This is a genomic window from Chryseobacterium salviniae, from assembly GCF_035819015.1.
GTDB lineage: Bacteria > Bacteroidota > Bacteroidia > Flavobacteriales > Weeksellaceae > Chryseobacterium > Chryseobacterium salviniae.
The window spans coordinates 173,015-230,685 of sequence record NZ_JAYLAA010000018.1 but is presented as its reverse complement, the minus strand read 5'-3'; the positions used below and the strand labels follow the sequence as shown (position 1 = coordinate 230,685).

The following is a 57,671-nucleotide window of genomic DNA, read 5'->3' as shown; positions in this document are numbered from 1 at the left end:
TTGGTGTCGGTGGATACCGTCAGTACGCTGCCGCTGTTTACCGATTTGGATATCCGCTGGTGTAATGCAGAAGCATCATCCCTCGCTATTCCGAATATATTGTTCTGGTAGGTGGCGTCTGCTGCCCAGATCGTATTACCAGAACTGTTTAAATAGCTAAAAGGCAATGCCGTATTCCCCAATGTCGTCCCAAACTTGATAGAAAGGTATGATTGAACTCTTGCACGTTCCGTAGCACTTAACGAGCGGTTATAGTAGATCTGATCACCAAGTTGTCCCCCAAAAGCATATCCCTGCGCATAACCAATTCCCAACGGGCTTCCTACAGAAGTTGTTGTTGAAACATTAATGCTTCCGGTTGAGACAGCATTTAAGTCTACATTGTTTTTATTGGTTACCGCAGGATCCCACCAGCCGCTTGCAACAAAAGCATTACCCCGTGTTAAACTACCGGATGCTGTTACTGCGGAGTTACCGACACCGGTACCGCTGCTATCTCCCCATACATATAACAAGCCCCAGTTGCTACCGGATATATTGGTGGTAGACATTACCCATCCACTAGCCCAGCTTCCTCCATTGGTTTTCGAGATTAGCGGAGCAAAATCATTCCAGGAGGTTGACTGAACCCCTGCTCCGAAAACACTCATCCCGTTGACTGCACTAGGATCATAAAGACCGATATTGCTATCGGTAGCCGGAAGCTCAAAACCATTATAAGTACTGGTCGGCATATTGACAACCCTATTAAAGTTCAGTGCTGTCTGAATAGACAATGTCGTATTGGTATTCTTTCTCGGAATCACCACATTATTTACCCTATCTGTCCATGTTGATATATTGGCATCATTATTAATTCCCGCATCAGGATTCATCCATAGCGTAAGACCGTTTGACACCCCTCCAGGAGCGGTAATTAAACCGGCAAAAGTGAAGAAAGGCTGTGTTAATGTAGTAACATCTACTGTAGCGGTATAATACTGCACACTGCCTATGGTTTCCAGTGTCATCAGGGTTCGGGTATCTGTACCATCAAATGTGGCATCGCTACTGGTTACCAGGCTAAGCTGCCCGATACTTCCAATCTGGCTTGCCGGCAGGGCAACTTTCACCGTGCCTACCGTTCCCGTTTTCTGCATTTTCCAGATGCGGGCCATCCTGTTATTCAATCCTCCAAATACAAAGGAAGTGGCAAAAGAAGTGCTTCCCGTATCAGAGCCCCAAACCAAAGCAGATAAATCTGCACTGAAGTTGTTGGTGTTATTGGCATTGGTATCGGTAATGTTTCCGTTTCCGATGACCGGCTGCAATCCGCTGTTCACACTTTGGGATTGCTTTTGGTGTAATGCCGAAGCATCATCCCTGGCAATACCGGCCACATTATTGTGATAGGTATTGTTTGTAGTTCCATTCCAAACGGTAGTTCCGGCTGAATTCAAATAATTATATGTACCTGTTGCATCAGAACCTCCAGTGCCACTGCGTAAGGTAATACCCCATTTAATACCAAGATAACTTTCAATTTTTGCTCGGTTATTTGCAGTTGTAGTAATGTCATCATTATACATAATAACTTCTGCAATATCACCCTTCCAGTAATATCCAGCCTCCACAAACCCAACAGTAACAGGTTGTGAATTGGTTACCGTTTCTGTAGTACCAGAAGATTGTGCTGAAGTACTTCCATTAATGGCAAGGAAGTTTCCGTTTGAAACTGCTCCGTTGCTATATCCAAAAGCCATGAACGGATTATTGGCAGTAATAGTGTTAATACCATACCATGCAGGGAGTACTCCTGACCAATCTCCTGTTCCAAATGCAAATGACGTGTAAGGAGTAGTACCATTACCTGCAATACCCCATCCATCGTTCCATCCGCTATTCGTTCTTTTGCCCACAAGTGCATTGTAAGCATCATCAGCAGGCGTATTTGCCACCGCAATTAAAGCCATTTTATTAGACCCATTTTGGTTTAGTAAAGCATTGTGAGGTATTGAGTAATACTGAGAACTTCCATTGAAGGTTGCAATAGGGTTGAAGTTTTGTTTACCTGTAATTGTTGGTGAACCAGTACCTGTTGCATTAAAAGCATTTCCGCTTTGATCGTTCCAAGAAGAGGCAGATAATCCCGCATCACCTTTAAGCCATAGAGAAGCTCCGGCTACCCCCCCTGGGGCTTGAAAACTATAATAGGCATCGCCTTCAGTCCATGTGGCTTGTATTCCTAAACTTGTTCTGGCGACACGGTTATTGGCTGCAGCCAGAGTTCCACCGGTTGTGTTAACATATATTACATAATTCACCACTGTTCCGGCCGCCTGCTGGGGTATTTTACCAGCCCAGACTCTGTTGGGGTTGCTGAATACAGCAAATGACATATTGACTACCGTTCCATTGGTTTTGGTAGGTATTGTTCCGTTGGTGGTATAGACCAGATAAAAGGTATATCCGGTGGTATCCACTAAATAGCTGACAAAAATATCCGTCCCGCTGGTTCCCGTGGGAAGCAATGCAAGGGACTGGGCATTGGTTACCGAGGCATTCTGCCTCTGGTCAGGCGCTGCAGAATAAACATTCCACGGTGCCGTATTCGGCGTAGCCGGTAAAACCGTGCCGGGATTATGCCCCTGTGCTAATGCTTGTACACTTAGCAAAAGAGCAAAAATTAAATAAATATATTTTTTCATTGTTGTTATGTGTATTGTAAGAATTTGTTTTCTTCACTTGCTTTTATTCAGAATAAAGCGTATGCTTTTATTAAAACAATACATGATCTATAGGGAAATGCATCTGCAAAGCACAAGATTTTGATGAAATCTTATGTTATAAAACAGAAAAACCATGATCTACAGATTCTGATAAAAGACTTAACAATGAAAAGGTGGCGGCCTTATGCCTCCTGCGCCTATGCAGTTTGATGAAAACGCAGAGAAGAGAAAGTAATAATTTTCAGGAATATATTCATCAGGCTGCCCTGCTGAAATATACTGTATTTGCTGATAATATATTAAATTCTGATGATGATTTCCCGGAGCTGCGCATACAGCCTGCCCTGATACAGAAATATAATGTACCGCATTTTGTTCGGGAAAAGCAGAGATAGATTTACGGGAAGTTAAAGAGTTGCCGGTAACATTTTTTTTGCGGACTGATTTATTTTCGGCGATAGATCTTTTTTGTGGAAGAGAAGCAGCCGTTTCTTTTTTTGCTATTCTGTTAATTGATTTTTGATTGATACCAGATAAGGGTATATCCGCAGCAATATATATATATTCTTCTCCTATAACTCCTGTAAAGGTTGTAAGCCCAGTACTGCGATTCTTATCTGTTTGCACTGTGCTGTCTTCCTGTTTATAGTTTAGGGTAATTACTGTCCCTTCCTGAACGTACACGGCTGGATTCTCTACAGAAAAGGACTGACCAAAAGAGAGTATTGAAAAAACAATAAATAAAAAGCATATTACCCTTCCGGAAAAACGAAAGGGCAAATGCTCTTTTTTTATCATCATTTGTGTTCTCATTATTTGGATGTTATCGTTAATGTATCGTTGCCGTAAAAGCTTAATCGCTATTACTTGAAGGCGCCATAACATAACTTTTTTAAATAGTCCCAACAAGACTATTTCTTGACACAAAATTAAACAAATTTTTCCAACATAATAATAAATAATATACTGAAAATCAACATTTTATTTAATAATAAATAAAAGTTTTTATGTTTATTTTTTTACTAAAAAAAACAATTATTATAAAATAATTAATAAAAATAACGCATTAAAATTATAGCATTTCTTATCAGTCTTTTTGCAAAATTTTATTTGTTGAACAGTAAAACAGTAACAAGTAACTCCATGAATCTTTAATACAGTTAATATATATTTCGGATATGTTTTTTTCGTTGTATAAGAAAAATATCAAATAAGGAAAAAATTTCTGATCCCGTAATAATTATTATTTATCAGCTTATTACATACTTTTTTTCAATCTTCATTTGATACGAGCATGATTTTATTTCTTTATAAATTTCAGTTTTAACGATATTGGTATGAATGATGTATAAAATTTACATACCTGTGATAATATGAAATTTTAAAAAAAATTCATATTTCTGTTACCAACTAAAACCGGCAATTCACATTTAACGCTTATTTTTGTAGTATGAACTATTCTGCGGAGCTCAAAAAATTTGTTACCAGCCAATATGTTTATTCTGCCATCAGGATTACGCTGGCTACCGTGCTTCCGTGTCTCGTTCTCGCCCATTTTGGTATTCTTAAAGAGTATTTCCTCTTCCCTCTCGGAACAAGCTTTGTGGCACTTACGGATCAGCCGGGCCCTTTTATTAGACGCAGAAATGCCTTAACATTTGCTATTATCTGTTTCGTATTTGTTGCTTTGATAGCAAGTCTTGTTATGAATATTAAAATCCTGGTCTTTGCTGAAATCATTGTATTCGGAATGTTTTTTTCGCTGATCGGAGTATACGGACAGAGGCTTGCAGCAGTGGGCTCATTATCATTGGTTGTTCTTGCTATTTTTATTGACGGACATTTAACCGGTGCCAATATTTTCAAAAGCCTTCTGATTTTTGCTTCAGGATGTATCTGGTTTTTGCTGATATTTTTAATTGTGACTACCATTCAGCCGTATAAGCTGGCAAGCCAGATGATTGGTGAAAATTATCTTCAGCTGGCAGAATTCTTGAAGATTAAAGCCAATTATTACCAGAAAAACCCGGATTTCGACAAGCTGACCACGCAGGTTATTGCCAAGCAGATTGAAATAAAAAACCTTCAGGAAGAAACCCGTGAAACCGTTTTTAAGACAAGAACCATTGTAAACGAATCTACCACAACGAGCCGACTTTTAATGCTGATGTTCCTGAATTCAATGGATCTTCATGAAAAGCTGATGACTTCAGAAAGTGATTACCAGAAGTTGCAGGAAATTTTTGAAGATACCACGATTTTAGTAAAAATTCACGATTACCTCAACCTCCTTTCCGAGGAGATTACCAATATCGGAATATCACTTCAGCTCGGTACGAGGGCTAAGCCTATTTCCAATCTTGAAGAAGAACTAAAGTATCTGAATAATGACTATTTCGAGCTGAGAAACAAACGCATTTCGCCGGATAACTTTGAAAATTTCATGATTCTGAGACAGATCCTCATGCGTATTAATGAGATTACAAAAGAAATCAATGAAATTTATAAAGTTTTCTCACAAAATGTAAAGCTGGCGAAAAGTCTTTCTACTGGACTAGACCTGAAAAAGTTTATGCCTAATGAAGAAAAACTCAATATTAAAGTTTTAAGAAACAATGTTTCTCTTTCCTCATCCCATTTCAGGCATGCGCTCAGGATTACGATTGCATTATTGATCGGATATCTCTTTTCTCTTTTTCAATTTCTCGGAATCGGGCATACGTACTGGATTTTGATTACGATTGTGGCGATCTTAAAACCCGCTTACTCTATTACCAAGAAAAGAAACCTGCTGAGGTTGTACGGCACTATTGCCGGGGCAGTAATTGCGTATGCCATTCTTCATTATATTCAGGTGAACGAACTGCTCTTTGCCATACTCTTAATCAGTATGATTATGTGCTTCAGCTTTCTGAAAGGCAAATATTTCTGGGCTGTTTTATTCATGACGATTTACGTGTTCCTGAGTTTCAATTTTCTGAGCCCGGGAAACGTCAATATCATTTTCAGAGACAGGATTGTAGATACGATTGTTGCAGCGGTGATAACCTCACTCGTAGCCTATGTTGTGCTTCCTGTTTGGGAACATACGCAGAATCTCGACTTAATGAAAAAATCGGCAGAATGCAATCTGATTTATTTTCAGAGTGTAATTTCAAAATTCCTTGAAGAAGATTTCGATATTGAAGATTATAAGGTTAAACGAAAAAATGCGATTATTTCGCTGGCCAATCTCTCCGATAATTTCCAGAGAATGATTTCCGAACCTAAAAATCAGCAGAAAAAGCTGGAAGTTGTACACCAGTTTGTGGCTACATCCCATCTTATTACAGCCTACACAGCCTCCCTTTCTCAATATGTAAAGGATGATGAAAAATATCCGGAAATAGATGCAGAAGGATGGAGCCGTAAAATTGAAGCGGAAATGCAAAAAGTCTGCAACCTTTTAAACGGAGATCAAATAACGGAAACCCTGAATATGGAAAGCCGGATCGAGCCGGAAGATTCTTCCCTTGATGATCTGATTATGAAAAGAAAAATACAGCTCACGGAAAATGAAACCTATGATCTGAGAGATCCTGATAAAATATCGCACCTTACGGAGCTTAAAAACATTCACGATATTCTTGAATTAATTTATGACGTTGCTAAAGAACAGCGAAAAGTTATCGAAAAATATCAGAATGAGGCCGAAAATAAAGAAATTCAGAAGATCATTCCTCAACAATCGTAAAGCAATATTCGTCGAAAAACTCTACTCTTGCTTTGAATTCGTCAGACATCATATCATCATGCACCCTGCATTTGATATTGTGAAGATGCTTCAGCTCAAAAGGTCTTACTTCATAATGCTTTTTGAGAGACCAGTGTTTGGAATGATGGATTTTATACATGCTTTCCTTTACGCTCCAGATAATGGTATAAAATGTTACTTCATTATCAAATGGGATAAAACCTCTTTCGTTTTCATACGTGAATTTATCAATTACCCTCAGAATTTTAGGATTGAATTTCTCAATATCAATTCCAATTTTGTTCTTGGAAATGGCTATAGCTGCAAAAGGAAAAGAATGGGTGATAGAAATTTCGGCATCTTTAGGAGAGAGAAAAGGCTCTCTTTCCTTGTATAAAATTTTAGAGTTTGGTTTAAGGCCTTTCAGAAGTTTTCGGACCATTAAAACTTCAAGCAATTTTTTGGGATGATAATCTTTTACTTTTTCTGCATTTTCAGGTTCCAGAAGCATGCTGATATCAAGATCTTCCGTTTCATCGTATTTCCATACGAGAATTGTGGCATTGTCATCAGAAAAGTCGCGATAAAGTGGCATTGATTAATTTATTGGCGTAAAATTAATGAAAATTTTTGCTCCAAAACCAGCCTGAAAATGGAATTCAAAATGAATATGATATTTTACAGTAACCTTGAGGTTCGAAAGGTGAAGTTTTTATATCTTAATTATTAGTTGTAATTTTGCATATCATTGAATTTAAACTTATTCATTTACATATGAGTACTACAACACAATATCTTCCTTACAAAGTTAAGGATATCTCCCTTGCAGAATGGGGAAGAAAAGAAATTAATCTTGCAGAAGCTGAAATGCCCGGCCTTATGGCAATCCGTGAAGAATACGGACCTTCTCAGCCGCTAAAAGGAGCAAGAATCGCAGGATGTCTTCACATGACCATCCAGACTGCCGTGCTTATTGAAACACTGGTTGCTTTAGGAGCTGAAGTTACCTGGTCTTCCTGTAATATTTTCTCTACCCAGGATCATGCTGCTGCGGCTATTGCTGCTGCCGGGATTCCCGTATATGCGTGGAAAGGGATGAATGCAGAAGAATTCGACTGGTGCATTGAGCAGACTTTATTTTTCGGGGAAGACAGAAAACCGTTAAACATGATTTTGGATGACGGCGGAGATTTAACAAATATGGTTTTTGATAAATATCCTGAACTCACTAAAGAAATCAAAGGCCTTTCCGAAGAAACCACAACAGGTGTACACAGACTGTACGAGAGAATGAAGAACGGAACTTTGGTAATGCCTGCCATCAACGTAAATGATTCTGTAACGAAATCTAAATTTGATAACAAATACGGATGTAAAGAATCTGCAGTAGATGCCGTAAGAAGAGCAACTGATATCATGCTTGCCGGAAAAAGAGTGGTTGTTTGCGGATATGGAGACGTGGGTAAAGGTACTGCTGCCTCTTTCAGAGGAGCAGGATCAATCGTTACCGTAACTGAAATCGATCCGATCTGTGCGCTTCAGGCTGCTATGGACGGCTACGAAGTAAAAAGATTAGATACTGTGGTGGATAACGCAGATATTGTAATCACAACTACAGGTAACTTTAATATTGTAAGAAAAGAACATTTCTTAAAATTAAAAGATAAAGCGATCGTTTGTAACATCGGGCACTTCGATAACGAGATTGACATGGCTTGGTTAAACGAAAACTATGGTCATACAAAATCTGAAGTAAAACCTCAGGTGGACATCTACACTATTGAAGGCAAAGAAGTAATCATTCTTGCGGAAGGAAGATTGGTAAACTTAGGATGTGCAACAGGACACCCAAGTTTCGTAATGTCAAACTCTTTCTCTAACCAGACACTGGCTCAGATCGAACTTTGGAACAATTCTGCTGCTTACAAAAATGAAGTGTATATGCTTCCGAAGCACCTTGATGAAAAAGTGGCTGCGCTTCACCTTAAGAAATTAAGTGTTGAGCTGGAAACTCTTTCTCAGGAACAGGCCGATTACATAGGGGTAAATGTTGAAGGGCCTTTTAAACCTGAATATTACAGATATTAATAAGCTCATCGCTTTTAGATATTGAAACTCTCCAAAATGGAGAGTTTTTTGTTTTCAGTTTCAGCGGCGGCTTCGCCGCCGCTGAAACTGAAAACTTCATACTTTAAACAAAAGCGGCATATTTATTCTGTACAATAAAATTCCAGAAATTAAGTTATGGGTTGCATCGAAATAAATGTATATCTTTAACGCTTTAGATAAAAACATTAACATGAAAAAACAAAATGTGTCGACTGCATTTGTGGCAGCGTCCTGGATTGCTTTAGGAGCGGGAATGATAGGCTTCATCGTTGGGCTTGCCAGAGCAGAGATGGAGCTTAATGAAAAAGGCTATTATTTCACCATTCTTTTGTACGGATTATTTGCCGTAGTCTCATTGCAGAAAGCCGTTCGTGACAAAATGGAAAACATTAAAGTTACCGACATTTATTATGGGATATGTTGGTTTGCTACCCTCTCTTCCATTGTTTTACTGTCAATTGGCCTTTGGAATGCCACCATTTTGCCAAGCGAAAAAGGATTCTATGCATTTGCCTTTTTGCTCGCCCTTTTCGGTGCTATTGCCGTACAAAAGAATACACGGGACAATATGATAGAAGATTAATCGCCCTATCCATACAGTCATACGATGCTCATCAGACTTGATGAGCATTTTTATTTTCATCCTATTAATTCACGATTTAAAGATTTTTACAGAAAAAGACTATATTTGCCGATAAGAAATATTGAATAATAATGAATTATTTAAAAATAAACTAAAATATTTAATTAAGTTTAGATTAGTAAAATTATTATCCACTATTTATCACACCTAATTAATAACTATGAAAAAATTACTACTCATTACAATCTGTGTCTTTTTCTTTCAGATTATAAAAGCACAGAATGAGTTTATCACGATTTGGCAGCCTGGCCTTGTTTCAAATCCCAGTGTCACTGTAGATGCTCCTTTTCAGGCAAATTCAAATCAAATCTGGTTTCCCGGGAATGGAGAAAATTATACCATCGAGTGGGAAGAAATCGGTTATCCGCTTCACAACGGAATGATGACGAATGTAACCTCTACCAACCAGGTTTTAGTTGATTTCGGAACATCAAGCGGAGATTCTTCCAATGCAACCTACAGAGTAAAAGTCTCCAACGGAAACGGTGTTTTCAGACAGATAAAATTTGGAGCTGCACAATTATTTCCTGCCGCAGAAATGTATATACCAATCTGGCAAATGTTTGGCAGCGCTGATAAAATAATTGAAATAGAGCATTGGGGAGATATCTCGTGGATCTCTATGAATTCTGCTTTTACCAATTGCCTGTCCCTTCAACTTACTGCAACTGACAGCCCGAACCTTAATGCTGTTACAGATGCATCTTTTATGTTCTATGGCACTCCACAGTTTATAGGAGCCCCTTCTATGCAAAACTGGAATACTTCTCAGATAAAGGATTTCAGCTTTATGTTTTCTTGTCTTACAAGCACTTCTTCAATTCCTCATCAGTTCAATTCACCATTCATAGGAAACTGGAATACATCTTCAGCGACCAACATGAGCTATATGTTGGCCGGAAGAAAAGTATTCAATCAAAGTGTAAACAATTGGGACGTTTCAAAAGTTACCAATATGGCCTGGATGTTTGGTCAATGTCTGAGTTTTAATCAGCGATTAGACGGTTGGAATACATCAAGCCTTCAGGATATGCATTTCATGTTTCATATGATTCCTGTATTTAATCAGCCTTTAAATATGTGGAACACAGCAAATGTAACAGATATGGCCCACGTATTTCACGGCTGCACTTCATTTAACCAAAATTTAAACTCCTGGAATGTGAGTAAAGTTACAAGGATAAATACTTTTTTAACGGATGCATCAAGCTATAATCAGTCATTCGAAAACTGGAATTTAGCATCAGTGAGCGATGCTTCAAGCATGCTTATAAATACTGCTATCGACTGTGACAATTACAGCAAGACACTTGCAGGCTGGGCAAATAATATCAATACGGCAAACAATGTGAATCTGGGATCTACAGCACCGGCAAAATATGCCCCCAATATTGCCAACGAAAGAGACTTTCTGATTAATAACAAAAACTGGATCATTTCAGGGGATTCAGCTGGAAGCTGCTTTCTTGCAACCTCTGAGATTAAAGCCACAAAAGAATCTTCAATCTATCCTAATCCCGCAAAAGATAATATCCATACAGAACACTTACATGATGCTGAAAAATACAGAATTGTTGATGCATCCGGAAGGTTACTCAAGGAAGGAAAGATAGAAAATGAAATCATCAACATCAGTACTTTATCAAAAGGAAATTACATTTTACAGATCGTAACAAAAGATAAAATTCAAACTTATAAATTCATTAAGGAGTAAAATTATCCTAAAAGAGACGCATGTTAAGATATGTTGTTACCTTCTTATGTCTAATTTTTGCCGAACACTGAATCTCAAATTCACCAGGCAATAAATCATTTACGGCTCACGATTTTCGTGAGCCGTAAATGATTTATATTTATTCATTAATGATCGAAATGATTAGGATGCTGCCCTTTAATATCATCAACCGTTCCCAACACTTTATCTTTCAGGGAATCCTGATATTTCTGAAGATTTTCAGCAACCAAAGTATCTGAACTTCCTATAATTTTTGCCGCTAAAATTCCGGCATTCAAAGCACCGTTTAATGCAACAGTGGCCACAGGAATTCCGCCCGGCATCTGAAGAATTGACAACACAGAATCCCATCCGTCGATAGAATTGCTTGACAAAATAGGAACTCCGATTACGGGCAAAGTGGTACAGCTCGCCACCATTCCCGGAAGATGCGCAGCTCCGCCTGCTCCGGCGACAATTACTTTCAGGCCTCTTTCTTTGGCTGTTTTGGCATAATCAAACATTCTTTCAGGTGTTCTGTGTGCAGAAACCACCGTCAGTTCATAAGGAATATCCAGAGATTTTAAAAAATTCGCAGCCTGTTCCATGATCGGCAAGTCGCTCTGACTTCCCATAATAATTCCTACCATTCTTCTGTTTATTAGATTTTCAAAGATAAAAAATTAATAACCGCTATGCAAAAAGGCGCAAAAGTTGTTCTTATGATCGGCATATTTGCTTTTTAAAGCATCATTCAATTTTAAATTAAGTATTTTTGCCAACTTTACAACCACCATTTTGAAAGATTATAAACTTACGCTTGCAATCCTGACCGTTGCTATTGTCTGGGGAACCACATTTCTGTCTATACGTGTTGCTGTAGAAACCATTCCGGCTTGGTTTGTGGCCGGAATTCGTCAGTTTTTGGCTTCCATCATCATGCTTATGATTCTTTTATACAGAGGACAGTTTCAGTGGATCGGCTGGAAAAATCTGGGCTACCAGCTAATTTTCTCTTCATTAATGCTGATTATCGCCAACGGATTAACAACAGTTGCGGAAGAAACACTTACCAGCAGCCTCACGTCTTTGATTAGTGCAACTTCACCAATTATGGTTTTCCTGGGAAGTGTGGCTTTAGGATTACAAAAATTTACGATACGGGCCCTGATAGGGGTTTTGCTATGTTTCGGCGGAATAACGTTTATCTTCTGGGACGGCATCCATGATCTTGCGAATCCGGAATTTAGGTTCGGGATTTTTCTTTTGCTTTGTGGAATTTTGGGATGGGCTTCCGGAACTATTTTCACAAAGAAAATGAATATTCAGAGTAAAAATATTTCATTAAACCTGTTTTACCAGTTTGCCTTTGCGGGAGTCATTCAGATCTTCTTCGCATTTTTATTTACCAAAGATTATAATTTCGGAAACTGGTCGGCGAAAAGTATTTCTGCCATGTTGTATCTATCTTTATTCGGATCTGTAGCAGCATTTTTTGCATATCATTACGCATTAACGAGGGTTTCACCGGTACAGGTTTCTATCTTGGCGTATGTAAATACCATTATTTCCATTTTCTTAAGCTGGCTGATTCTCGATGAAGAGATTTCTGCCAAATTCATTGTTGCTGCGCTTCTGATTATTCTCGGCGTGTTTGTTATTAATTACAACCGTGAAATGTTCAAGAAGCATAGAATTGAATAAAATAAGCCGATGGTAAGATTCCGTTGAGCTCTGACAGAGTTTTGAACTCTGTCAGAGCTTCGGGCTGGTTACTCTGCAATCACTCTCACCATTCCTTTTACCATCACCAGCTTTTCCATCAATTCATCTCTGGATTCTGCCAGAACATTGATGTGACCCATTTTTCTTCCGGGTTTAGTTTCGGGTTTTCCGTAAAGGTGTATGTAGGTTTCAGGTAGTCTCAGCACTTCTTCCATTCCTTCATAAATCACTTTTCCGGAATAATCTTCTGCGCCGATAAGATTCAGCATTCCGCTGTAAATGATGGCGTCGGTATCTGCCAAAGACACATTATGAAAACATGGAAAGACGGCGAAGAAACCGCTTCACAACTGAAAGAGGACGAGGCATTAATCCTTTTTATGGCCAAACGCGGAATGTATTCCTATATTCCAAGAATGTGGCTTATTCCCGAATTGCTGAACAAAAGCCTTCCCGATAAAAATTACCTACTGATTTTCCCTTATTCCGAGTATGATAAAAACAGTTCTGAAAAGAGATCTGTGGGAAATCATGATGATTTTATGGAAATAGGAAACGTGATTAAGAAGATTTTTAAATAGTCCTGACTGTTGGCAACTGCCTGCAAGATCATTTAGAATAGTTTTGGATCAAATAAACAAATGCAATTCCGCTAAAATTTTCCTGTGAGTTAACAATAATTAATTAGCTTTTTTATAATTTATTTCTCATTTTTGGCAGCCTTATTATACCCATGAAATTTAAACTATCATTAAGCTTTCTAATATATCTCTCCTTTTTCGGGATTATAACTTCACAGACTAAGAATCAGAATCTTAATTATCAATTAGGACTGATGAGAAAATATTTTCTTGAAAAAAATTATACTAAATACGCTGAATTTGTTTACCCGAAGGTCTATGAATTGCTGGGAGGAAAAAGTAGGATGATACAGGTCACAAGAAATTCAGTAAATAAAATGGAGCAGGACGGATTCAATTTTATCGACTTGAAATTTAAATCACCTTCAAAATTTATCAATTTTAAAAATCAAATTCAGTTTACCATTACTGAGAAAATTCTGATGCAGACTCCTAAAGGTAAAATTTTGGCAGCATACACTATGATTGGAATTTCTGAAGATCAGGGTAAAACTTGGAAATTTATTGATACTTCCGGGAAATCCAAAGAAATGATAAGGCATTATTTTCCCAACCTCAGCAAAGATCTTATAATTAAGGCCAAAACTCAAAAGAACATCAATTAATAGTATCTGAGTAATGAACCGTGTTGGTTATCCAGCCGATTAGGATAAAAACAAATAGGATGTCTGAAAATTAGACATCCTATTTTATTATATTAACTACTCTGCAATCACTCTCACCATTCCTTTTACCATCACCAGCTTTTCCATCAATTCATCTCTGGATTCTGCCAGAACATTGATGTGACCCATTTTTCTTCCCGGTTTAGTTTCTGTTTTCCCGTAAAGGTGTACGTAAGTTTCAGGTAGTCTTAGGACTTCTTCCATACCTTCATAAACCACTTTTCCCGAATAGCCTTCTGCGCCGACAAGATTCAGCATTCCGCTGTAAATGATGGCATCGGTATCTGCTAAAGGTAAATTTTTCACCACACGATACATTTGCTCAAACTGTGAATTGGCATTTCCTTCCTGGCTTTGATGACCTGAATTATGAAGTCTTGGCGCCGTTTCATTCACCCATACTTTTCCTTCTTTGTCTAAAAATAATTCAATGGCGAAGAGTCCAGGAGAATTGATGGCATTTAAGAATTTTTCGGTAATGGAATTGATCTGTTCTTCAACTTCGTCTGATAAGTCAACCGGACAGATATTGAAATCCAGAAGATTCAGTTTGGGATCTGCCACCATTTCCGTTACGGGAAAAGTTTTGGTTTCGCCATTTTCATTTCTGGCAACGATAACGGAAAGCTCTTTATCGATATCCACCAGCTTTTCGATTACCGAATCCTGTGTCCACAGGTTTTTCATATCCTCTGCTGTACGGATTACCTGTACTCCTTTCCCGTCGTAACCTCCTGTATTCATTTTCTGTACAAAAGGCAACGGCATTTTAATCTCGTCGGAACTTCCGTCCATCACCTCAAATTCCGGGCTTGGAATATCATGGGCTTTGTAAAACTGCTTTTGAAGAATTTTCTGCTGAATGGTTTTAATAATCTTGGAATTCGGAACAACTTTTATTCCCTGGCTTTCCAGTTCGGCCAATGCATCTGCATTCACATGCTCGATTTCAATGGTTACCAAATCTTTGTCTTTACCGAAATTCAGCACGGTTTCATAATCGTTGAAGTTTCCCTGTGTAAAGTAAGAAATATTGTGGCATGGTGCATCAGGAGCCGGATCGAGTGTATAAAATTCATCGTCGTATTTCAGAGCTTCCTGAATCAGCATTCTTCCGAGCTGTCCGCCTCCTAAAATTCCTATTTTCATTTTACTTTTTTATTTTTCTGTTAGAATTTTTAATAATTTTTTTTAAATCAAATTCCGAAAATTTTCATTCAATAATATTATTTTACTGAATCTTATCAATCTTCAGATATCCTAAGCTTACGAAGTTTTCCTGATTTTCTTCATCCGATTTTACCAGGGAAATCGCATATTTCTGTTTCATTTCCGAAGGCAGAATTTCTTTTACCGGAAATATATCATCAATATCTACTCCAAGCTTTTCATCAATATGGCTGGTTGCTCCCTTGAAGCCCATCGTTTTATAAAATTCCGTAGCTTTTGCTCTTTTTACAGCTTCTCCCATAGAGCTTCCCACTACCAGATGCTGCTCATGAAACTCTTCAAAAAAACCTCTTTTATATCCTCCGAGATTGATGAAATAGAGCTGTTCTTCGGAAGTTTCCTGTCCTCTTTCAACAATTTTCACTTCATATCCATCTATGAATTTTACCTCCTGATAACAGTCGATATGAATTTTTCCCTTTGCTTCTTTCCAGAAAGCTTTCATATCTTCCACAAGATCTTTCAGATTTTCTGCAATTCCGAAAAATACATCGTGCTGCTCAATATTTCTGCCGGGTGGTGTTGCGCCCAGAATGACATAAAAAAGTTTCATATTTCAATTTTGTTTACGCAAAAATACGTCAAATTTATCTTTTTTAAACGTTTGGCAGACTAACGCAATAGTTTTATATTTGTAGCATGTCAGAAATCATTATTCTCTTCCTTGGAGCAATTTCGGCAGGACTTCTGGGTTCGCTGACCGGCTTGGGAGGAGGAGTTATCATTATTCCTTTATTAACGCTGGGTTTCGGCGTTCCTATGCATTACGCCATCGGTGCTTCTCTTATTTCCGTGATCGGAACTTCGTCCGGTGCTGCAGTTGCGTTTGTGAAAGAAGGTTTCACCAATATGAGGATCGGGATGTTCCTGGAGATCGCCACAACGGCGGGGGCCATCGTAGGTGCTTTGGTTTCCGGAATGCTTAATCCCAATACCATCGGGATTATTTTTGCAAGCATCCTTCTTTTAACGGTTATTTTAAATTTAAAAGGAAAGCCAGACCATCAGGAACCTGTACTCAAAGGAAGCCTTGAAGAGAAGCTGAAACTGTACGGAACTTTTCCCGATAAAGGTGTTTTAAAAAGCTATTCTGCAAGAAATACGGTTCCGGGATTTCTGATGATGATGTTCGCCGGTGCCATGTCCGGGCTTTTAGGAATCGGGTCTGGTGCTTTGAAAGTTCTGGCGATGGACAATATGATGAAACTGCCCTTTAAAGTTTCCACTACTACGAGTAATTTCATGATTGGCGTTACGGCGGTTGCAAGTGCTTTGATTTATTTTCAGAGAGGTGAAATCGTTCCGGTAATTGTAGCTCCGGTTCTGATCGGGGTTGTCGTAGGCAGCTTTATCGGCTCTAAAACATTAATGGTTTCCAAAACAAAAAAATTAAAGGTGTTTTTTGCGATTGTCATTACCATCCTTTCTGTATATATGATGTACAACGGTATTAATAAAAGCTTCAGATAATGAAAAAGAACTTCACGGATGTAGATCTGAACCGTTCGGTTGGAAATTTGCTGAGACTGGGCGTCATTCTTTCTGTTATTACGTCATTGATTGGATTTATAAAGCTTTTTACGGAGGGTTTTAAAATGCCTAAAAAATATACTTTTCTTGATATGGGAAGCTCTTCGGAGAAAGTATGGGGACATTTCTGGAATTCTCTTTGCAAAGGGGAAGGAATGGCCATCATTCAGCTGGGAATCCTGCTCCTTATCTTTACGCCTTTAATGAGAATTATTTTTGCGCTCATCGGGTATTTAAAAGAGAAAGATTACGTGTATGTAGTCATTTCTTCCATTGTTCTGGCAATTATGGCAGTCAGCTTCATTACGGGTTACGCCCATTAAGGTCTTCGGATTTTTTTTCGAGATAATCTTTCTCCAGCTCATCAAGCTGATCAAAATAGTCTTTCTTATTCATAAATGCTTCCGGATTGTATGGATCTTTTGGTTTATGTTTTTGATGAAGATCGAACTGGCCTGCGTGCGAAGCTACCCATATATCAAAATCCACCTTTTTCATTTCGTTTAATGTGTATTGGTAATCTTTTTCAATATTGGCATAAGCAGCAACTTCAGAGAATTTTTTATCAATGATAATAGTCGGCATATTGGCAATTAAAACCCTGTAATTTCTTTTATGATCTTTGGTTTCAAAAACAAAGCTGCATGAACCTTTTGTATGGCCTGGATGATGGAGCATGGTAAGTGTAGTGCTACCTAGTTTTACAATGTCTTTATCTTTTACATTATAATCCGGAGTGACAGGTTTGAACGTAACTCCATATTTTCCCATTTCGTAATCTGTTTTTCCACCGCTTTTCAGCACTTCGGCATCTGCGGCATCAACGTATAGTTTTGCTCCCGTTTCTTTTTTAAGGTCTGCCATGGCACCAAGATGATCGTAATGTGCCTGAGTAAGCAATAAAATTTTGGTGTCCTGATATTTAAAACCCAATTTCTGAATATTTTTTTTGATAATAGGAAGTGAATCTGCCAATCCCGTGTTAATAATGATATTTCCTTTACCCGTCACAATAAGATAAGAAGCGAGATCGTACGTTCCCACATAATAGAGATTTCCGGCAATACGGAACGGCTCATAAGGCTGTGACCATTCTTTCGGATGATTTTTGGGTTCATTGACAATTTGTGCAGTATAGTGAACTTTCATTAGCAGCCCTAAGAAGATTACATATTTTTTCATGGTAAATTTTTACATTTCATAGAATTCAAGAGGCAACTGATCCGGATCCTGGGTGAAGAAAAATTCTTTTCCGGTGAATTCATCAATCCTGATTTCTTCACAATACAATCCTTTCCGGATTAATTCTTCCCGCTTTTCTCTTACATTTTCAACCGAAAAAGCCAAATGCCTTAACCCGCATGCTTCAGGACGGGAAGGCCTGGCCGGAGGACTGGGAAACGAGAAAAGCTCGATTACATAATGGTCTCCAATGGCAAGATCCAATTTGAAAGACTGCCTTTCTTCACGGTACACTTCACGGATGATCTTTAACCCTAAAACTTCAGTATAAAATTTTTTTGAAACTTCATAATCTGAACAGATGATGGCGATATGATGGATTTTCATGTAACAATTATTTGATTTCCTTACAGTTATCTTTCCTTCTGGTATCAATCAAATACTGAATTTTCCATTCCCCATTTTGTTTCACCAGCTGAAAGCTGTTGGCTCCGCAATGAGAAAATTTACCTTTAAAATAAAAAGAATACGGCGTAAAAACGCTGGCAAGGTTTCCATCAGTATGAATAGCTTCAATCATGATTCTTTCATCAAGATCATTTTTCTGCATCTTTGCAACCGAGGCTATAAAATCATTGATATTTTCACTTTTCACGCCATCTTTGGTAATGGTCTGCAGAACCGCTGTTTCAGAAAAAACGGATTTCAGCAGCTCAGCGTCTGCATTTTTCATGGCGGTAAATAACGTCCATACCGGCTTTTCTATTTCCTGTTTTTGACCAGAACAGAAACCTGCCGAAAGAAATAATAATGCAAAAATTTTATTCATGATACAACAGTATATTTGGAATGGTTTTAATTGTTGTTAACAATATGCTTTAAAGATAAATTCATTTGAGCAATAATAAAAAATAAATTAAATTTATAGAATTATTTTAATATATGTGGACAGCCTATCTGATTCTTACGGTATTATTGTTGATTCTAACCATACTGCCAAAAATTCAACATTCTCATTGGATCTTCCGTGTTCCGGAATTCGGTAAAATACAGATCACAATATTCATATTTCTCACCATCATTCTTGGTTTTATAACTCCTGGGAAATCTGAATATTTTTGGTATTATCAGGGGCTTTTATTGGTTATGCTGATCCATCACAGTATTATTCTCATTAAATATACTCCTTTGTATCCTGTTAAAAAGTATACGCAAAAATATCAGTCTTCAGAAAAGCTGCATTTTATCTCCGCCAATGTGTACCAGTTTAATAAAGAATATCACCGCTTTATCCAACTGGTTGAAAAATATAAGCCTGACATGTTTCTCACCATGGAAAGCAACGCCGATTGGGAACAAGCGCTGAAGCCTTTGGAAAAAGATTATCCGTACCAGCACAAAGTAACGCTGGAAAACACTTACGGGATGCATTTCTATTCAAAAATTAAAGTTGAAAATTCTCAAACGCATTATTTTGTGGCAGATGATATTCCCAGCATTGAAGCTCATTTAAAAACCAATGACGGATTTTCATTTGTGTTTTTCGGGGTTCACCCGCCGCCACCAAGTCCAACCGAAGAAGAGACTTCCAAAGAACGGGATGGTGATTTATTGAGCACCGCCAAAAGAATACGGGAAATAAAAAAACCGGTTATTGTTGTTGGTGATTTCAACAATGTTGCCTGGTCAAAATCCTCTATTCTGTTCAGAAAAACAAGCCACCTCATCGATCCGAGAATCGGGCGTTCGTTTGTCTCAACTTTTCATGCAAAATACCGTCTGCTGAGATTTCCGATTGATTTGATGTTCCACAGTGAAGAAATCTTTATTGAAGATCTGAAAACTCTTGAAAGTTTCGGCTCCGACCATCTTCCGGTGTACTGCGAGTTTTTCCTAGACCACGATCAGGATGAAAAGCAGGAAGAACGAATTGACCATGCGACAAAAGATGAAAAGGCTGATGCGGAAAAAATGATAGAAGAAGGAAAAGAGGAAGACGGACAACGCGATGCCGTCGTAACCGAAGGATAAAATGACAGGATTTATATTCAGCTATAAAATTCTGTACGCCATATGATAATTTCCGAGGTAATTTTCCAGTGGTTTAGGGAAAGACTTTTGATGAGAACTTTCATAATCACTGATAATAAAGTTATTTTCGGCAATAAAATGTTTCCAGGCGTCTTCGGAATCTACTTCGACATTATAGATTTCAATGCTGAGATTTTTGTGCGTCAGCTTGTGATTCACCGTCTTTACACTTTTAATAAAAGGAATTAATTCCTCAGAAATTTTCGGTGGGAATTCATATAATTTTTTCCAGATAAAATCGTCTTTTCTTTGCTGAATTAAAAACTCTCCGTTCCTGTGTACGAAATAATATTTAAGTTCAAGCCCCACCGATTTTGCCTTTTTTGTTTTAATGGGAAATTGCGAAATTGTATTGGTTAAAAAGGCGATACAGTCCTGATTTAAAGGACATTCTCCGCACAGGGGATTTTTTGGCTTACAGATTTCCGAGCCCAGATCCATCATGGCCTGATTAAAATCTCCTACATTTTCGGGTAAGATTAAATGTGCCAGTTCAGAAAAATAATTAAAAGCTTTTGAATTGGAAATATCAAAACCATCTGCAAAAATCCGGCTCAGGACACGGTAAAAATTACCATCCACCGCCGGAATTCTTTCATTGAAACAGATGCTTGAAACTGCGGCTGCCGTGTATTTTCCGACTCCTTTCAGCTTCAGGATTTCTTCGTATTTATTTGGAAAAATTCCGTGATAATCATTTATGATCTGTTGGGCTGCTTTATGGACGTTAATGGCTCTTGAATAATAACCCAAGCCTTTCCAGTACAGCAAAACATCATTTTCATCGGCTTCCGAAAGCGTTTTTACATCCGGAAATCTTTCAATAAAATTATTGTAATGGTTAAGTCCCTGGTTAATTCTCGTCTGCTGAAAAACAATTTCGCAGATCCATATTTTATACGGATCTTTTGTCTGCCGGAAAGGCAAATCCCTGGCGTTTTTTTCGTACCAGCTCAAAAGTTTGTTGCCGATATATTTAAAGTCTGATTTATCTGATTTTTCCAAAATTCGTCTTCATTATTTGATAATCATATCAAAATCTAACAGGTCTTTAAAACCTGTTAGTTCTGAATTCGTCATACAAAGATAATTTAATTTTCCTGTTCTGCTGAATATACGGGAGCAGCCTTAAGCCACTGATATTTCAGCTTCATTTCTTTTGCGATAAAGCGGTAGCCTTCCAGTTTTTTAAGATAAATGTATGATAAAGAATCTTTGCTAAACATCAGCTTTTGATCAGATAGAAACTGAAAGGGATAATTCACTATTGAATCTCTTGTTGTTTTAAGCACCTCTCCTGAAGTAATTCTGTAAATAAAAATAGATTTTCCTCGGCCGGAAGACTGATCCACCAACTTTACATTTCCTGAAGAAATCACCAAATCGCTTCCGTCAAAACATTCCTGGGGTTTCATGACGTATGCTTTTCCTTCCTGCCTTTCATCTGCAAAAAGATCAACTGCCTGTTTGCGTTGAATATGTTTCTCTTCACAGCTGAAAACGAAAAAAATTAATGGCAAAAAAATTAATAATCTGCCCTTCATAATAAAAATATTTTAATGATTTGATAGAAAAAAACCGATGAACAAGCATCGGTTTATTATATAGATTTATATCTTTTATTCCTGGGTATATTCTGCATCCCATTCGTTTCCGTCGTCTCCTTTATGCCCATCCAGCTTGATTACAAAACTTTTCGTAGGGAAATACGGTGTGAGGCGGATATCCAGCCAAACTCTGTCTTTATTAACACGATCCTGCTCAAAACGAACGATCTTAAACTTTTCGATTAATTTGTCCGGACCTTTGATATTATCCAAAAACTGAACAATCTGTCTTCTCAGATCATCTTCATTTTTGGCATTCCAGTTTTCAAAAGCTCTTCTGTTTAAGAAATCCAGCAATACTTTGGTTACATAGTCGAATACACGAACTACAGAATAAGTCTGTAACCCGATATTGTCACCGGTAAACAAGGTTTTTGCAGAGAACGCCATGATTTTACCGTATTCATTAACCATCGGCACAAGACCCATTTTTTCAAGCTGTGAAATCTCGCTTTTTTTCAATTCAAATTTTACGGCGTCCACTTCATTGATATTTCCGTGTTTTTTTCCGGCTGCTACCTGGGACATCAGGGTTTTGTGGATTTTTCCGGCAAGTGAAGTTGAAGGCGGAAGCTCTACGTTTTCCTCCTCTCCTACTTCTTCGGCTTTTCCACGGCCAACCAGCCAATTACACGTCATGATGACATTACTTCTGTGAAGTTCCCCTCCGGTAAGATTTGCAGAATGGAACAAATCTACAACATCATCCGGTTTGTCGAGATTGGCAAAATCGGTAACCATCATTACTTTATTTTCATTACAGATTTTTGCCCATTTTTCAATGACTTTATTAGATCCCAAATATCCGGGAATTGCTAAAATTGAATAATTATCACGAAGATCAAGACGGTCATAATAATTCTTGAATTCTTCTGCAATAGCATCAATAAACAAAGGGTTATCAAGATCCGAAACCTGGTCTAAGCTGGCATTCACGATGCTTACGTTATCCACTTTATCAAGCTCCGTATTTTTGTAAAACTGGGCTACCGTTCTATAATTTGTTTCCAGTTGGCGTACGGCATCCAGTGTATTCTTTAAGTTTGATTTTAAACTCTGATCTGCAGACAGCGCTCTTGATTTGCAGGTTTCAGCCATTTTATCTGCAGATTCATTGCTTTCAAGAAGATTTACCCATAGGTTTATTTTCTGAAGAAGCTCTTTTCGTTCTTCTTCTTTATTGCTATCGGTAAGGAATATTTCTTTCCTTGCTTTTCTGGTGGGATTCATGTTGGCGATACCGTCTACAACGGATTCTACAAAACCAAAACCTCCTATTTTATTAAGTTCGGCAAGCGGGTTACCTTTCGGCTGACCTGCATGTTGCTGCTGCCCCTGTTGTTGGTTTTCAGCTGCCTGTAATTTACTATCCATGATACGTGTAAAGTCTTTAGATTATTTTTCAAGTTCCTGTGCTACTTCCTTCAATACCTCAATAAACGCAGCTCTGGTCTGATCGTTTTCCAGCATATTACGCAGAATTTTATTGGTTTTCAGCTGGCGTACAATTTTATTATATTGTTCCTGCTCCATACTTAGTTGCTGGAGGTATGCTGATTTCTGGGTAAGGTTTTTGGGGGTAAAGTCTGCAAGATTCTGAAAACGGAATTCTTCTTCTACCACAGTGCCGTCTTCCGTCTCGTGCTGAACGCTTACAGAAGGCTGGAAATGCCTGAAGACGTCTTCCACCGTCTTTAATCCTGTTACAATTTCAGGAACATAAGGTTCATCCGAAGTAAGCTGGCTCACAATCAATGATTTATTCTCCTGTATGTTTTGGATAGCTTCATTGGCATCCACTTTCACTTCGTTTCCGCCAACGCCATAATTAAACATTGCCATATTATTGTTATTTTGAGATTTCTTATTTTGGTGTGAATCGTATTTATCAGCATCAAATAACTGACCAATCCAATGTTTAAATTTAAAAAAAAACTGTAACATACAAAATTTTGTTAAGAATTTTCTTTAATATTTAACTTAAACAATTAAATATTAATCAAAAATCAACATTTACGATATTACTAAGCTATGAAAAAATAAATAAAAAAACGCATCATTTCTGATACGTTTCTCTTTTCTAACAATTTTTGGCTGTTTACCAAATTTTTATTCTTTCTTCCGGAGCTTTATACATTTTGTCGCCCGGCTTGATATCAAATGCTTTAATGAATGCATCCTGGTTTACCAACGGACCAAATGCCCTGAAAACACCAGGAGAATGCGGATCTGTTTTTACCTGATTAATCATATACTGATCGGTAGATTTTGTTCTCCACACTGTTGCCCAGCTCATAAAGAATCTCTGATCCTGCGTGAAGCCGCTGATTGGTCCCGGATTTCCATGATCTTTGAGATACATCTGAAGCGCGTCGTAAGCAACTGCTACCCCACCAAGATCTCCGATATTTTCGCCGCTTGTAAATTTACCGTTTACAAAGCTTCCTTTTACCGGTTCGTAAGCACTGTACTGGGCTGCCAACTGGGCTACTTTAGCATCAAAGTTTTTACGGTCTTCATCCGTCCACCAGTTATTAAGGTTTCCGTCGCCGTCGAATCTCGAGCCGCTGTCGTCGAATCCATGAGAAATTTCGTGCCCGATTACCGCACCGATTCCTCCGAAGTTTACTGCCGGATCTGCTTTAGGGTTATAGAAAGGAGGCTGAAGAATTGCTGCCGGGAAAACGATTTCGTTGTTGGAACCGCTGTAATAAGCGTTTACTGTCTGAGGAGACATTCCCCATTCTGTTTTATCAACCGGTTTTCCTATCTTATCAAGGTTTCTCTGGTATTGCCATGCAGAAACATTCTGAAGGTTTGAATACAATGTTGCACCTGATTTCGGAGATTCCACCTTCAATTGTGAGTAATCTTTCCATTTGTCGGGATATGCAATTTTAACCGTGAATTTAGAAAGTTTTTCCTGGGCTTTTACTTTTGTAGCCGGAGACATCCAGTCCATATCATTGATGTGCTGCTTGAAGGATTTCAAGATATAATCAATATACGTTTCCATCTGTGCTTTGGATTCCGGGGTGAAATATTTCTCAACATACAGCTTCCCGAAGGCTTCACCCAAAACTCCGTTCACCAGGGAAAGTCCGCGCTTGTTCATCGGACGCTGTTCTTTCTGCCCCTGAAGGTATTTTGAATAGAAATCAAACCTGATCTGTTCCAGATTTTCGTCCAGATTGCTGGCATTTCCATTGATTAGATGATATTTCAAATAATCTTTTAATAAAGGAAGATTTTTCTGGGTAATGAAAGAATCCATATTCTGGTAATACTTCAGTTCACCGATAATAACCCTGTCCGTATTAACACCTGCATTTTTTAGATAGGCCTGAAGATTTACATTTTTAACCAAAGCCGGAAGCTCGGAAACGTTTTTCGGATTGTATCTCAGGTTGGCATCCCTATTTTGTTCCAGCGTCAGCAAATAATTAGCCAGCTGTTTTTCAAAATCAACTACATTTTTCGCTGCTCCTTCGGAATTTCTATATCCTAAAACCCCGAAGAGCTTCCCTACATAAGACTGGTATTCTGCGAGAGTTTTAGTATTGGACTCGTTTATTTTCTGGTAATAATCTCTTCCCAGACCGAGATCCGGGCCGCCAAGATATACGACATTTATTTTAGAATTCTTCATGTCTGCGCCCACTCTCCAGCCGTAGAATGAATTATCGCCAAGCTTTGTCGCTTCAATAAGATATGCCTGAAGGTCATTGAGGTTTTTGATGGCATCAATTTTAGCCAGGTCACCTTTAATGGGAGCCAGTCCTTCCGCATTTCTTTTATCGGTGTCCATAAAAGAAGCATATAGATTCTGTATTTTCTGTCCTTCGGTACCTGCGGGATAAGATTCTGCCAAGATTTTATTTAAAATATCTAAAGAAGCATCATCTACATTTTCCCTGAGTGCATTGAAAGATCCCCAGCTCGCTTTATCTGAAGGAATCTGAGTGGTTTTCACCCAGTTTCCGTTTACGTAGCTAAAAAAATCATCCTGCGGACGTACCGATTGATCCATATACGATAAATTGATTCCTTCTTCTTTTATTTCCTCTTTTTTTGCCGGTTCTGCAGCAACTTCTTTCACCGTTTCGGGTTTCTGAATATCCGCAGTTTTAGCCGTACCACACGAATTTAAAAATACAAGCCCGGAAAAGGCAAGTATTGCGATATTTAGCTTTTTCATTGAAAATATTTTTTGATTGTACACAAACTTACCAAATATACAAACTTTATTCATAACTATTTATGGTTGGAAACTTAAAGTTGGTGAGAAGTAAAATGTGAGATGTGAGAAGAGAGAGATCTTTTAATAAAAAAACCGCTCATTGCTGAACGGTTTCTATTTTGAATGTTTTCTTCTATTACCAGATTTTGATTCTGTCTTCCGGTTTTTTGTAAAGTTTATCTCCTTCTTTCACATCGAACGCTTTGTAGAACGCATCAACGTTGGTAAGAGGACCGAAACTTCTGAAGTATCCAGGAGAGTGCGGATCTGTTTTTACCTGATTGATCATGTATTTTTCGCTGGATAATGTTCTCCAAACGGTTGCCCAGCTCAGGAAGAATCTCTGATCCTGTGTGAAACCGCTGATTAGACCGGGATTTCCTTTGTCTTTCAGATACATTTGCAATGCATCGTAAGCGATATTTACTCCACCTAAATCGGCGATATTTTCACCATTGGTAAAGGTTCCGTTTACAAAAGTTCCTTTTACCGGCTCGTATTTGTCATACTGTGCGGCAAGTGCTTTAGTCGCTTTTTCGAAATTCGCTTTATCTTCCGGCGTCCACCAGTCTACAAGGTTTCCGTCTGCATCAAACTGTGCTCCTGAATCATCAAATCCGTGGCTCATTTCGTGTCCGATTACCGCACCAATTCCCCCGAAATTAACGGCTGCATCTGCTTTAGCATTGAAGAAAGGCGGCTGAAGAATGGCTGCAGGGAACACGATTTCGTTGTTTACAGGGTTGTAATAAGCGTTCACTGTCTGCGGTGTCATTCCCCATTCTGATTTATCAACCGGCTTTCCGATTTTAGCTAAATCTTTATTGTACTGCCATTCTGTGATATTCTGAAGGTTTGAGTATAGGTTTCCTCCTTTTGCTTCCGAAACGATATTTAATTTAGAGTAGTCTTTCCATTTATCCGGATACGCAACTTTTACCGTAAATTTATTTAGCTTCTGCATTGCCTTTTCCTTGGTTGTGGAAGACATCCACGTTAAATTATTGATGTGTACGGCAAAGCTTTTCTTCAGATAATCGATTAATTCAACCATCTGAGCTTTAGCTTCCGCAGGGAAATATTTGTCAACATATAATTTTCCGAAAGCTTCTCCCAAGGTTCCATTGATCAGCTCGTAACCTCTTTTGTTCAAAGCTCTTTGTTCCTGCTGACCTCTTAAGTATTTACCATAGAAAGCAAATCTCATGTCTCCCAGCTTTTCGCTTAAATAAGAAGCGCTTCCGTTGATCATGTGAAATTTAAGATAATCCTTTATTACAGGAAGGTTTTTCTCATTTACCAATTTATCGAAATCTTTATAATAACCGATTTCTCCGATGATTACTTTGTCCGTATTTACGCCCACCGCTTTAAGATAAGCAGGAAGATCAACCCCTTTTACCAATGTCTTCAATTCAGCCATTGTTCTTGGGTTGTACTGTAATGTATTGTCACGGCTCTGCTCGTTGGTAAGATAGGTTTGAGCTATGCTTTTTTCGTACTCTACAATACCTTTTGCAGCTGCATCAGCATTTTTGTATCCTAGTTCTTTCAGCATAGAAGCTACATATTTTGTGTATTCTGCAATAGCTTCCGTGTTTTTGTCATTCACTTTCTGATAATAATCTCTGCCTAATCCAAGTGATGCATTTCCTAAATAAACGGCGTTCATTTTAGAATCTTTCAGATCTGCATCCACTCCCCATCCGTAGAATGTGTTTTCGCCGTCTTTGGTTACAGAAGTCAAATAATTCTGAAGATCTTTAAGATTTTTAATAGCGTCGATTTTGTTAATATTTGCCTGGATTGGCTTGATTCCGTCTGCATTTCTCTTCTGCATATTCATATACGTTGCATACAGATCCTGGATTTTTTTACCTTCGGTACCATCTGCAAACTTATCTTTCAAAAGAGAATTCAGAATCGTCATTGAATTATTGTCGGTATCTTCCGCCAGCTTGTTGAAACTTCCCCATGTTGGTTTATCGGAAGGGATTTTAGCGGTTTTCATCCATGTTCCGCTTACGTAGTTATAAAAATCATCCTGAGGACGTACTGATTTATCCATCAGGGTAAGGTCTAACCCTTTATCGGTCGCCTGAGCGTTCACCATTTGCGAACAAATTCCTCCTAATAAAAGCAGGGAAAGCGTTAATTTTTTCATTATAATTACAATTTATACAATAAGTATATTTTATTTACATTTTGTTACTTAAAAATTTACTATTTTTTAATAGTGCTGTTTTGCTTTAACAGCTTATTTTCATCCGAAATTAAAATTGCTACAAGATCCTGAATGATTTTCTGGGAAACAAAATGCATGAAGTCAAGCCTTTCAAGGTGAGGCAAGTATAATTTTGAGGTAGCAGCCTGATCTCCAACTCGTATGGTATAAAAAACGGTTCCCACTTCTTTTCCGTCTTCGCCTTTTCCCGGACCTGCTACACCGGTTGTTGATAAAGCAATATCCGTATTAAATAATTTCTGACATCCTTCTGCCATTTCATGAGCAACCTGCTCGCTGACTACTGTAAATTCTTCTACCGTTTCTTTTTTAACCTTTAAAATTTCCATCTTTTTCTTTGTAGCATAAGGAACAATTCCACCAAGAAAATACGCTGAACTTCCTGAAACCGAAGTGATCATTTTTGCCAATTCTCCGCCGGTACAGCTTTCTGCTGTTGAAAGTGTAAGTTTTCTTTCGGTTAAAATTTCGGCAAGAATTTTTTCTATTTTATCTTCGGAAGTAGCAATGACGTTGTCTTTAATTAATGGCAGCAATTTCTGAATTTCTTCTTCCAGTTGTTGTTTAAGAAATGGTTCATTTTCTCCGGTGGCAGTCAGGCGTAATTTTACTCTTGTCCCGACCGGAAGATAAGACAACGCTAAGTTTTCAGGTAAAGCCAGTTCCCAGCTTTCTATGATATCTGCTAAAATACTTTCAGGAATGCCTACTACAGAAACAATTCTTGTGGTAATATAATTCAGGCTGAATTTTTCATGCAGATACGGTACAATCTGGTCTTTGATTAATGGTTTTACTTCATAAGGAACGCCAGGAAGGCTGAACAGCAGTTTGCCGTTTTCTTCCATCATCATGCAGGGCGCTGTTCCGTAATGGTTCTGGAAAACCGTGGATTTAGAAGGAACAAAAGCCTGTTCGCGGTTTCTTTCAAGGATTTCCAGTCGGCCCCGTCTTTCCATATATGCTTTTAAATGGTTAAAAGTTACCTCATCCAGTGCAATTTCGTCATTAAAGTATTCTGCAATAGCCTTCTTGGTTTTATCATCCCGTGTCGGCCCCAAACCTCCTGTGGTGATAACAAGATCTCCTATCTGAAAAGCAGAATCAATGGCTTTTTTAATGGTTTCAATTTCATCCGAAATGGTGAGAATCTGAGAAACTTTAATCCCTATATTTTTAAGTTCGGTGGCTATGAAATTAGAATTGGTATCTACGGTGTTTCCGGAAAGGATTTCGTCACCAATGGTAATCAAAACGGCATTTTTCATATAATAATTGTAGAAGAAAATTCTACACAAATGACGGAAAATTCTCTGTTTCCGGCAATATAAATTGATTTTTTCTATTTTTGGACGAAATTGTTTTAAACTATAATTAAAAGTATGTCAAAATATGATGACGCTTCGTGGCATTACGGTGGCGATTTCCCTGAACAACTTTCTGAGAAAAATGGTGCCACCCACACCGGAATGTTCCTGAACTGGTGTATCCATAATGATCTTATTTCTCATGAACTGAAAGAGGGTGCGACCGAAGAAATTAAAAAGCTGAAACGCCGTGAAATTACCGGTGCGGAATTTATCATGGATGTGATGGATGGAAAGTTCTCAGAACATGATCTGAATCCTATAGGAAATGCTTTTGCACAGGACTATTATAAGGATGAGACGGATTTCGGAAACCGGTTCAGCTCATTCGCCGATGATTATGTGAATCTTTTTGATACCAAAGCAGAAGAAAATGATTATGAATATGAAACATTCTATCATATTGAAGACACCTATGAAAACTACGATCTGATGAAGCAGATTATTGATTACCGTTTTGAGGAGTGGAAAGAGTATAAAAATCTGAACTAATTAAAAAACCTCACAGGTTTTGAAAACCTGTGAGGTTTGCATTTTAAAGCATATCATAATTAGTTGTGCTTAACCCAGATAAGTTCATCGGTATTATATCCTACCTTTTTTGCTTTTTCCAGAAATCGCTGCCTGATGCTTTCCGGAAGTTCTTTGGTTCGGGAAAGAATCCAGATGTATTTTAAACTGTTTCCCATCACTAATGCATATTGGTAATCATCATCAATATCTACTACGTTATAACCAGACCAGATCGGTTTAAAGAACGAAACTTTTAAGCGCGCTTCCGTTTCTTTATTTACAAACCGGGCTTCTCCTACGGACTGTTTCCATTCTTTTTTTACGTAGTTGTAGCCTTTATTATCTACCTTTATGGTTCCGTCTGGATTTTTGGAATAAGTAGCCGTTACGTTGTCCATATTTTTTTCAAATTTATAATCGAAACGGGCGATTTCATACCATGTTCCAAGATATCGGTCGGTATTGAAATTCTGAACTGCAGTTGCACCTTTCGGAATTCCCACGGAGCATGAATTTAGAATAAGAAGCCCTAAAACGCCCAGAGAAACCGGGATGGCAATTTTCTGAAAAGTCTTCATAATAGATTTTTTGTGGTATCTTAATTCTTCAAAAATAATGCCTGAAATTGATGAATATTTTTGTTTTTTAATGTGAAGTCGGGACAAGCAATATTTTAAAGCGTTGATTTTCAAATAAATTATTTTATCGCAAGGAAAAAACAAGGGAATACTTTCTTTTTTGAAACGCTTTTAATTAATTTTTTTAGAGTAAAAAAGTTTTGCTCTTTTAGAAGTAAAATTTGCGTAGAGATAAGAATAAATCCCATCAATTAATAAGTAGTATTGCTATTCCGTAATTCGACAAATGTTCTAAGATAGCGTTCCTACGGAACGCCAAGCTTACTGCGAAAATAACTTTTACACAGATTAAAACTCTATAGAGTTTTCTAACTTTTACTATAAACAACACCCGTTGTGCATTTTGAATTATTGTTTTCGAAAATAAGTGAAACGGCTTTGTTTAGCTTTATAATCAGAATTTTTTTATAATTTTTTGTATAACCTTGCGCTTTTTTATTGCCCGGAAAGACAATTTTTTTTTAATAAATCTTTATTTGTTTAAGATAAACAATGGCATTTCATTTAATAAATAAAGACAAATATTTAATTATCATTCACTTGGCGGTATCTGGAAAATGCATAACGGTTTATTATAATCAATTTTACGGCTTGCTTATATAATCATTAAAGTCAAATGCCTAAAAAACTACCTGAAATTGTACTTATGACATAGATCATTGCAGCCCGACTTGAGCGGAGCTCTTTTTGTGAAACAAAAAAGCGGAGCGGAAGGTGGAAAAAGCTGCCCAAAAAATTAAGAAAAAACTTTCAGGAAATTATCTTTAAAACTTCCGGAAATTTCAATTTCTGTACTGTCAGACAGTGTTGCAGTTCCGCTTTTGTGATAAGATTTCACAAAGTTAATATTGATGATATGGGAACGGTGAACCCTTACAAAAGGATGCTCCAGCAGGTCATCAAAATGTTTCAGGAATCGGCACACCATTTTTTTGGAACCATCTGTAAGATACACCTGCGTGAAATTTCCGTCTGCCTGCAGTCTTACAATATCTTCTGTTTTTACCACATCAAATCCCTGTAACGTTGGGAGAATCAGCTGCTGTTTTTCGGGTTTTAACTTTAAGTTTTCAAGGAGAATTTTGTTCCGGTTGAAATCTTCTTTTTTCTCAATGCTTTCCGCTACTTTGTTGACCGCCAAAATCAGTTCCTGAATGTCGATGGGCTTTAAAATATAATAACTCGCCGATTTGTTGAGCGCCTGAAGCGAATACTGTGAAAAAGCGGTAATGAAAATGGTTTCATACGAAAATTCTTTCGTTGCTTCCAACACGTCAAAGGCATTTCCGAATGGCATTTCGACATCCAGGAAAACGAGTTGCGGCTGCTTTTCGGCAATCAGCGGAACGGCTTCTTTGATATTTTCCGCTTCACCTAAAATCTCTACCTGCGGACAATATTTGGTGAGGTAATTCCTCAACACTTCTCTTGCGATGACTTCATCGTCTACGATGGCGGCTTTTATTTTCATTGGTTTACCAATTTATATCTGATTTCCACAAAAACACCCTGTGCATTTTGCTTATCTGTAATGTTGCACTCAATTTCCTGGTGGTAAAGGTCGTTCAGGAGAGCAATTCTTTCCAGGGTATTTTTCATTCCGCGGCCTTTTCTTGCTTTCTGATGTTCCGTTTTTTGTTTTTTGCTTTCTTCGATCCCGATTCCGTTGTCTTCAATGGTAATTTTTAAATATTGATTTTCTTTTTCAAAATGTAATTTTAAAAATCCTTTTGTGGTTCTGTACCGAAGTCCGTGCCAGATCGCATTTTCAAGAAAAGGCTGCACCAGCATTCCGGGAACTTTCAGGCTTTGGGTATTGAGGCTTTCATCCACTTCAATTTCATAATCGAATTTATCTGCGAAACGTGTTTTTTCCAGGGCAAGATAATTTTGCAGCAGATCCAGCTCCTGCTGAAACGGAATGAAATCTTCGGTGGAATTTTCCATGACACCGCGCATCAGCTTTGAGAACTTGGTTAAATATTGGTTGGCCTCCAGCTCGTTATTGGTCGCAATGAAATGATTGACCGAATTTAAGCTGTTAAAAATAAAATGCGGATTCATTTCACGGCGCAGCGACTGCAGTGCAATTTTTTTATTTTTTACCTGAACTTTTTTCAGGGTTCTGAAGATAAAGATGATGAGTGCGGTTAAAACAAACAAAACTCCGATTAAACTGTAATTGAATACGTTTTTTTTGCGGATGAGTTCATCTTTCAGCTGTTTTTCTTTCTCCAGCTGGGTAATTCTTTGTTCTGTGTCTTCCAGAATTTTCTCATCGACGAGGCTTTTATCTTTTGCCACGAGATCCGGCAGCTTTCCTAAAAAATCGCGGTACAATTGTACCGAAGCATTGGTATTTTCGGAAACATTGTAGAGGCTGTCGAGTTTTTTTACACTTTTCTGGGCTTCCAGCGTATGTCCTTTTTCCAGAGCGATTCCGTACGATTTTTTTAACAGGCTGATGGCTTCCCCGATATCATCTTTTTTAATATAAATGTCTGCAAGCTCCTGAATCTGCTCCACTTCTTTTTTAGAATTTTCTTTAACGAAATCCTCCTTTAAAATGGTCTTTTTAGCTTCAATGGCTTTATCATAATTTTTATTTTCAACATAAAAATCCGTTAGCTTCTGGTTGATTTCCAATGCCTGCTGCGGCGCTTCTTTTTTAGAAATTTTATAGGCATTTTTAAGATTGGCTTCCGCTTTCGGAATATCATTCTGTTGAATATTCACATCCGCCATCTGGCTGTAACTTTCTGCAAGATCTCCTTTATCATTTTCTTTTTCGTTAAGCTGAATATTGTTTTGAATCGCCTCTTCCTTTGCTTCGGCAGAGTTGACGGAAAGTCTTACCACATCATTGGTATTAAGTGTACGGCTTTTCGAGGGCGCCACTTCTGCAGCCCGGCTGTAATTGCTGATGGCCGGAGTGATTTTATTCTGCTTTTCCTGAGATTGCGCTAATTTCCGGCTGGCTTTTTCAATATTCGGCTTATCATTTAGTCTTTCGTAGATATTTTTGGCTTTGGTGTAATACTCCTCGCTTTTCTGAAAGTTTCCGTCGTTGAAAAAAGTCTCGCCGATATTGTAATAAGAATCTGCCTGTGCCGATTCATCCTTTCTATCAACGGCTTTCTTCAGCTTTTTGCTCTGCACCTGAACATCTTCCACGACTTTACTCTGGGAATACGCTGTATCCCAGAAAGCCAATATTAAAAAGAGCACAAAAAGCTTCATCATTTTCATAAAACAAAGATATACATATATATAGTGTGGCAAAAACTATTCACCAAGTGAAGTGTGATGTTTACCAAGTTTGGCTTTTGAAATTTTTAGGGCAGGTTTATGCAACAAACTTAGATATTTACCTGATACAAAACCTTAATATTAATTGAAATTCTGTTAACAATCAACCATTTAGCATTTCTTACATTTGCTAAAACCAAACATAACTATGAAAAAACAGCTTTACTTTTTTCTTTTGCCTGTATTATTCTTACAGAGCTGTTCGTTTCTTGAACAAAGCAATTTCATTGAAACCAAGATCATTTCCAGCGATCTCAATGAAAAAATCGTGTACAAATTTTACCAGACCGGACTTCATGATTACAAAGTAGATTTTTACTCGGTGGATCAGTCTGGTTCTACCAAGCTTTTCGAACATGATATCAACGATGCGCTTGCAACTTCCGAAACTTATACCATTTCAGAGAATGATGACGAACTCATCATCCACACCAAACTTTTTTCCGAGGTAAAAAAGCTCGTCACCAAAAACGGAAAATCAATCATCCTGACCAACAAATAAGCAGTTCTTTTTCAGAACTGTTTTTTTGTTTGAAGCTTAATCCCGCTTTCCACTGTATCTTTTTGGTTACGGCTTCCGCTCCGCTCCAGCCGCAACCAAAAAGGATGTTGTTTCAATCGGGGCTAAGATTTTAGTCATTCATTTAAATAATTTTCAAAACTCACCAAGTCAAACCTTCATTTCACCAAGTCTCCAGATTTCAGGTTATAATCCTCTGTAATTTTACTTCAGAAGTTTAAAATTAAAAAAAGAAATTATGAAACTGAGACATTTTTTACTAATCGGATTATTCTTGATAGGAGGTCTGATCAACGCACAGGAAACAAAGAAAAATTTTATTGAAGTAACAGGAATTGCAGAAATGGAAGTGGAACCGGATGAAATTCTATTCAACATCGGCATTAAAGGCGACAATAAAAACCAGCTTGCCGACAATGAGAAACAATTATTTGAAATTCTTAAAAACAATGGAGTAAAAAACGAAGACATTAAATTCAAATCGATGTACCAGAATATCTATTCCAAAACTAAAATTTTCACCAAGAACCTTCAGTTTAAAGTAACTAAAAAAACCGATATGGGAAATCTGTTTGAAAACCTCAGCCAAAGATGGATTACCAGCATCAATATTGACGAAATCAGGAATACAAAAATTGCCGATTACAGAAAAACGGTAAAAATAAACGCTCTGAAAGCAGCCAAAGAAAAAGCAGATTACCTGTTGGAAAGTATGGGCAAAAGAACCGGGAATCCTCTTGAGATCGTGGAAATTGAAGATTATACCAGCGATACAGTCTTGCCGATGAATTTCAGAGCGAAGACTGCGAATATCCAACTGGAAGCTGCCGATGCCAATGTTGATTATTCATTCGAAAATATTGATAACATTAAGCTGAAATACAGCATCAAAACAAAATACGAAATCCTTTAAAACATACATCATGACAACTTTTAAGATTTTAACACTGACGATAGGAACTTTGGCTCTTCTGAGTACCCAAAGCGCTGAGAAAAACTTAATGTGCAGCAAAGGCAGAAACGTTTCTCCAACTGAAAATTTTGCTATAATTGAACCTTCAACAAAAATCACAGCTAAGGAAAATAAAATTCAGGTAGCTCTTCTTCTGGATACCTCCAACAGCATGGACGGACTGATTGACCAGGCAAAATCAAGACTTTGGAATATTGTGAATACCCTGACTACTTTAAAGTACAACGGAAAAGCACCGGAAGTTGAGATTGCCTTATATGAATACGGAAATGATGGAATCAGCGATGAAAACTATATCCGGCAGGTCACTCCTCTTACACAGGACCTGGATCTGGTTTCTGAAAAGCTTTTTGCCCTGAGAACCAATGGCGGAAATGAATATTGCGGAGCGGTAATCCGGGATGCATCGATGAACTTAAACTGGGACAGCAATGAGAAAAGCATGAAGCTGATCTATATTGCCGGAAACGAACCTTTCGACCAGGGAAGAATCAGCTATAAAAATGTGATTTCGGATGCCAAAAGGAAAAATATTTATACCAACACCATTTTTTGCGGAAGCCGGGATGAAGGAATCCGTACTTTCTGGCAAAACGGCGCATCGCTGGGAGACGGCAAATATTTCAACATTGACAGTGACCAGAAAGTGATTTATATTGAAACCCCTTATGATGTAAAAATCTCCGAATGCAATGCAAAACTGAATGACACCTACATGTATTACGGAAGCCACGGTTCGGAGTTTAAAACCAAGCAAATGCTTCAGGATAAAAATGCGGAAGTACAGTCTGTGTCTAATGCAGTGGAAAGAACGGTTGCAAAATCCAAGAAAAATGCTTACAAAAATGATCATTGGGATCTCGTAGACCGTGCGGAAAAAGATAAAGATTTTATATCGGAAATGAACGAATCTGAGCTTCCGGCAGAATTAAAAGGTAAAAGTAAGGAAGAAATAAAAAAAGCTGTTGCCCAAAAGTCTGCTGAGCGTGATAAAATCCAGAGAGAAATTGAAGAGCTTTCAAAAAAACGCCAGACATTTATAGATGAAGAAATGAAAAAACGCGGAAATTCTGATGCCGACGATCTTGGAAAAGCCATTGAAAGTTCAGTGCTTGAACTGGCCAAGAAAAACGGATACAGTCTGTAAATTAAATTTTTATATATCTTCAGATTCAGATATTTTGATAAGGTTAATCTGCATGGAGGAAACTGCATGAAAGCCTTTTATAGACAATATATTTTAAGTGATAAAAAACTAATATCCTGAAATCATATTTTATAAGGTGTGAAGATATACTGGAAGTCACAGTATATTCTGTGTGAACCTTCGGCAACTAGTTGCCGAAGGTTTTTTGTTTTCCGGCGGCTTCGCCGCCGGAAAACAAAAACCTCCACCTTAGGCACAAACTCTTGAAAATTAAATGATTGATTTAAAAGATTAAATATTGTCAGGAATATTGTGTAATAAAAATTTACATCAAATCGAGAACAACTAAAGCTTTTATTAACCCAATATTAAATAATGGTTTACTTTTTGTTATCAACCTAAAACTAAACCACAATAAATATTACAATATGATAACGATTATTCCAGAAGCTCCGGAGAATGTTGCGGCTTTCAATGCAACGGGAGAAGTAACGAAAGAAGATTTTGAAAACCTGGTAATCCCTAGAGTAAAGCAAAAGGTAGATCAGTTTAATGAACTGAACTATTTATTATATCTGGACACGGATCTTGATAATTTTACTATGGGAGCCTGGCTGCAGGATGCGCTTTTAGGATTAAAAAACTTAACAAAGTGGAACAGAACCGCAATTGTTACAGACAAAGAAGGCGTACAGAATTTCACGGATATTTTCAGTGTACTCATGCCGGGAGAGTTTAAATCTTTCCCTAAAGGAAACCTTTACAATGCTCTTTACTGGTGCAAAAACGGTAATGAAGTAGAAGCGTGATCAGCTTTTATAAAAACAAGAGAGACCGTCTTTACAGATGGTCTTTTTTATTGCTCTACTACCACTTTATAAGTATAAATACCTAATTTTCAAATTCATACATTCTACGCAATTTATTTCTCTTTTAAGTGACTAAATTTGTAATGTTAAACAACTAAAACTTTTAACTTATGTCAACATTCAAAATTAACATCATTGCAGGACCACTTTGGAGCAATGACGAGGCACAAAAATTAGGTGAGCGAATTGCCGCTGCACATTTAGGAAAATTTACCGGACAATGGAGCACTATTGTTGAGGGTCAGATGAGCGTAATTGAGGTAGAACTGAATACTCAGCCTACCGGTAGTTCAGAATACACTTTAGACGTTCTGGCCGGGCCAATCTGGAGCGATGATGATGCTAAAGCGGTATGTCCGGCTATCTGCGCATCTTACGGAGGAACATGGAACGGACAATGGACAACTGTTGTAGAAGGGAAAATGAGCGTTTGCGGTTGTGTATTTAAATTCTAAAATGATTTTAAAAATTAAGGCTGCCTCAAAACGAGACAGCCTATTTTATTTTTCACAGGTAACACATTCTACTACTTTTTCAACCTCTTCACCGGAAGCGTATAAATACTTGTAGCGTATGCTGATAATCAGTCCAATCAATGTCATTCCTACTCCTACCAGCGAAGGATAATTGAAGGCATACCCTTTTTCCAAAGGAATTCCTCCAAGAAAAGCTCCCATCGCATTAGCAATATTAAATGCGGCCTGCATAAATGCTGCTGCCATCATTTCGCTTTTCGGTGCGGCTTTCATCATCATTATATTAATCGGTGCTGCTACAGACATCGATAATGCCCCGCAAATAAAAGTAAGCGTAAGCGATACATTACGATATTCTGACAAAAAGAATACGCCGGCCAGGGAGATCATCATTAAAAACAAAAGCAAAGAGCATGTTTTTTCCGGGCTGAGCCTGTCGGATAAATATCCTCCGACAAGATTTCCGACTACCATTCCGGCTCCGGCAAGAATCATGACGTAGGCCATGTAACTTTGCTGTACCCCTGACACAATCGTCATAAGCGGTGTTATATAACTGAACCAGGTAAACAGTCCGCCAAAACCTATTGCAGTAATCATTAAAACCAGCCATGCCTGTCTTTTCTTAAGAAATTTTAGTTCTTCCATAAAATGGGTTTCTTTGTCAGGCTTCACATCCGGGAGCCATAATTTCAGAAACAGCAAAGCGAGCAAACCAATTACCGAAACGATTGCAAAATACCATCGCCAGTGGAAAGTATGCCCGATATACGTTACGAGAGGAACCATAGCAAGATTGGCCACGGTAAGTCCAGTGAACATCAGGGAGATATTAAATGCTTCCTTCCCTTTTGCCGCCATTCTCGCTGCAACCACTGTTCCCACTCCGAAAAACGCTCCGTGAGGAAGTCCAGAAAGAAAACGAATGATCATCATTGTGGTATAATCAGGCGCCATTGCTGAAAGAGCATTGAATAAGGTAAAAATCATCATCAGCGCCATCAGTACTTTCTTAGGAGAAAATTTCACCGAATATCCGATGAGAACCGGCGCGCCAACCACTACTCCAAATGCATACGCAGAGATGAGGTGTCCTGCTTCCGGAATACTGATCTGTAAACTTTCTGCCATATCAGGAAGCAGTCCCATAATGGTAAATTCTGTCGTTCCGATCCCCAATCCTCCAATGGCAAGAGGTATTATTTTTTTATCTATCTTCATTATATTCTTTAAAGTGCAAAATTCGGAACAAATAATCATTTATGCTTTAACCAAAATGACATAAAGCTATTCTATATTAACTTTTCTATATCAAAAACTAAATATGATTTTATTATAAGAATACAATTGATTCGGAATAAATTGTAATCATTTCAGGTAAAACTTTTAATTTACCTGTAGTTCAGCTTTAGTAGTGAAAAATATATATTTATTGCTCAAAATTGGGTTATATTTCAAAAGAAATCGCTTCAAAACTGAAGCGATATGTTTTAATGAATATGTTTTTCTGCGTGATAAGAACTTCTCACCAGAGGTGAGCTTTCCACATGCCTGAATCCTAAGCTTCTTGCAAAATCTGCAAACTCATCAAACTCTTCCGGGGTAATGAATTTTTTTACAGGAAGATGCTTTTTGGTCGGCTGCAGATATTGTCCTAAGGTAATAACGTCTACATTGGCATTTCTGATGTCTTCAATGGTCTGGAAAACCTCATCTTTCGTTTCTCCCAAACCGAGCATTACTCCGGTTTTGGTTCTTCGCTGGCCGGCTTCTTTCAGATATCTCAGTACTTCAAGGCTTCTTTCATATTTTGCCTGGATTCTTACTTCTCTGGTAAGACGCTTTACCGTTTCCATATTGTGGGAAATCACTTCAGGAGCTACATCAACCAGGCGGTCAATATGTTTTGTGATTCCCTGAAAATCCGGAATCAGCGTTTCCATCGTAGTTCCCGGAGAAATTCTTCTTACGGCATTTACCGTTTCTGCCCAAAGGATGGATCCCATATCTTTCAGATCGTCACGATCTACGGAAGTAAGCACAGCATGTTTGATCTTCATTAATTTGATGGAGCGGGCCACTTTTTCAGGTTCGTCCCAGTTTACATCAAGGGGCTTTCCGGTTTTCACTCCGCAAAATCCGCAGCTTCTTGTACAGATATTTCCCAGAATCATGAAGGTTGCCGTACCTTCTCCCCAACATTCGCCCATATTCGGGCAGCTTCCGCTTTGGCAGATTGTATTTAATTTATATTTATCAACCAAAGTTCTCAGTTCTCTGTAATTCTTACCGGTAGGAAGTTTTACACGGATCCATTTTGGTTTTTGAACGGTTGTATTTTGAATTAAATCCTCCATCTCTATCTCAATTGAAGGTTCAAAGTTAGTGATTTTTTTATCGAAACCATCAAAGACGTATATTGATGAAACACATAATTTCGTATTTTTAGGATAAATATCATCTCATGAAATCCACCTTATGTATTCTAACAGTTCTACTGAATATACTTTGCTTCGCTCAAAAAGAATTTCAGCCGGATGGCGCAACACTTATTGAAACCGTTGACGGAGATTTGGATGGAGATCTTATTCCTGAAAAAGTAATGATTTACAATACCAAAGACACCGCGGATTATGGAAATATCCGTGAAATACAGATATTGAAAAAAGCAAATGAAAAGTGGAAGGTTCTTGAAAAATCCAGAAATGCTATTCTGAAAAGCAGTGAAGGCGGAATGATGGGCGATCCTTACCAGAGTACCGAAATTAAAAACGGAATTTTAATGATTACCCAAGCCGGCGGAAGCAGCTGGAAATGGGGCTATACGGATAAATACCGGTTTCAGGACGGACATTTTGAACTGATCGGTTATTCTTCCAACAGCGGAAAGCCTGAAGAATACTGGATTGATGTTGATTTTAATCTATCAACAGGTAAACTGATTTTTGAAAAAGAGGTTGAAAACAGGAAAGAATATGGAGATTCCAGGAAAGAAACAGTTATAAAAAAAGGGATAAAACTTAATCTTCAGAACAGAAATCAAAAGGAGCGAATAGAAATTCTTCTTCCGAAAACAAAGGAGAAAGTTTATTTGTAGTTAAGAGTAAGACTTATTATTAGTGATTAATTATCCTCAAATTCATTGTTTTTTAACAATTCGGCCAATACTTTTTTTGCGCGCATGACACGAACCTTTGTATTGGCAACAGAAATGCCGAGCTCTTCCGCAATTTCCTTGATGCTTTTTTCCTCAAAAAAACGCAGCCTGATAATGTCCTGGTAATTGGCATCCAGCGATTCGATGGTTTTAATGATTTTCTTCTGCTCTTCTTCAGAGATCATCAGTTCTTCCGGAGATTTGGCGTATTGATTTTTTACTTCTTCAAGATTTTCAGTAGGATCCTGGTTTTCCCTGCTTTTTCTTCTCCAGAAATCAATAATAGTATTTTGGGCAATGGTAAGCACCCAGGTTTTAAACTGAAAGTGCGGATCATACATATCCAGCTTGGACAGCACTTTTGAAAAAACATTGACCGTTATTTCATCGGCATCGTTTTCATTATGAACTTTTTTCATTACAAAAGAGAAAACATCAACCCAAAAAATGTTGATGAGCCGTGTCTGGGCCTTCTGGTCTTTTTCCTTTGCTTTTGCAATAAGCTGGAATAGTTGTTCTTCGTTCATTATGAACAAATATAATTATTTTTGACAATGCTGTAGAAATATCATAATAAAAAACTCTTGGCTAACAAGAGTTAAATAGCAGATAATTTAATTTGGGTTAAGTTCTATAGGATTATATTGATCATAAAGTTTCCTAGAATTTCGATTAAGTTTTCTTATTGTTTCAGCATCTGCATTATCCAAAACATCAGAGAAATCGGTATTAAGAAAAGCTTCTTTTTTCCATTGATAGACATGTTCTTTTTTTGCAGGTTTTATATTTTTATATGAATTGGCAAATGGACAAACATATTTTCTTTTTTTGAATAAATATAATTTGTAATGAAAATCTTTTTTGTCATCATATAGTTCAACAATTAAACCCGGAAGCTTATTGAATTTATACGGACCAAAAGATAGTGGAATATTTGGATTGAAATAAGCTATCCAGTTTCTTCCATATTTTTTTGTAATTGCTTTCTGACAATTTGCATTACCTATTTTTTTAAATTCATTAATTAAAGTCCATTCTATATTGTTGGGTTCTTCATATGAAACATAAGCCTGAGTAATTGGGGTTGTTACATATATTTTCCCTATAGTAATTCCGATATTTTCAGGATATTCTGCGGAAAATCTAGAAAAAGTTTTAAAATCTAAAACAGCATTTCCGGTTTCTTTAATTTTTTTATAGTATTTTAAAGAATCCGCAACATATACATTCATGCTCTTAAAATAAGATTCTTTTTTATTCATCATTAGAATAAAAGTTGTCAACTCACTTTTTGCATTTGGTAAATTACTTTTTTTATAATCTAAAGTATATCCTGCTTCATATTCTGAAGAAAAACTTTTTTGGGCTTTTATTGAAAAAATCAAAAGATTAAATACTAAAAATAATATTTTTTTATTCATAATATAAGTTAGGCTATCCAGAATAAACCTGAATAGCCAAAATTAATTTTAATAAAAATGCTTATGATCTATAATAAGTAAAACTGCGAGGAAATTCTCCACAAGCGTTAAAATTTAATTGATTAAGAGTGTGTTCCAAAGCTTGAGGTGTTGCATTCTGAACGTAACTATCACTAATATTAAATACTATATTACATGTAGTTCTAAAAGGCATGGCGCTTACAAAACTTCCAAATATTAAAGCTCCAGAGATAAATAATTTTTTCATAATTGTTATTATTAGTTAGAAATATTTGTTTATACGAAAATAAAAAAATGTTATTTAATAACAATTGAAATTACAGAATTATATCTTCAAAGTATAGTGAAAATATCTCAAAATGTAGAATATTTAGTTCAACATCCTTATATTTGTTTTAAAGAACTTATATGCAAGTTGGACATAAAATAAAACGTATTCGTGAACTTAAAGGACTTTCGCAAGCGGAAGTTGCAAAAAAACTTTTCATCTCGCAAAGAGCTTATTCAGACATAGAAAATGATAAGACAAAATTAGACCTTGATCGTCTTGAAAAATTGTCAGGTATTTTTGAAATGGATCCTTTGGATGTTTTAACTTTTGATGAGAAGCAAGTTTTTACTAATTGTACAATTTCAGGTAACTCTGGTAACAATTATAGTACAGTTTATAATGCCGAATCTTCATTTGAGAACGAGAGACAATCTTATCAACAACAAATTGAGCATTTAGAAAAAGAAATTATATTTTTAAGAAATCTTATCAATAAAAATTGAAACCTTCCTTCAAATTAATAAAAACGGTTACTTGGCTTTTCAAATCCTATTACTTGTGAATTTATTATCTTTGCAGCTAAATTTTAAAGTTAAAAATAATGAACTCTTTTATTGAAGAATTGAAATGGCGCGGTCTTTTTGCAGATATGATGCCCGGAACGGATGAACAGCTGAATAAGGAAATGACTACAGCCTATATCGGTTTTGATCCAACTGCAGATTCTTTACATATTGGAAGTCTTATTCAGATAAAAATTCTTGCCCACTTTCAGCAGCACGGCCATAAGCCGATCGCTTTGGTTGGAGGTGCTACAGGAATGATCGGAGACCCGTCGGGAAAATCTGCCGAAAGAAATCTTTTGGATGAAGAAACGCTTCTTCATTATGTAGACTGCCTGAAAAACCAGCTTTCAAGGTTTCTTGACTTTTCAGGAAATGAGCCGAACAAAGCGGAACTTGTGAACAATTACGACTGGATGAAAAATATTTCTTTTCTTGATTTTGCAAAAAATGTAGGGAAAAATATTACGGTTAATTATATGATGGCCAAAGATTCCGTGAAAAAAAGGTTTTCGGGTGAAGCCGGAGCAGATGGAATGAGCTTTACGGAATTTACTTACCAATTAATTCAGGGATATGATTTTCTGCATTTGTACCAGAATAATAATGTAAAACTTCAGATGGGAGGTTCTGACCAGTGGGGAAATATCACCACCGGAACAGAACTGATCCGTAGAAAGGCACAAGGCGAAGCATTTGCATTAACAGTTCCTCTCATCACAAAAGCCGACGGCTCAAAATTCGGTAAATCTGAAAGCGGAGAAAATTACTGGCTTGATAAAAAGAAAACTTCACCTTATAAATTCTACCAGTTCTGGCTGAATGCAACGGATGATGATGCCGAAAGATTCATCAAATTCTATACATTCTTAGGAAAAGAGGAGATTGAAAATCTCATTGAAGAACATAAAACGGCAGAACATGAGAAAAAGCTTCAGAAAAAACTGGCTGAAGAAATTACGGTTTGGGTTCACGGAAGAGAAGAATATGAAAAAGCACTGAGGGCTTCTGAAATTTTGTTCAGTAAAGGGATGGATGATATGAATGAGCAAATTTTTGAAGAAATTTTTGACGGAATTCCTAATGCGGAAATGGAAAAAAGTAATATTATAGGCTTAAATATTGTTGATTTACTGTCTCAATCAAATTTCTTAAAATCTAAAAGTGAAGCTCAGAGAGAATTGAAAGGAAACTCAATTTCTGTAAACAAACAAAAAGTAAATGCTTCTTTTTCTATTAGTGAAAACGATTTTGTAGATGGTAAATTCATTTTACTACAAAAAGGTAAAAGAAATCAGTTTATCGTAAAAGCGATTTAATTTGTTGTTTTGTTTTTTCATAAAATTCGGGGGCGCGGGATTTTCAATCCCGCGCCTCCGAATTTTTTATATCCTTATTAATTCAGGATTATCATAAAAAAAGACTACCTAAGCAGTCTGTATGTTATTTAAGTTGTATTCTTATAATTCCAAGAAGCTATAATAGGTAGAAGTGTTTTTCTCTCCGGATCCTACTACTTTACTGGTTTTGGCCAGTTCTCCGTCAACGTAAATATTCACGATTAATTCTGAATCTGCATACGGAAGAACAGCATTGGCAGCAAGATTCAGCTGAGACTGGCTGGAGCTTACAAACTGATCTCCGGTTGACCATGTTGTTCCTGTAGGGTTAAAGGTAGTACTTGGGCTTGTTCCTATCTGGGTAACGACAGCTTTAAAGTTTCCTGTTACAGGAGGACTGGGAGGCGGCGTAGGTCCGTTGGTAATTATTTTTGCTTCAAACTTAACAATGTGATCTGTGAATTCCTCGTCATCGTCATCATCATTACAAGAATTGAGGACAGAAATTACCGAAAATAATACGGCGAATAAAAAAGAAAGCTTTAGTAAACTTTTTGATTTGTAAAATTGCTTCATCTTTCCAAATAGATTTTTAATGCTTCAAATATAGGTTTTTTATCAATATAAAAATAGGTTTCATGAAAATTTTCCAATAAAAATTTCTAAAAAATATCGATTTAATAAATCTTATTGACAATATAAAGACAGTTTGTCACTTCATTGAATATGGTCTCATTTTTACTTTATGAAATGATCATTAAACCTTTATAATTATCTTTGCCTAATGAATTTAGATTATATTGTAAGAGAACCGGAACATATTACTTCTGAAACAACCATCCTTTTTATGTTTCATGGATACGGAAGCAATGAGCAGGATCTTTTCAGCTTCAGGGAAACTCTTCCCGCCGACTGGATCATCGTGAGTTTCAGAGCTCCTAAAGCAACACAATTTGAGGGATACTCCTGGTACGATATCGATTTTAGCAATCCGGAGCGTTTTGTAGATGTTCAGCAGGCAACAGAATCTTTAAACAGCATTTTGGAAAGCATCCTTAAGATCATCAATCGTTATGGCATTACAAATGGGAAAACGCATCTCTGTGGTTTCAGCCAGGGCGGAATTCTTTGCTATGCGCTAGCTTTAAAATATCCTGAAATGTTTAATCTGATAGCATGCTTAAGCAGTTATCCGGAAGAAAAATTACTTGATAATATTGTGAAAGACAAGAAAAAACTGGAAAGGCTGCGCTTTTTTATTTCTCATGGTACCGACGACGCTATTATTCCGCTTGATTGGGGAAGAAAAGCAGCCGATCTGCTGTATGATCTCGGATGCTATTTTACATTCAGGGAATATATGAGCGGTCACGGTGTGAACCAAAAAAATTATATGGATCTCATGGATTTCTTCTCAAAATAAATATAGATTCATTCAAACATTTTTTTGATTGTTTAAAAAATATTCAGGCGTTCTTGTATTAAGAATGCTTTTTTTTTATTAATATTCGGATAAAATCATTAAATTCATTATATGAAAATGATGTTTTTTTTCTGGATTTTTTTCTTTGGTATTTCTATTAATGCCCAGAACTCTTTTGAACTCCGGGATACGAAGAAGGCCGTTATTCCTTTTAAATTTATCAACAATCTTATATTCATTCCCATCAATATTAATGGTGCAGAACTCACATTTCTGCTGGATACAGGAGTTGCTGAAACCTCTATCTTCAGCCTGGAAAATAAGGAATTAAAGCTCGTTAACATTGAAAAAATAAAATTTTCAGGATTAGGCGGTGACAGAAGTATCGACGGATTCCGGTCGGAAAACAATACTGGGAAAATCGGAAAGAATTTTGTGAATGATTCCATGACGGTATTTATTATTATGGATCAGGATTTTAATATTTCTTCCCATGTAGGAATTCCCGTGAACGGAATAATCGGCTACCACTTTTTCAAAAATCATCCAGTCGTAATTGATTATATGTCTAAAAAGATTACCATTTATAACGATAAACAGCTGTTCAGGAAAAAAGTGAAAAATTTCAGTGAACTTGATATAAGTATTGAAAAAAATAAACCTTATATTTTTGCTGATGTGGAAATGACCAGGGAAAGAAAAAACTCTAAGTTACTGATTGACCTCGGAAACAGCGATCCGATATGGCTCTTCCCGAAACTTATAAAAGATTTTGTATACAACCGCCCTAATATTGATGATTTTTTAGGAAGAGGGTTTAATGGTGATATTTACGGAAAAAGAAGCCGGATTCATAATTTTTACTTAGGCGATTTTAAGTTTGAAAAACCGCTTACGGCAATGCCCGATGAATATTCGATCCAGCACGTTAATCTTGTTGAAAACAGAAAGGGCTCAATTGGCGGGGATATTATGAGACGTTTTACCGTAGCTTTCGACTACTCCGGTGAAAAAATATTCCTTAAAAAAAACCGGAATTTTGATGATCCTTTTCATTTCAATATGAGCGGACTGGATTTCAGGCAGGATGGAATGGAATGGACAAAAGATGTGGTAAATTTGCCCACAAAAAAGCAGCTTCAGGTCTCAGCAAGCAACGAAGTATTCAACAGCAGCCTGCAATATAATTTTACTCTGAAACCCATTTTCTCCATTGCCGGTGTACGGAAAGATTCTCCGGGGGCAAAAGCAGGTTTACAGAAAGACGACCGGCTCATCAGCATTAATGGCAGGAAAACTGCAGATATGACCTTGCAGAAAATTTTAGAACTTATGAAATCTGAGGAAGGCCGAACAATAGAAATGCTTATTCAGAGAAAAAGTAAAGAGATGTTGCTGCGTTTTACCTTAGAAGATCCAATACCTTACCAAGAATAATATGAAAACAGAAGAAACAACCATAGACAAAATAAGAACCAGGCCCCGTTTTAAAATGTTTACCAATCTTACCAAAGAAGAGTATGCCGAAAATCTTAAAAAATATCTTGCGGAACATAATGATGAGTTTTCAGGAAACATCAATAAAGAAGTAGCTACTATTTGCGTAAAAACTGAAGATGAAGGCTATTGGAAACCCACGTTAGCTTTACGGGTAGAAATTGAAGACGAGCAAACTGCAATACGTGGTATTTTCGGGCCCAGTTCTGCGGTGTGGACGTTTTTTATGTTTCTTTATTTTTCTTTTTCTATTCTCTGGATGGTGTTTTTCTCCATGTATTACGTAGAAAAGCAGATCAACAGCCACGATTTTCCATGGGCACTGAATGCTTCGTTTGTAATGCTTTTATTGATCGCCATTACTTATGCAGCAGCAAGATTCGGGCAGCATAAGGCTAAAGGCGAGATGCTTAAGCTTCGTAAATTTGTAGAAGAATCTACGCTGCAGTTTGAAAAAAAGGATTAGGGCTCCAGGGTTTTTGCTGTCTGAGGCATCTGCTCCAGAACGGCCTTTGCCGCGTTGATAGAATCTACCACTTTTTCCCTGTTTTCCTGTTCTTTCAGTATTTTTTCAATATTAGGCTCGATCATTTTTGTCATTTCTTCAACAGAAATATTATTGGAATTTGGGTCATTAAGCAGTTTTCGCCATGGTTTACGTTTCCCCCAAGGATAGTCTCCATATACAAGAACTGCGGTTCCTTTCGCTTTTGTAGTTGCCCCTCCCGGATTTAACACCCATGTATCTGCAAAGCTGTACAGCCATTTTGCATCATTCATTAATAATCGCAGACAGGAATGTGAGGCCGGATATCCCGGAAGATCATACTGATGCCAACCGATTCCGTCCAGATTAAAAATATTAAAATTATATGGAAGCTTCCACTCGCTGTCTACTGTAGAAATCGCCAGCTTTTTCTTCCAGTTGGCAAAAGTGAGCCCTGTTTTTGTTTTAGCCGATTTTTTACCCATGCTCGTCGGGCCCCACTTTACAAGGCTTCCGTTGGAATAAACACCGTAAGCCTGAATCGGGTAAGAAAAGACAACAATTTTTTTCACCGGACTTAACACATCCAGCTGCATAGGAAAAGGAGAATATTCCATCAACGTGGTATCTATCTTAGCAGGAACTACCAATGTATCTGCATTCCATTTGTTTTTGGAATCAAGCCTGTTTAAAGCGAGAATGGCATATCGCTCTTTTTCCGTAAATTTTTTATTGAATAAAGCGAAAAGAGAATCTCTCACTTTTTTATCTTTAGGAAAGATATAGGCATTATAAAAACCATATTCCTGCATGGCAGGAGGTAATGATGGCTTCTGAACAACAGAATCTTTTTTTCCAGACAGAGAATCTTTTTTCTCAGAATCTTCGGATGCGGATGAAGACGCATCACTGATTTTGTCGTTGATTTTTTCAATTTCCTTTTTGCAGGAAACCACCGCTAAAGCTATAAGTAATAAGAAAAGAAATGATTTTTTTTTCAATATGTTTTTCATAAATAAAAGTACCCGAATCGTTTTGCTATCCAGTACAAATATCAGACCTAAATTTTAATAATAAAAATCGGAATTTAAAATACCGTAAAAATACGGTGCCTGCTTATAAAATATTCAAAATCATTTTAAACTCTTGACGATGTAAGGAAGGGATTAAATTCTTTAAGGATTTTCCAGCATTCTTCATTGCTTGTAAAGTGATGGCCTTTTTTCTTATTAAGCTTTGCTATTTGGTACATGAAACTCCAGTGCTTCATGATTTCTTTAACGGCAAAAAAATACGAGTGCGCCGGATCGTAGATAAAAGTAGGTTCTGATGCGGCACCATTTAATTCAATAATTTTAAGATTTTCTCCGTTTTCAAGTTCTTCCCAGGTATTAAATTTTACATCAAATCTTCCGTAATAAAAGCCATTTACGGAAGAACATATTTCATTAAATACATCGGTAAGTTTTGTGGAAATTTTATCTGAAACATCATAAAATGTAGCCCCCCTTGCATGATTCCCTATGCTGCTTAAGAGTATTTTTTCATTTGAATCGGGAATATAATTTATATTGTATCCGCCATTGTGAAAAATTTTCGGATAAAACGAGTGATACCTAAGATCGTACTGTATAAGTTCACCCAGAGTCTGTTGCCCATTTCCCGTAACCGTAATGCCTTTCTTTTCAACAATTCCGCTGATGAAACCTTTTTTGTCATTAGGAAACCTGATGTAGAAGACTCCGATTTCATTTGGTAAACTGATATATTCTTCTAAAAGCAGGTCTTCATTTCCGTTATTTTCAAGATACATCTTCAGACTTTCCCGGTTTCTTATCAATTCCACATTCCTGCCTCTGCAGCCATTATTCGGCTTTAAAATAACAGGATATTTCAGACCGTTTTCCCTGATGATATTTTCAATTTCGTCCGGCTTTTTCTTGCACTTCAAAAGAAAAGATTTTGCCCTGTAATCCTGGGGTAAAAGCCGGTTGACAAAATTTTTATCTTCCAGCGTCATTCCGCCATGAGCAATGGCAGGATTTACCGCTTTAAAGAAACCGAAAGACCGTGATTTCAGGCTGATCCAAAAGTAATAGAAAATACACGGGAAATAGACCGCCCACATAGGCCAGAATTCCCAGTGTGTCAACCGGTACCATTTGTAACGTAATTTAAACAAAACTTCTTTTTTCAATTTTTGTATGTTGTATTGTGTTTTCTGTAAGATCGTGATATGCAAAATGAATCTGATCTTGTTTAATAATAAGCTGTGTGATACTTACGGTAAGAAATATTTCTTTTATTGATACATCTATTTCGGGTTCTTTTTCTATCTGATGCTTTTTATGGAAATTAAGTATTTCCCCGGATTCTATATTTCTATTCAGCTGAAATCTCCTGAAATCCTTTTCCCTGTTATTTTCAAGACTGTCGTTGTACAATGTTTTGGAAGAAAACAGATGGCTTTCATGTTCATTTAAGAAAAATTCATGTTTAACGGTTCCGTCCCAAAGCAGCCTCATTAATTTTTTATTAAAGAAAACCAATAACTGAAAAGGTTCTATTCCCAACAAGTCATATTCCCGGAAAGCGTGCAAAAAATTCTTGTCCTTTACAATATCTAAAAGTACGATTCCCCTGCTTTTTTTATAAGGCGGATTGCTTGTATGTTTTTGGAAAGCCCCGTTCAGAAGAATGGCTGCATTTCCATTTTCATCAGCAGCAAACCAGGTTCCTGATGCTTTTTTATCTTTAGGAAAATACAGCAAACGGTCTTCCACCTCCAAAGTATTGGGAAATAGTGCTTTTTCGCGGCTTTTTTTCTCATCCCGATTGGAGGTTAAAATTATTGAATCCTTAGTTTTAAAGTAGCTTACTGTGCACATGCAAGTCTGAATTTTACAGTTGAAGGCGCAACCCCGAAGTTTTCAGGGATATTTTCCCATTCAAATTCTTTAAGAGCTACTTTTATTAGTGCCTGATGATGGATTCCGTGTTCAAAACAATACAGCAGTTCCCGGAAATAGGTTGTTTTGAGTTCCTGCTCATTGTTTGCATGATCGTGCAGAACGCAGAATAGCTCCTTGTCTTTTTTATTGATTTCGGCAGCAATTCTTTCAACAGTAAAGAGCATTTCTCGCACATTTTCTTCAAGAGCCTGATTTCTTTTTCTGTTTTCAAACGAAAACCTTCCTGAGGGATAACCGGCCAGCAACACTTCGTACATTTCAAGGATGTGCCTGATGTGCTGCCCTATTGAGCTTCCAAACAAGTATTTACTTTTTTTTGTATACAAATGATCAGAAAGGGGGTTTATTATTTGGGATAATTCCTGCAGGTTATTTTCAATACTTTTTATCATAAAGCTACGGTTATTTTATTTTTTAGAAAAAAGAGAAAAAATCTGTTTTCGGTGTATGGCAATTAAAAGTACACAAAATACCGCAACTATTACCGCCAGATAAAAAAGCTTTCCACCATCGTTCTGCACCTCAATTCCCAATTCGGTTACATGAAACTGGATAGCTCCCAGCATAAGCCCCAACCCTAAAACAGCTCCGTACGAAGTGGTTCTCGGTATTAAAATGAGAATGGAAGCAATCAGTTCCAGAACACCGATTCCTATTCTTCCGTAAGGTTCCATCCCAATTTTTGAGAAAATATAGACGGATTCCGGTGCTGCCGAAAATTTAAAATAGAGGGTTTGCAGCATAATGATTACGGGAACAAGCCTGATAACCCAGTTTACAAGTTTTTTCATGTTTATTTTTTTTGAAGTAATGCGTATGAGAATAGATGATTGTATTGCTGACAGTGTACTACAGCATATTTATAGTTATCCAAATCCGGTTTGGTTGCGAAGGTATATACCTGCCCTCCATTAACTGATTTTAGTTTTCCCAGCGATATAAAATTATTAGGCTGCTGTTCCGTGCTTAGATATACGTAAAGATCCGGGCCGTTGCTTACTGAAAAGTTTTTATCAAAAGCAAGCGTGTAAACACCGTCTTTTTCATAAATCTCTGCTTTACCTCCGATATTGTTTCCGTAAGGGCCTCCTATAAAATCGCCGGAGGAAATAAGCTTAGCATTTTCGGGTGCCATTTCCATTAAATCTTCTGTAGAAGTGTTTTCTCTAACGCAGCTTTGAAGAAAAAAGCCAACTATAAGAATTAAGAATAATTTTTTCATCATTTATTATTTTGTAGTAAATTTTTTCCAGTTTTTATCTGCCTTAATGGTAAGATTTTTTTCATCTTTATTCCAACTTGTAAGGGTGTTGGTTAAAAGTTTATTGTAAAACAGATAGAGCTTACCATCAGTAATTTTATACGTTTTAGGATTTACATCTACTTTTTTGCCATAATCTCCCATTGCAAAAGCACAATAGCCTCCATATTGGGGAAGGTATTTCCCGGGTTCTTTCTGAAATTTAGCTTTATTTTCAGCGTTAACGAAGTAATAATCTGCTCCCTTATATTTCACAGCATTTTTTGCTGATCCCTGCTGCGGTTTTCCGGAAAAATAACTAACTACATCATAGCCATAGTTGGCAATACCCTTCTCCTGATTAATATTCGAAGTTTGTGAAAATAGTATACTGCTTATCAATAACAGAAACGGAATAAAGAATTTTGTTTTCATTGCTTTTTCTTATTTTTAAGCTTAGACGTGACAAAATTTTATTCCTTACAAAATTTTACATCTTTTGTAAATTTTCTTTTATCTTATTCTTTAATGCATCAGAAGCTTTTGTTTCCTTTTCAGAAATATTTTCATGAAAGTGATGTTGTAATGCTTTATCCATTGCTTTTGTCTGTTTTCCGAAATTCCTGCAGCATTTGCAAAAGACAATATGAAATTTCATCTTCAGCCATGCGGAAGCAGACAAAGAAGTTTCTTCGGATTTAACGATGTTAAGAGAGGTCTCTTCGCAGTTGTGTAAAAGGTTGTTGATAAATTCCATAATCTACAAAGTAATTTCATTTTTTTCAAGGCAGCTTCTTAATAGTGTTTTAGCCCGAAAAAGAAGCACCCAGTAATTAGACGAAGTAATATTAAAATCCTTACAAATTTTTTCGGCATCTTCATCCAGCATATATTTGGCAACAAAAACAGGCTTCAGCTTTGAAGGCAGCTTTTGCAGGCAGAGATCCATAATCTTATAAAATTCTTTGCTTAAAATATAATCATCCGTGCTTTCGGAAAGGTAGTTTTTGTTAATATCCTGTTTCCATCTGCCATAATTGTCCTGATTGAAAAACGCATTCTCGAATGATGCTTCTGTTTCATCAAGGTAGTCTTCGTAGCTTTGGCTGTTATGGCTTTTTTTCCTGTAATAATCTATGATTTTATTTTTGAGAATGCTGGTAAGCCATGTTTTCACGGATGATCTTTCTTCAAACTTGCCAGCGTTTTTAAAAGCTGCCAAAAAGGTATCCTGCACGATATCTTCCGCATCTTCTCTGGAATTTACTCTGGTTATTGCAAAGCTGTAAAGAAAGTCTGCAAATGCATCTACCCACTGTTGGGGAGCTAAACCGGAATCATTATTTTTCATCATTGTTCTGTTTAGATATGACAAATATAATAGAAAAAGATAATTCTTTGAAGGTGATATGAATTTCAAAGAAGCATTTTTTCCGTGCATCTGCAATGAAGGGTCCTAAAGAGTGTACAAACTACTAACAATTGTCAATATGTTTATTTTAAACTTTGCAGCGTTTCAATTGCGGTTTTATCATCCGGTTTTGCGAGCAGCGCAGTTTCATAAAAACCTTTGGCTTCGGAAATTTTACCTAAACTCAGTTTTATACCGCCCATTAAAAGATTGGCATCAAAATCAAAAGGATACATGGTAAGGATTTTTGCCGCCTGGGCTTCGGCTGCAGGATAATCTTTTTCATAATAATTGGTAAGCGCCAGACGATATAATGCGGTTGTATTGTTTGGATCTATGGACAATATTTTGGTATAGATGCCTTTTAGTTCAGTCCATTTTTGAAGGGCATACAGCGGGCCGGCAATTCCTAAAAGAGGTTCTATTGCCTTCGGCTTTATTGTTATCGCAGCTTTATAATATTCTACCGATTTGGCATTGTTCCCGTTAAGATAGTGCAGCCATCCTAAACGCACTTTAGAATAATAATTATTTCCGGAGTCTATGCCTTCAATATCTTTTATGGCTTCAGCATATTCTTTTTTGTTTTCGTGGGCGTAACTGCTGGAAAAAACTTTACTGTTCTGCGCTGAAATATTAAAGCTTACAGCAATAAGTAATGTTACAACTATTTTTTTCATTTCTTAGAATTTATATTTTAAGGTTAAATAATATGACTGATAATTAAGTGTCTGACTGAATATTATATTTCTCTGGTCTTCCAGCTGAAATGTTCCCATTAGATTTAACTGTCTGCTTACGTCATATCCCAATGAGAAAGAAAATCTTGATTTTATTTCGTTCTTCAGGTTAAAATAATATTCACCCTCGTTTTCTGCGAAAGGATTGATTCCGTTTTTCTGTAAAAAAGAAGCGAAAAAAGACCAATCTTTAAAGTAAAAGCTGTTATTAATGCTAAAAGCATTGTCATTATTTCCGTTTGAAGTGCTTTTACTGCTCTTCAGAAGGTAATACGATGGCGTAATATTATAATAAAGATCAGATGAAAGCTTTGCAGTATAGCCCAGTGTAAGTCCCGTCTGTATTATATTTTCATCCATTTTTAAAGAAGCTGCACCGGCTCCGCCTACCTCATCATTACTAAAATGCACCCCAAAGCTCGGTTTTATGGTGAAGGAGCCATATCTTTTCTGGATATTAAGCTGAGTGAAAAAAAGTTTGTTTTTTAGGGTGAACAGCTCATTATCTGTTTTGTAATCGTTTATCAGCCCATGAATAGCAGGAGTTATTTTCCAGCCGTCACCCAGCGCAACCGGCAAACTGAAATAAACTTCAGGCTGTGTGTATTTTCCACTATAAATTTTCTGTGAAAGATAATTTATGACAAATTTTGCATTAACGGATTTTCCTATTTCGAGTGTGGTGCCTCCGGAGATATACTGTATAGGATTTCCTATTTCTGTTTGTTTCAGATCACGGATTCCTGCTTCAAGGGTTACCTCTTTAAAATGCTTTCGCGGATTATTTTTCAAAAGCTTTTCCTGAAGGGATGCATCGGATTTATAGAGTTCTCTTCTGGCTTCCAGCTCCTGAGACTGAAATAATATTGAATAAAAAAGAAGCTCACGTTCTAAAGGTGAATCGGGATATTTTTTTAGGTACTTTTTAAGATGCCTTTCTGAAGAAGCATATTGTTTTTTATAAAATTCGGCAACTCCCAATTTTCCTATAAGTTCCGGATCATCTAATGCAATTATATTATCTTTTAGCTTTATAAGCTCGTTCCAGTTACTTTGTTGGTAGTAAAAGCCGGCAAGATAACCAACCTTTTCTTTGGTTACCGGGTAAACCTGTGCCTGCATTGCCGATGCCAGCAAAAGTGCAGCTGCTATGCATAAATTCTTAAACATCTCATTGTGGTTTTAGTATTGTTTTTAACTATTGTGACTGAATTTATTTTCCTGTCTTTTATAATTATTTCACATTGCAGAATGGCATGATAGACTCCGAATGTTTTTCCTTCTATTGATGACCGGATATGAATTTCAGAGGAATTTCCTTTTTCAGGGTTAATGATCAGGGATGTATATTTACCTTTGAATATCTGAACAAACGGTGCCAGAAAATCCTGAATCCATTGTATAGATGAAGGGTAAACGTAACTTGGCATAATCCAGTCTTTTACCTGAACATTTTTATAGTTTCCTAAAAGTATTTTTTGACTGGCCAGGTAAAAATTAAATAAACAGGAGCTTCTGCTGCCTATAAAATCATAAAAGTAGACAACTACACCATCATTTCTGTAATAAGCATACGAATCATTTTCCTCATCATAGAGGTACGATCTGTTAAAAGCATCAATAGCTGAAAACCATTTTTGTTTTTCTTTTTTGCCCTGGTTCTCTATTTCCCACTCTATGTAATGATTGGGAAGAAACCCGAAAGCTTCCTGAAGAGAAGAATCCGGAAGAATATTGCTTACCTTTTCATTTTCTTTTGGATATGAAAAACTGTTGAAATGTAATTCTTCTTTTTCGTCTCTCGAAAAGTAATACGCTATGGGATACGGTATTGTTTTGGAACCGATATCGGGAGTGATCTGCATCTGAAAATGTATGTGCGGCTCCGGTGAACGTCCGCTGTTTCCACAATGTCCTAATAATTGCCCTGCCTTTACATAATCACCCAGCGAAACTTTAAAGCTTCCTGCCCTGAAATGGGATAATTGTACATAAAACTGTTCTGCTACTTTAATGACTACTGAATTTCCCCAATTGTTTACCTGATTGATTTTTCCGATTTCATTATCTTCTATGTAATCCTGAAGCATCGTCACATATCCTGAACAAGGGGCTATCACGGGCAGGTCATAGCATAAATAATCTTTAAGCTGTGTCCCTGTATTGTAATATGATAATCCTCTATAATTTCTTACATCAAAATCCCAGGCGTTTTTCCAATCGTCCAGATGGGTAATTCCTCCGTTGATTCCCTGACTTACATTCCACTCCCCCATCACAGGAAGATAAATATGAAAATAAGTCATTGCCTTGAAACGGAGTTTTTCGTAATAATTTTTGTAAAAATTCTGTTCGGGTTTATACTGCTGGTTTTTCACCAATTCAATTCCGTTCGTGTTCAGTCTCAATTTTAGGGCAGATAGCACGACCAAGACAACCGCCACAAAAGGCAATGAGTACACCGGCATTTTTATGAGATATAAAAACGGACTGAATGCCCCCAGTAAAATACAGCACAGACTTACGGTAAATATTTGTAATACATATCCCTTTAATGAGGGAACTATAAAAAAACCGCCCAGAGAAATTGATATTAATATAAAATTGAAACTGATGTAATCAAATATCAGGATTTTATAATCTCCCAAAAAATAACTAAAAAACATAATTCCTATAAAAAATCCCCAAACTGCCAAGGTGAAAGAAATCCTGGAATACAGCAGAAGCAGCACGATAATACAAAACCCTACCAGATCGTTATAGATAAAAAAGATAGCCGAAAAAGATTTCAGTAAGATATGTATAACATCTCTACAGGATAATATATCTATTAACTGGGTGAATTTTTCTGAGAGCGTTTTCAGGAAGATTAGTTCGTGCTCCATATCGGTATTGAATTTTATTTCACCATAAGCTCCCTGGCTGGAATATACCATCCAAATACAGAGTAAAAAAGGAAGAGTAAGCGATGGCAATCCTCTTTTTCCAAAGAAATTTGAAAATACTACTGCCAGAAAAAGGCTTAATAAGGAATAAAAAATGGTAACCAATATGGTTTTAAGGGTTACTTCATATAAACTTGCGATTCCCAGCCCCACCAAAAGTGCATTGTAGGTGTATATTCCGTTTCTCAGCTTGTATTCATCAAATTTAAAGAGTATACCAAAAGCCAGAGATAAAACAATAACGGATACTCCTATTAAGGTTTTAAAAGGATTTATAAGGGTGAGTATCAGCAGGCACAAACCAAACC

At 37.1% G+C, this 57,671-nt stretch carries 59 protein-coding genes and 1 pseudogene (2 of these 60 running past the window's edge); 22 read left to right on the top strand and 38 right to left on the bottom strand.

What is annotated here, in order from left to right; genetic code table 11:
• Positions 1–2,687: the 5' portion of a hypothetical protein gene (locus SOP96_RS04960; RefSeq protein WP_326319938.1), read on the bottom strand. It extends 664 nt beyond the left edge of the window; only the first 2,687 of its 3,351 coding nucleotides appear in the window; it begins with the start codon at positions 2,685–2,687; its stop codon lies beyond the left edge, outside the window.
• A gap of 180 nt (positions 2,688–2,867) precedes the next feature.
• Positions 2,868–3,614, bottom strand: coding sequence for a hypothetical protein (locus SOP96_RS04955; protein WP_326319937.1), 747 nt, complete (start codon positions 3,612–3,614; stop codon positions 2,868–2,870).
• Positions 3,615–4,158: 544 nt separating this feature from the next.
• Between SOP96_RS04955 and SOP96_RS04950 the strand changes: the two genes are divergently transcribed.
• On the top strand, positions 4,159–6,441 hold the full coding sequence (locus SOP96_RS04950; RefSeq protein WP_326319936.1) for an FUSC family protein: 2,283 nt from the start codon (positions 4,159–4,161) through the stop codon (positions 6,439–6,441).
• Here the strand turns inward: SOP96_RS04950 and SOP96_RS04945 are convergent.
• A complete protein-coding gene (locus SOP96_RS04945) occupies positions 6,422–7,036 on the bottom strand; it encodes a 4'-phosphopantetheinyl transferase family protein (protein WP_326319935.1) in 615 nt (204 codons plus the stop codon). The genes SOP96_RS04950 and SOP96_RS04945 overlap by 20 nt on opposite strands.
• A gap of 179 nt (positions 7,037–7,215) precedes the next feature.
• Between SOP96_RS04945 and ahcY the strand changes: the two genes are divergently transcribed.
• From ahcY to SOP96_RS04930, 3 genes are all read left to right on the top strand, one after another.
• Positions 7,216–8,529, top strand: a complete 1,314-nt coding sequence (gene ahcY, locus SOP96_RS04940) for an adenosylhomocysteinase (RefSeq protein WP_169232684.1) — start codon at positions 7,216–7,218, stop codon at positions 8,527–8,529.
• Positions 8,530–8,740: 211 nt separating this feature from the next.
• Positions 8,741–9,133, top strand: a complete 393-nt coding sequence (gene yiaA, locus SOP96_RS04935; RefSeq protein WP_326319934.1) for an inner membrane protein YiaA — start codon at positions 8,741–8,743, stop codon at positions 9,131–9,133.
• Positions 9,134–9,353: 220 nt separating this feature from the next.
• The gene (locus SOP96_RS04930; protein ID WP_326319933.1) at positions 9,354–10,907 is read left to right on the top strand and encodes a BspA family leucine-rich repeat surface protein; all 1,554 of its coding nucleotides are present in this window, start codon (positions 9,354–9,356) and stop codon (positions 10,905–10,907) included.
• A gap of 146 nt (positions 10,908–11,053) precedes the next feature.
• Here the strand turns inward: SOP96_RS04930 and purE are convergent, their stop codons facing one another.
• Complete coding sequence (gene purE, locus SOP96_RS04925) at positions 11,054–11,557, bottom strand: 5-(carboxyamino)imidazole ribonucleotide mutase (RefSeq protein WP_326319932.1); 504 nt, start codon at positions 11,555–11,557, stop codon at positions 11,054–11,056.
• Positions 11,558–11,705: 148 nt separating this feature from the next.
• Between purE and SOP96_RS04920 the strand changes: the two genes are divergently transcribed.
• Positions 11,706–12,611, top strand: coding sequence for a DMT family transporter (locus SOP96_RS04920; protein WP_326319931.1), 906 nt, complete (start codon positions 11,706–11,708; stop codon positions 12,609–12,611).
• 68 nt (positions 12,612–12,679) lie between these two features.
• Here SOP96_RS04920 and SOP96_RS04915 read toward each other — a convergent pair.
• Positions 12,680–12,943, bottom strand: a pseudogene (locus SOP96_RS04915) (5-(carboxyamino)imidazole ribonucleotide synthase); the annotation flags it as partial.
• Between SOP96_RS04915 and SOP96_RS04910 the strand changes: the two are divergent.
• A complete protein-coding gene (locus tag SOP96_RS04910) occupies positions 12,944–13,213 on the top strand; it encodes a hypothetical protein (RefSeq protein ID WP_326319930.1) in 270 nt (89 codons plus the stop codon). It abuts the pseudogene before it with no gap.
• Between the two features lie 152 nt (positions 13,214–13,365).
• Positions 13,366–13,878: a hypothetical protein gene (locus SOP96_RS04905; RefSeq protein WP_326319929.1), complete on the top strand. Its 513-nt coding sequence runs from the start codon at positions 13,366–13,368 to the stop codon at positions 13,876–13,878.
• Positions 13,879–13,974: 96 nt separating this feature from the next.
• On the opposite strand, the gene SOP96_RS04900 is transcribed toward SOP96_RS04905, so the two are convergent.
• Both SOP96_RS04900 and SOP96_RS04895 read right to left on the bottom strand, forming a co-directional pair.
• The gene (locus SOP96_RS04900) at positions 13,975–15,087 is read right to left on the bottom strand and encodes a 5-(carboxyamino)imidazole ribonucleotide synthase (RefSeq protein ID WP_326319928.1); all 1,113 of its coding nucleotides are present in this window, start codon (positions 15,085–15,087) and stop codon (positions 13,975–13,977) included.
• Between the two features lie 82 nt (positions 15,088–15,169).
• The gene (locus tag SOP96_RS04895; protein WP_326319927.1) at positions 15,170–15,721 is read right to left on the bottom strand and encodes a DUF1543 domain-containing protein; all 552 of its coding nucleotides are present in this window, start codon (positions 15,719–15,721) and stop codon (positions 15,170–15,172) included.
• Positions 15,722–15,807: 86 nt separating this feature from the next.
• Between SOP96_RS04895 and SOP96_RS04890 the strand changes: the two genes are divergently transcribed.
• Together SOP96_RS04890 and SOP96_RS04885 are read left to right on the top strand one after the other, a co-directional pair.
• Entirely contained in the window at positions 15,808–16,638 is an 831-nt protein-coding gene (locus tag SOP96_RS04890) for a sulfite exporter TauE/SafE family protein (RefSeq protein WP_326319926.1), read from the top strand.
• Positions 16,638–17,021 carry a DUF1634 domain-containing protein gene (locus SOP96_RS04885; protein ID WP_326319925.1) on the top strand — a complete coding sequence of 128 codons (384 nt, stop codon included), beginning with the start codon at positions 16,638–16,640 and terminating at the stop codon, positions 17,019–17,021. Before SOP96_RS04890 ends, SOP96_RS04885 begins: the two co-directional genes overlap by 1 nt.
• On the opposite strand, the gene bla is transcribed toward SOP96_RS04885, so the two are convergent.
• Genes bla through SOP96_RS04870 form a run of 3 tightly spaced genes read right to left on the bottom strand, consistent with a single transcriptional unit; the run spans position 17,002 to position 18,709 of the window.
• Complete coding sequence (bla, locus tag SOP96_RS04880; RefSeq protein WP_326319924.1) at positions 17,002–17,880, bottom strand: subclass B3 metallo-beta-lactamase; 879 nt, start codon at positions 17,878–17,880, stop codon at positions 17,002–17,004. The genes SOP96_RS04885 and bla overlap by 20 nt on opposite strands.
• 9 nt (positions 17,881–17,889) lie before the next feature.
• Entirely contained in the window at positions 17,890–18,267 is a 378-nt protein-coding gene (gene gloA2, locus SOP96_RS04875; RefSeq protein ID WP_326319923.1) for an SMU1112c/YaeR family gloxylase I-like metalloprotein, read from the bottom strand.
• 7 nt (positions 18,268–18,274) lie between these two features.
• A complete protein-coding gene (locus SOP96_RS04870) occupies positions 18,275–18,709 on the bottom strand; it encodes a nuclear transport factor 2 family protein (RefSeq protein ID WP_326319922.1) in 435 nt (144 codons plus the stop codon).
• 113 nt (positions 18,710–18,822) lie between these two features.
• Between SOP96_RS04870 and SOP96_RS04865 the strand changes: the two genes are divergently transcribed.
• Positions 18,823–19,911: an endonuclease/exonuclease/phosphatase family protein gene (locus tag SOP96_RS04865; RefSeq protein WP_326319921.1), complete on the top strand. Its 1,089-nt coding sequence runs from the start codon at positions 18,823–18,825 to the stop codon at positions 19,909–19,911.
• A 21-nt stretch (positions 19,912–19,932) separates the two neighbouring features.
• Here the strand turns inward: SOP96_RS04865 and mutY are convergent, their stop codons facing one another.
• From mutY to SOP96_RS04830, 7 genes are all read right to left on the bottom strand, one after another.
• Entirely contained in the window at positions 19,933–20,979 is a 1,047-nt protein-coding gene (gene mutY, locus SOP96_RS04860; protein ID WP_411911977.1) for an A/G-specific adenine glycosylase, read from the bottom strand.
• 83 nt (positions 20,980–21,062) lie between these two features.
• A complete protein-coding gene (locus tag SOP96_RS04855) occupies positions 21,063–21,515 on the bottom strand; it encodes a hypothetical protein (RefSeq protein ID WP_326319919.1) in 453 nt (150 codons plus the stop codon).
• Positions 21,516–21,590: 75 nt separating this feature from the next.
• Positions 21,591–22,952 carry a DUF5458 family protein gene (locus tag SOP96_RS04850; RefSeq protein WP_326319918.1) on the bottom strand — a complete coding sequence of 454 codons (1,362 nt, stop codon included), beginning with the start codon at positions 22,950–22,952 and terminating at the stop codon, positions 21,591–21,593.
• A gap of 21 nt (positions 22,953–22,973) precedes the next feature.
• Positions 22,974–23,420, bottom strand: a complete 447-nt coding sequence (locus SOP96_RS04845; RefSeq protein WP_326319917.1) for a hypothetical protein — start codon at positions 23,418–23,420, stop codon at positions 22,974–22,976.
• Positions 23,421–23,676: 256 nt separating this feature from the next.
• A complete protein-coding gene (locus tag SOP96_RS04840; protein ID WP_326319916.1) occupies positions 23,677–25,776 on the bottom strand; it encodes a M13 family metallopeptidase in 2,100 nt (699 codons plus the stop codon).
• 178 nt (positions 25,777–25,954) lie between these two features.
• Positions 25,955–27,982 (bottom strand): M13 family metallopeptidase, encoded by a 2,028-nt coding sequence (locus tag SOP96_RS04835; RefSeq protein ID WP_326319915.1) that lies wholly within the window; start codon positions 27,980–27,982, stop codon positions 25,955–25,957.
• Positions 27,983–28,041: 59 nt separating this feature from the next.
• Positions 28,042–29,331 (bottom strand): CinA family nicotinamide mononucleotide deamidase-related protein, encoded by a 1,290-nt coding sequence (locus tag SOP96_RS04830; protein ID WP_326319914.1) that lies wholly within the window; start codon positions 29,329–29,331, stop codon positions 28,042–28,044.
• A 114-nt stretch (positions 29,332–29,445) separates the two neighbouring features.
• On the opposite strand from SOP96_RS04830, the gene SOP96_RS04825 reads away from it, so the two are divergent.
• On the top strand, positions 29,446–29,922 hold the full coding sequence (locus tag SOP96_RS04825) for a DUF7832 domain-containing protein (protein ID WP_326319913.1): 477 nt from the start codon (positions 29,446–29,448) through the stop codon (positions 29,920–29,922).
• Positions 29,923–29,981: 59 nt separating this feature from the next.
• Here SOP96_RS04825 and SOP96_RS04820 read toward each other — a convergent pair whose 3' ends face one another.
• From SOP96_RS04820 to SOP96_RS04810, 3 genes are all read right to left on the bottom strand, one after another.
• A complete protein-coding gene (locus SOP96_RS04820) occupies positions 29,982–30,521 on the bottom strand; it encodes a lipocalin family protein (protein WP_326319912.1) in 540 nt (179 codons plus the stop codon).
• A gap of 796 nt (positions 30,522–31,317) precedes the next feature.
• Entirely contained in the window at positions 31,318–32,052 is a 735-nt protein-coding gene (locus tag SOP96_RS04815) for a LytR/AlgR family response regulator transcription factor (RefSeq protein ID WP_326319911.1), read from the bottom strand.
• Positions 32,049–33,824, bottom strand: coding sequence for a tetratricopeptide repeat-containing sensor histidine kinase (locus SOP96_RS04810; RefSeq protein WP_326319910.1), 1,776 nt, complete (start codon positions 33,822–33,824; stop codon positions 32,049–32,051). Before SOP96_RS04810 ends, SOP96_RS04815 begins: the two co-directional genes overlap by 4 nt.
• Positions 33,825–34,038: 214 nt before the next feature.
• Between SOP96_RS04810 and SOP96_RS04805 the strand changes: the two genes are divergently transcribed.
• The 5 genes from SOP96_RS04805 (at position 34,039) to SOP96_RS04785 (ending at position 37,854) form a co-directional block, all read left to right on the top strand.
• Positions 34,039–34,392, top strand: coding sequence for a hypothetical protein (locus SOP96_RS04805; protein ID WP_326319909.1), 354 nt, complete (start codon positions 34,039–34,041; stop codon positions 34,390–34,392).
• Between the two features lie 256 nt (positions 34,393–34,648).
• Positions 34,649–35,323, top strand: a complete 675-nt coding sequence (locus SOP96_RS04800; protein ID WP_326319908.1) for an SIMPL domain-containing protein — start codon at positions 34,649–34,651, stop codon at positions 35,321–35,323.
• Positions 35,324–35,333: 10 nt separating this feature from the next.
• Entirely contained in the window at positions 35,334–36,530 is a 1,197-nt protein-coding gene (locus SOP96_RS04795) for a VWA domain-containing protein (RefSeq protein ID WP_326319907.1), read from the top strand.
• Positions 36,531–36,958: 428 nt separating this feature from the next.
• A complete protein-coding gene (locus SOP96_RS04790) occupies positions 36,959–37,339 on the top strand; it encodes a SpoIIAA family protein (protein WP_029296622.1) in 381 nt (126 codons plus the stop codon).
• Positions 37,340–37,509: 170 nt separating this feature from the next.
• A complete protein-coding gene (locus tag SOP96_RS04785; RefSeq protein ID WP_326319906.1) occupies positions 37,510–37,854 on the top strand; it encodes a mannan-binding lectin in 345 nt (114 codons plus the stop codon).
• Between the two features lie 45 nt (positions 37,855–37,899).
• Here the strand turns inward: SOP96_RS04785 and SOP96_RS04780 are convergent, their stop codons facing one another.
• Together SOP96_RS04780 and lipA are read right to left on the bottom strand one after the other, a co-directional pair.
• Positions 37,900–39,096: an MFS transporter gene (locus SOP96_RS04780; protein ID WP_326319905.1), complete on the bottom strand. Its 1,197-nt coding sequence runs from the start codon at positions 39,094–39,096 to the stop codon at positions 37,900–37,902.
• A gap of 269 nt (positions 39,097–39,365) precedes the next feature.
• Complete coding sequence (gene lipA / locus SOP96_RS04775) at positions 39,366–40,232, bottom strand: lipoyl synthase (RefSeq protein WP_326319904.1); 867 nt, start codon at positions 40,230–40,232, stop codon at positions 39,366–39,368.
• A 107-nt stretch (positions 40,233–40,339) separates the two neighbouring features.
• Between lipA and SOP96_RS04770 the strand changes: the two genes are divergently transcribed.
• Positions 40,340–40,972, top strand: a complete 633-nt coding sequence (locus SOP96_RS04770; RefSeq protein ID WP_326319903.1) for a hypothetical protein — start codon at positions 40,340–40,342, stop codon at positions 40,970–40,972.
• A 26-nt stretch (positions 40,973–40,998) separates the two neighbouring features.
• Here SOP96_RS04770 and SOP96_RS04765 read toward each other — a convergent pair whose 3' ends face one another.
• The 3 genes from SOP96_RS04765 to SOP96_RS04755 all read right to left on the bottom strand — a co-directional run bounded on the left by SOP96_RS04765 (position 40,999) and on the right by SOP96_RS04755 (position 42,721).
• Positions 40,999–41,559 (bottom strand): RNA polymerase sigma factor, encoded by a 561-nt coding sequence (locus SOP96_RS04765; protein ID WP_326319902.1) that lies wholly within the window; start codon positions 41,557–41,559, stop codon positions 40,999–41,001.
• 87 nt (positions 41,560–41,646) lie between these two features.
• Positions 41,647–42,453, bottom strand: coding sequence for a GLPGLI family protein (locus SOP96_RS04760; RefSeq protein ID WP_326319901.1), 807 nt, complete (start codon positions 42,451–42,453; stop codon positions 41,647–41,649).
• Between the two features lie 61 nt (positions 42,454–42,514).
• Entirely contained in the window at positions 42,515–42,721 is a 207-nt protein-coding gene (locus SOP96_RS04755; protein ID WP_326319900.1) for a hypothetical protein, read from the bottom strand.
• A gap of 161 nt (positions 42,722–42,882) precedes the next feature.
• On the opposite strand from SOP96_RS04755, the gene SOP96_RS04750 reads away from it, so the two are divergent.
• Positions 42,883–43,248: a helix-turn-helix domain-containing protein gene (locus tag SOP96_RS04750; protein WP_326319899.1), complete on the top strand. Its 366-nt coding sequence runs from the start codon at positions 42,883–42,885 to the stop codon at positions 43,246–43,248.
• Between the two features lie 98 nt (positions 43,249–43,346).
• The gene (gene tyrS, locus SOP96_RS04745) at positions 43,347–44,627 is read left to right on the top strand and encodes a tyrosine--tRNA ligase (RefSeq protein WP_326319898.1); all 1,281 of its coding nucleotides are present in this window, start codon (positions 43,347–43,349) and stop codon (positions 44,625–44,627) included.
• Positions 44,628–44,768: 141 nt separating this feature from the next.
• On the opposite strand, the gene SOP96_RS04740 is transcribed toward tyrS, so the two are convergent.
• Positions 44,769–45,224, bottom strand: a complete 456-nt coding sequence (locus SOP96_RS04740; protein WP_326319897.1) for a hypothetical protein — start codon at positions 45,222–45,224, stop codon at positions 44,769–44,771.
• Between the two features lie 208 nt (positions 45,225–45,432).
• Between SOP96_RS04740 and SOP96_RS04735 the strand changes: the two genes are divergently transcribed.
• The 3 genes from SOP96_RS04735 to SOP96_RS04725 all read left to right on the top strand — a co-directional run bounded on the left by SOP96_RS04735 (position 45,433) and on the right by SOP96_RS04725 (position 48,034).
• The gene (locus SOP96_RS04735) at positions 45,433–46,071 is read left to right on the top strand and encodes an alpha/beta hydrolase (RefSeq protein ID WP_326319896.1); all 639 of its coding nucleotides are present in this window, start codon (positions 45,433–45,435) and stop codon (positions 46,069–46,071) included.
• Between the two features lie 111 nt (positions 46,072–46,182).
• Positions 46,183–47,508: a PDZ domain-containing protein gene (locus tag SOP96_RS04730; protein ID WP_326319895.1), complete on the top strand. Its 1,326-nt coding sequence runs from the start codon at positions 46,183–46,185 to the stop codon at positions 47,506–47,508.
• Between the two features lies 1 nt (position 47,509).
• Positions 47,510–48,034 carry a hypothetical protein gene (locus tag SOP96_RS04725; protein ID WP_326319894.1) on the top strand — a complete coding sequence of 175 codons (525 nt, stop codon included), beginning with the start codon at positions 47,510–47,512 and terminating at the stop codon, positions 48,032–48,034.
• On the opposite strand, the gene SOP96_RS04720 is transcribed toward SOP96_RS04725, so the two are convergent.
• The 12 genes from SOP96_RS04720 to SOP96_RS04665 all read right to left on the bottom strand — a co-directional run.
• A complete protein-coding gene (locus SOP96_RS04720) occupies positions 48,031–49,056 on the bottom strand; it encodes a L,D-transpeptidase (protein ID WP_326319893.1) in 1,026 nt (341 codons plus the stop codon). The two genes, SOP96_RS04725 and SOP96_RS04720, sit on opposite strands and share 4 nt — an antisense overlap.
• A 137-nt stretch (positions 49,057–49,193) precedes the next feature.
• Entirely contained in the window at positions 49,194–50,252 is a 1,059-nt protein-coding gene (locus SOP96_RS04715; RefSeq protein ID WP_326319892.1) for an ATP-grasp domain-containing protein, read from the bottom strand.
• Entirely contained in the window at positions 50,230–50,943 is a 714-nt protein-coding gene (locus SOP96_RS04710) for an NRDE family protein (RefSeq protein WP_326319891.1), read from the bottom strand. Before SOP96_RS04710 ends, SOP96_RS04715 begins: the two co-directional genes overlap by 23 nt.
• Positions 50,931–51,419, bottom strand: coding sequence for a DinB family protein (locus SOP96_RS04705; RefSeq protein ID WP_326319890.1), 489 nt, complete (start codon positions 51,417–51,419; stop codon positions 50,931–50,933). Before SOP96_RS04705 ends, SOP96_RS04710 begins: the two co-directional genes overlap by 13 nt.
• A gap of 15 nt (positions 51,420–51,434) precedes the next feature.
• Positions 51,435–51,818 (bottom strand): DoxX family protein, encoded by a 384-nt coding sequence (locus SOP96_RS04700; protein ID WP_326319889.1) that lies wholly within the window; start codon positions 51,816–51,818, stop codon positions 51,435–51,437.
• A gap of 2 nt (positions 51,819–51,820) precedes the next feature.
• Positions 51,821–52,249 (bottom strand): DM13 domain-containing protein, encoded by a 429-nt coding sequence (locus SOP96_RS04695; RefSeq protein WP_326319888.1) that lies wholly within the window; start codon positions 52,247–52,249, stop codon positions 51,821–51,823.
• A gap of 6 nt (positions 52,250–52,255) precedes the next feature.
• Entirely contained in the window at positions 52,256–52,702 is a 447-nt protein-coding gene (locus SOP96_RS04690) for a YHS domain-containing (seleno)protein (protein WP_326319887.1), read from the bottom strand.
• Positions 52,703–52,757: 55 nt separating this feature from the next.
• Positions 52,758–53,024 carry a hypothetical protein gene (locus tag SOP96_RS04685; protein WP_326319886.1) on the bottom strand — a complete coding sequence of 89 codons (267 nt, stop codon included), beginning with the start codon at positions 53,022–53,024 and terminating at the stop codon, positions 52,758–52,760.
• A 3-nt stretch (positions 53,025–53,027) separates the two neighbouring features.
• The gene (locus tag SOP96_RS04680) at positions 53,028–53,621 is read right to left on the bottom strand and encodes a sigma-70 family RNA polymerase sigma factor (protein WP_326319885.1); all 594 of its coding nucleotides are present in this window, start codon (positions 53,619–53,621) and stop codon (positions 53,028–53,030) included.
• Positions 53,622–53,761: 140 nt separating this feature from the next.
• Positions 53,762–54,358, bottom strand: a complete 597-nt coding sequence (locus tag SOP96_RS04675; RefSeq protein ID WP_326319884.1) for a tetratricopeptide repeat protein — start codon at positions 54,356–54,358, stop codon at positions 53,762–53,764.
• 3 nt (positions 54,359–54,361) lie between these two features.
• Complete coding sequence (locus tag SOP96_RS04670; protein WP_326319883.1) at positions 54,362–55,588, bottom strand: tetratricopeptide repeat protein; 1,227 nt, start codon at positions 55,586–55,588, stop codon at positions 54,362–54,364.
• Positions 55,567–57,671 carry the 3' portion of an urea transporter gene (locus SOP96_RS04665; protein ID WP_326319882.1) on the bottom strand. Its footprint extends 94 nt past the window's final position, so the window shows 2,105 of its 2,199 coding nt (coding positions 95–2,199); its start codon lies beyond the right edge, outside the window; the stop codon is at positions 55,567–55,569. Before SOP96_RS04665 ends, SOP96_RS04670 begins: the two co-directional genes overlap by 22 nt.

Excerpts from the sequence above, each read along its gene's own strand:
- gloA2 (WP_326319923.1), bottom strand. The coding sequence starts at position 18,267 with ATGAAAATCCATCATATCGCCATCATCTGTTCAGATTATGAAGTTTCA.
- SOP96_RS04705 (WP_326319890.1), bottom strand. The coding sequence starts at position 51,419 with ATGATAAAAAGTATTGAAAATAACCTGCAGGAATTATCCCAAATAATA.
- SOP96_RS04805 (WP_326319909.1), top strand. The coding sequence starts at position 34,039 with ATGAAAAAACAGCTTTACTTTTTTCTTTTGCCTGTATTATTCTTACAG.
- SOP96_RS04710 (WP_326319891.1), bottom strand. The coding sequence starts at position 50,943 with ATGTGCACAGTAAGCTACTTTAAAACTAAGGATTCAATAATTTTAACC.
- SOP96_RS04760 (WP_326319901.1), bottom strand. The coding sequence starts at position 42,453 with ATGAATAAAAAAATATTATTTTTAGTATTTAATCTTTTGATTTTTTCA.
- SOP96_RS04825 (WP_326319913.1), top strand. The coding sequence starts at position 29,446 with ATGTCAAAATATGATGACGCTTCGTGGCATTACGGTGGCGATTTCCCT.
- SOP96_RS04810 (WP_326319910.1), bottom strand. The coding sequence starts at position 33,824 with ATGATGAAGCTTTTTGTGCTCTTTTTAATATTGGCTTTCTGGGATACA.
- SOP96_RS04740 (WP_326319897.1), bottom strand. The coding sequence starts at position 45,224 with ATGAAGCAATTTTACAAATCAAAAAGTTTACTAAAGCTTTCTTTTTTA.
- tyrS (WP_326319898.1), top strand. The coding sequence starts at position 43,347 with ATGAACTCTTTTATTGAAGAATTGAAATGGCGCGGTCTTTTTGCAGAT.
- SOP96_RS04670 (WP_326319883.1), bottom strand. The coding sequence starts at position 55,588 with ATGTTTAAGAATTTATGCATAGCAGCTGCACTTTTGCTGGCATCGGCA.
- SOP96_RS04695 (WP_326319888.1), bottom strand. The coding sequence starts at position 52,249 with ATGAAAAAATTATTCTTAATTCTTATAGTTGGCTTTTTTCTTCAAAGC.
- SOP96_RS04945 (WP_326319935.1), bottom strand. The coding sequence starts at position 7,036 with ATGCCACTTTATCGCGACTTTTCTGATGACAATGCCACAATTCTCGTA.
- SOP96_RS04910 (WP_326319930.1), top strand. The coding sequence starts at position 12,944 with ATGAAAACATGGAAAGACGGCGAAGAAACCGCTTCACAACTGAAAGAG.
- SOP96_RS04690 (WP_326319887.1), bottom strand. The coding sequence starts at position 52,702 with ATGAAAACAAAATTCTTTATTCCGTTTCTGTTATTGATAAGCAGTATA.
- SOP96_RS04750 (WP_326319899.1), top strand. The coding sequence starts at position 42,883 with ATGCAAGTTGGACATAAAATAAAACGTATTCGTGAACTTAAAGGACTT.
- SOP96_RS04905 (WP_326319929.1), top strand. The coding sequence starts at position 13,366 with ATGAAATTTAAACTATCATTAAGCTTTCTAATATATCTCTCCTTTTTC.
- SOP96_RS04790 (WP_029296622.1), top strand. The coding sequence starts at position 36,959 with ATGATAACGATTATTCCAGAAGCTCCGGAGAATGTTGCGGCTTTCAAT.
- SOP96_RS04815 (WP_326319911.1), bottom strand. The coding sequence starts at position 32,052 with ATGAAAATAAAAGCCGCCATCGTAGACGATGAAGTCATCGCAAGAGAA.
- SOP96_RS04870 (WP_326319922.1), bottom strand. The coding sequence starts at position 18,709 with ATGAATAAAATTTTTGCATTATTATTTCTTTCGGCAGGTTTCTGTTCT.
- SOP96_RS04930 (WP_326319933.1), top strand. The coding sequence starts at position 9,354 with ATGAAAAAATTACTACTCATTACAATCTGTGTCTTTTTCTTTCAGATT.
- SOP96_RS04770 (WP_326319903.1), top strand. The coding sequence starts at position 40,340 with ATGAAATCCACCTTATGTATTCTAACAGTTCTACTGAATATACTTTGC.
- SOP96_RS04850 (WP_326319918.1), bottom strand. The coding sequence starts at position 22,952 with ATGGATAGTAAATTACAGGCAGCTGAAAACCAACAACAGGGGCAGCAG.
- SOP96_RS04950 (WP_326319936.1), top strand. The coding sequence starts at position 4,159 with ATGAACTATTCTGCGGAGCTCAAAAAATTTGTTACCAGCCAATATGTT.
- SOP96_RS04845 (WP_326319917.1), bottom strand. The coding sequence starts at position 23,420 with ATGGCAATGTTTAATTATGGCGTTGGCGGAAACGAAGTGAAAGTGGAT.
- SOP96_RS04830 (WP_326319914.1), bottom strand. The coding sequence starts at position 29,331 with ATGAAAAATGCCGTTTTGATTACCATTGGTGACGAAATCCTTTCCGGA.
- SOP96_RS04680 (WP_326319885.1), bottom strand. The coding sequence starts at position 53,621 with ATGATGAAAAATAATGATTCCGGTTTAGCTCCCCAACAGTGGGTAGAT.
- lipA (WP_326319904.1), bottom strand. The coding sequence starts at position 40,232 with ATGGAGGATTTAATTCAAAATACAACCGTTCAAAAACCAAAATGGATC.
- yiaA (WP_326319934.1), top strand. The coding sequence starts at position 8,741 with ATGAAAAAACAAAATGTGTCGACTGCATTTGTGGCAGCGTCCTGGATT.
- SOP96_RS04820 (WP_326319912.1), bottom strand. The coding sequence starts at position 30,521 with ATGAAGACTTTTCAGAAAATTGCCATCCCGGTTTCTCTGGGCGTTTTA.
- SOP96_RS04700 (WP_326319889.1), bottom strand. The coding sequence starts at position 51,818 with ATGAAAAAACTTGTAAACTGGGTTATCAGGCTTGTTCCCGTAATCATT.
- SOP96_RS04895 (WP_326319927.1), bottom strand. The coding sequence starts at position 15,721 with ATGAAACTTTTTTATGTCATTCTGGGCGCAACACCACCCGGCAGAAAT.
- SOP96_RS04900 (WP_326319928.1), bottom strand. The coding sequence starts at position 15,087 with ATGAAAATAGGAATTTTAGGAGGCGGACAGCTCGGAAGAATGCTGATT.
- SOP96_RS04675 (WP_326319884.1), bottom strand. The coding sequence starts at position 54,358 with ATGAAAAAAATAGTTGTAACATTACTTATTGCTGTAAGCTTTAATATT.
- SOP96_RS04855 (WP_326319919.1), bottom strand. The coding sequence starts at position 21,515 with ATGAAGGGCAGATTATTAATTTTTTTGCCATTAATTTTTTTCGTTTTC.
- SOP96_RS04785 (WP_326319906.1), top strand. The coding sequence starts at position 37,510 with ATGTCAACATTCAAAATTAACATCATTGCAGGACCACTTTGGAGCAAT.
- SOP96_RS04735 (WP_326319896.1), top strand. The coding sequence starts at position 45,433 with ATGAATTTAGATTATATTGTAAGAGAACCGGAACATATTACTTCTGAA.
- ahcY (WP_169232684.1), top strand. The coding sequence starts at position 7,216 with ATGAGTACTACAACACAATATCTTCCTTACAAAGTTAAGGATATCTCC.
- bla (WP_326319924.1), bottom strand. The coding sequence starts at position 17,880 with ATGAAAAAATATGTAATCTTCTTAGGGCTGCTAATGAAAGTTCACTAT.
- SOP96_RS04755 (WP_326319900.1), bottom strand. The coding sequence starts at position 42,721 with ATGAAAAAATTATTTATCTCTGGAGCTTTAATATTTGGAAGTTTTGTA.
- SOP96_RS04840 (WP_326319916.1), bottom strand. The coding sequence starts at position 25,776 with ATGAAAAAGCTAAATATCGCAATACTTGCCTTTTCCGGGCTTGTATTT.
- SOP96_RS04865 (WP_326319921.1), top strand. The coding sequence starts at position 18,823 with ATGTGGACAGCCTATCTGATTCTTACGGTATTATTGTTGATTCTAACC.
- SOP96_RS04800 (WP_326319908.1), top strand. The coding sequence starts at position 34,649 with ATGAAACTGAGACATTTTTTACTAATCGGATTATTCTTGATAGGAGGT.
- SOP96_RS04890 (WP_326319926.1), top strand. The coding sequence starts at position 15,808 with ATGTCAGAAATCATTATTCTCTTCCTTGGAGCAATTTCGGCAGGACTT.
- SOP96_RS04685 (WP_326319886.1), bottom strand. The coding sequence starts at position 53,024 with ATGGAATTTATCAACAACCTTTTACACAACTGCGAAGAGACCTCTCTT.
- SOP96_RS04885 (WP_326319925.1), top strand. The coding sequence starts at position 16,638 with ATGAAAAAGAACTTCACGGATGTAGATCTGAACCGTTCGGTTGGAAAT.
- SOP96_RS04795 (WP_326319907.1), top strand. The coding sequence starts at position 35,334 with ATGACAACTTTTAAGATTTTAACACTGACGATAGGAACTTTGGCTCTT.
- SOP96_RS04765 (WP_326319902.1), bottom strand. The coding sequence starts at position 41,559 with ATGAACGAAGAACAACTATTCCAGCTTATTGCAAAAGCAAAGGAAAAA.
- SOP96_RS04835 (WP_326319915.1), bottom strand. The coding sequence starts at position 27,982 with ATGAAAAAATTAACGCTTTCCCTGCTTTTATTAGGAGGAATTTGTTCG.
- SOP96_RS04730 (WP_326319895.1), top strand. The coding sequence starts at position 46,183 with ATGAAAATGATGTTTTTTTTCTGGATTTTTTTCTTTGGTATTTCTATT.
- SOP96_RS04780 (WP_326319905.1), bottom strand. The coding sequence starts at position 39,096 with ATGAAGATAGATAAAAAAATAATACCTCTTGCCATTGGAGGATTGGGG.
- SOP96_RS04725 (WP_326319894.1), top strand. The coding sequence starts at position 47,510 with ATGAAAACAGAAGAAACAACCATAGACAAAATAAGAACCAGGCCCCGT.
- purE (WP_326319932.1), bottom strand. The coding sequence starts at position 11,557 with ATGGTAGGAATTATTATGGGAAGTCAGAGCGACTTGCCGATCATGGAA.